The 57671-nt window shown below is 49.9% G+C and carries 61 protein-coding genes and 1 tRNA gene (1 of these 62 running past the window's edge); 3 read left to right on the top strand and 59 right to left on the bottom strand.

All coding sequences use genetic code 11. From position 1 onward, the window contains the following. Window positions 1-92: 92 nt before the first annotated feature. The 53 genes from JXQ28_11245 to rnr form a co-directional block, all read right to left on the bottom strand. A tRNA-Ser gene (locus JXQ28_11245) sits at window positions 93-182 on the bottom strand. 87 nt (window positions 183-269) lie between these two features. Then, the gene (locus JXQ28_11250) at window positions 270-683 is read right to left on the bottom strand and encodes a response regulator (protein ID MBN2278307.1); all 414 of its coding nucleotides are present in this window, start codon (window positions 681-683) and stop codon (window positions 270-272) included. A gap of 7 nt (window positions 684-690) precedes the next feature. Next, the gene (locus JXQ28_11255) at window positions 691-1107 is read right to left on the bottom strand and encodes a response regulator (protein MBN2278308.1); all 417 of its coding nucleotides are present in this window, start codon (window positions 1105-1107) and stop codon (window positions 691-693) included. A 41-nt stretch (window positions 1108-1148) separates the two neighbouring features. Then, a complete protein-coding gene (locus tag JXQ28_11260) occupies window positions 1149-1541 on the bottom strand; it encodes a hypothetical protein (protein ID MBN2278309.1) in 393 nt (130 codons plus the stop codon). Next, window positions 1538-1894: a response regulator gene (locus JXQ28_11265; GenBank protein MBN2278310.1), complete on the bottom strand. Its 357-nt coding sequence runs from the start codon at window positions 1892-1894 to the stop codon at window positions 1538-1540. Before JXQ28_11265 ends, JXQ28_11260 begins: the two co-directional genes overlap by 4 nt. Then, a complete protein-coding gene (locus JXQ28_11270) occupies window positions 1872-3662 on the bottom strand; it encodes a PAS domain-containing protein (GenBank protein ID MBN2278311.1) in 1791 nt (596 codons plus the stop codon). The genes JXQ28_11265 and JXQ28_11270 overlap by 23 nt, the downstream gene beginning before the upstream one ends. Further along, a complete protein-coding gene (locus JXQ28_11275) occupies window positions 3659-4537 on the bottom strand; it encodes a GAF domain-containing protein (protein MBN2278312.1) in 879 nt (292 codons plus the stop codon). The genes JXQ28_11270 and JXQ28_11275 overlap by 4 nt, the downstream gene beginning before the upstream one ends. Further along, window positions 4527-5123 (bottom strand): hypothetical protein, encoded by a 597-nt coding sequence (locus JXQ28_11280; GenBank protein MBN2278313.1) that lies wholly within the window; start codon window positions 5121-5123, stop codon window positions 4527-4529. Before JXQ28_11280 ends, JXQ28_11275 begins: the two co-directional genes overlap by 11 nt. A gap of 2 nt (window positions 5124-5125) precedes the next feature. Then, on the bottom strand, window positions 5126-5644 hold the full coding sequence (locus JXQ28_11285; protein ID MBN2278314.1) for a PilZ domain-containing protein: 519 nt from the start codon (window positions 5642-5644) through the stop codon (window positions 5126-5128). Window positions 5645-5651: 7 nt separating this feature from the next. Then, window positions 5652-6398, bottom strand: coding sequence for a PilZ domain-containing protein (locus JXQ28_11290; protein MBN2278315.1), 747 nt, complete (start codon window positions 6396-6398; stop codon window positions 5652-5654). After that, window positions 6398-7147: a PilZ domain-containing protein gene (locus JXQ28_11295; GenBank protein MBN2278316.1), complete on the bottom strand. Its 750-nt coding sequence runs from the start codon at window positions 7145-7147 to the stop codon at window positions 6398-6400. The genes JXQ28_11290 and JXQ28_11295 overlap by 1 nt, the downstream gene beginning before the upstream one ends. A 9-nt stretch (window positions 7148-7156) precedes the next feature. Next, window positions 7157-8341 carry a DUF2225 domain-containing protein gene (locus tag JXQ28_11300; protein ID MBN2278317.1) on the bottom strand — a complete coding sequence of 395 codons (1185 nt, stop codon included), beginning with the start codon at window positions 8339-8341 and terminating at the stop codon, window positions 7157-7159. Then, entirely contained in the window at window positions 8341-8784 is a 444-nt protein-coding gene (locus JXQ28_11305) for a hypothetical protein (GenBank protein MBN2278318.1), read from the bottom strand. The genes JXQ28_11300 and JXQ28_11305 overlap by 1 nt, the downstream gene beginning before the upstream one ends. A 10-nt stretch (window positions 8785-8794) precedes the next feature. Then, window positions 8795-9100, bottom strand: a complete 306-nt coding sequence (locus JXQ28_11310) for a hypothetical protein (protein ID MBN2278319.1) — start codon at window positions 9098-9100, stop codon at window positions 8795-8797. Between the two features lie 12 nt (window positions 9101-9112). Then, complete coding sequence (locus tag JXQ28_11315; protein ID MBN2278320.1) at window positions 9113-9988, bottom strand: FliA/WhiG family RNA polymerase sigma factor; 876 nt, start codon at window positions 9986-9988, stop codon at window positions 9113-9115. A gap of 6 nt (window positions 9989-9994) precedes the next feature. Continuing rightward, entirely contained in the window at window positions 9995-10867 is an 873-nt protein-coding gene (locus JXQ28_11320) for an AAA family ATPase (protein ID MBN2278321.1), read from the bottom strand. Continuing rightward, on the bottom strand, window positions 10860-11978 hold the full coding sequence (locus tag JXQ28_11325; protein ID MBN2278322.1) for a hypothetical protein: 1119 nt from the start codon (window positions 11976-11978) through the stop codon (window positions 10860-10862). The genes JXQ28_11320 and JXQ28_11325 overlap by 8 nt, the downstream gene beginning before the upstream one ends. Beyond that, window positions 11968-14043 carry a flagellar biosynthesis protein FlhA gene (gene flhA / locus JXQ28_11330; GenBank protein MBN2278323.1) on the bottom strand — a complete coding sequence of 692 codons (2076 nt, stop codon included), beginning with the start codon at window positions 14041-14043 and terminating at the stop codon, window positions 11968-11970. Before flhA ends, JXQ28_11325 begins: the two co-directional genes overlap by 11 nt. Beyond that, window positions 14044-15114: a flagellar biosynthesis protein FlhB gene (gene flhB / locus JXQ28_11335; GenBank protein MBN2278324.1), complete on the bottom strand. Its 1071-nt coding sequence runs from the start codon at window positions 15112-15114 to the stop codon at window positions 14044-14046. A gap of 9 nt (window positions 15115-15123) precedes the next feature. Then, on the bottom strand, window positions 15124-15918 hold the full coding sequence (gene fliR / locus JXQ28_11340; protein MBN2278325.1) for a flagellar type III secretion system protein FliR: 795 nt from the start codon (window positions 15916-15918) through the stop codon (window positions 15124-15126). 192 nt (window positions 15919-16110) lie between these two features. Then, a complete protein-coding gene (fliQ, locus tag JXQ28_11345) occupies window positions 16111-16374 on the bottom strand; it encodes a flagellar biosynthesis protein FliQ (protein MBN2278326.1) in 264 nt (87 codons plus the stop codon). 10 nt (window positions 16375-16384) lie between these two features. After that, window positions 16385-17134, bottom strand: a complete 750-nt coding sequence (fliP, locus tag JXQ28_11350) for a flagellar type III secretion system pore protein FliP (protein MBN2278327.1) — start codon at window positions 17132-17134, stop codon at window positions 16385-16387. 63 nt (window positions 17135-17197) lie between these two features. Then, a complete protein-coding gene (locus JXQ28_11355; protein MBN2278328.1) occupies window positions 17198-17803 on the bottom strand; it encodes a flagellar biosynthetic protein FliO in 606 nt (201 codons plus the stop codon). Then, window positions 17800-18420 carry a flagellar motor switch protein FliN gene (gene fliN, locus JXQ28_11360; protein MBN2278329.1) on the bottom strand — a complete coding sequence of 207 codons (621 nt, stop codon included), beginning with the start codon at window positions 18418-18420 and terminating at the stop codon, window positions 17800-17802. The genes JXQ28_11355 and fliN overlap by 4 nt, the downstream gene beginning before the upstream one ends. Before the next feature lie 6 nt (window positions 18421-18426). Then, window positions 18427-19425, bottom strand: coding sequence for a flagellar motor switch protein FliM (gene fliM / locus JXQ28_11365; protein MBN2278330.1), 999 nt, complete (start codon window positions 19423-19425; stop codon window positions 18427-18429). 19 nt (window positions 19426-19444) lie between these two features. Continuing rightward, entirely contained in the window at window positions 19445-19969 is a 525-nt protein-coding gene (locus JXQ28_11370; protein ID MBN2278331.1) for a flagellar basal body-associated FliL family protein, read from the bottom strand. 14 nt (window positions 19970-19983) lie between these two features. Continuing rightward, window positions 19984-20202, bottom strand: coding sequence for a flagellar FlbD family protein (locus JXQ28_11375; protein MBN2278332.1), 219 nt, complete (start codon window positions 20200-20202; stop codon window positions 19984-19986). Window positions 20203-20216: 14 nt separating this feature from the next. Beyond that, window positions 20217-22124 (bottom strand): flagellar hook-basal body complex protein, encoded by a 1908-nt coding sequence (locus tag JXQ28_11380; GenBank protein MBN2278333.1) that lies wholly within the window; start codon window positions 22122-22124, stop codon window positions 20217-20219. Between the two features lie 96 nt (window positions 22125-22220). Beyond that, window positions 22221-22610, bottom strand: a complete 390-nt coding sequence (locus tag JXQ28_11385) for a hypothetical protein (GenBank protein MBN2278334.1) — start codon at window positions 22608-22610, stop codon at window positions 22221-22223. Window positions 22611-22612: 2 nt separating this feature from the next. After that, window positions 22613-23302, bottom strand: a complete 690-nt coding sequence (locus tag JXQ28_11390; GenBank protein MBN2278335.1) for a hypothetical protein — start codon at window positions 23300-23302, stop codon at window positions 22613-22615. A gap of 9 nt (window positions 23303-23311) precedes the next feature. Next, on the bottom strand, window positions 23312-25003 hold the full coding sequence (locus tag JXQ28_11395; GenBank protein ID MBN2278336.1) for a flagellar hook-length control protein FliK: 1692 nt from the start codon (window positions 25001-25003) through the stop codon (window positions 23312-23314). Further along, on the bottom strand, window positions 25004-25831 hold the full coding sequence (locus tag JXQ28_11400; protein ID MBN2278337.1) for a hypothetical protein: 828 nt from the start codon (window positions 25829-25831) through the stop codon (window positions 25004-25006). A 228-nt stretch (window positions 25832-26059) separates the two neighbouring features. After that, complete coding sequence (mtaB, locus tag JXQ28_11405) at window positions 26060-27343, bottom strand: tRNA (N(6)-L-threonylcarbamoyladenosine(37)-C(2))-methylthiotransferase MtaB (protein ID MBN2278338.1); 1284 nt, start codon at window positions 27341-27343, stop codon at window positions 26060-26062. A 441-nt stretch (window positions 27344-27784) separates the two neighbouring features. Then, window positions 27785-28438, bottom strand: a complete 654-nt coding sequence (locus JXQ28_11410) for a hypothetical protein (GenBank protein MBN2278339.1) — start codon at window positions 28436-28438, stop codon at window positions 27785-27787. Between the two features lie 235 nt (window positions 28439-28673). After that, window positions 28674-30806, bottom strand: coding sequence for a 30S ribosomal protein S1 (gene rpsA / locus JXQ28_11415; protein MBN2278340.1), 2133 nt, complete (start codon window positions 30804-30806; stop codon window positions 28674-28676). A gap of 114 nt (window positions 30807-30920) precedes the next feature. Then, window positions 30921-31556: a 1-acyl-sn-glycerol-3-phosphate acyltransferase gene (locus JXQ28_11420; protein MBN2278341.1), complete on the bottom strand. Its 636-nt coding sequence runs from the start codon at window positions 31554-31556 to the stop codon at window positions 30921-30923. 5 nt (window positions 31557-31561) lie between these two features. Next, window positions 31562-32239: a (d)CMP kinase gene (locus tag JXQ28_11425; GenBank protein MBN2278342.1), complete on the bottom strand. Its 678-nt coding sequence runs from the start codon at window positions 32237-32239 to the stop codon at window positions 31562-31564. A gap of 111 nt (window positions 32240-32350) precedes the next feature. After that, the gene (locus JXQ28_11430; protein ID MBN2278343.1) at window positions 32351-33097 is read right to left on the bottom strand and encodes a basic amino acid ABC transporter substrate-binding protein; all 747 of its coding nucleotides are present in this window, start codon (window positions 33095-33097) and stop codon (window positions 32351-32353) included. Window positions 33098-33242: 145 nt separating this feature from the next. Further along, the gene (locus tag JXQ28_11435; GenBank protein MBN2278344.1) at window positions 33243-34331 is read right to left on the bottom strand and encodes a thrombospondin type 3 repeat-containing protein; all 1089 of its coding nucleotides are present in this window, start codon (window positions 34329-34331) and stop codon (window positions 33243-33245) included. A 208-nt stretch (window positions 34332-34539) separates the two neighbouring features. After that, on the bottom strand, window positions 34540-35436 hold the full coding sequence (locus JXQ28_11440; GenBank protein ID MBN2278345.1) for a hypothetical protein: 897 nt from the start codon (window positions 35434-35436) through the stop codon (window positions 34540-34542). A 1-nt stretch (window position 35437) separates the two neighbouring features. Further along, window positions 35438-35632, bottom strand: a complete 195-nt coding sequence (locus JXQ28_11445) for a hypothetical protein (GenBank protein ID MBN2278346.1) — start codon at window positions 35630-35632, stop codon at window positions 35438-35440. Continuing rightward, the gene (locus tag JXQ28_11450) at window positions 35632-36057 is read right to left on the bottom strand and encodes a PspC domain-containing protein (protein MBN2278347.1); all 426 of its coding nucleotides are present in this window, start codon (window positions 36055-36057) and stop codon (window positions 35632-35634) included. Before JXQ28_11450 ends, JXQ28_11445 begins: the two co-directional genes overlap by 1 nt. 74 nt (window positions 36058-36131) lie before the next feature. Then, window positions 36132-37502 carry a zf-HC2 domain-containing protein gene (locus tag JXQ28_11455; protein MBN2278348.1) on the bottom strand — a complete coding sequence of 457 codons (1371 nt, stop codon included), beginning with the start codon at window positions 37500-37502 and terminating at the stop codon, window positions 36132-36134. A 9-nt stretch (window positions 37503-37511) separates the two neighbouring features. Further along, window positions 37512-38114 (bottom strand): sigma-70 family RNA polymerase sigma factor, encoded by a 603-nt coding sequence (locus JXQ28_11460; GenBank protein ID MBN2278349.1) that lies wholly within the window; start codon window positions 38112-38114, stop codon window positions 37512-37514. Continuing rightward, window positions 38107-39132 (bottom strand): DNA polymerase III subunit delta, encoded by a 1026-nt coding sequence (holA, locus tag JXQ28_11465; GenBank protein ID MBN2278350.1) that lies wholly within the window; start codon window positions 39130-39132, stop codon window positions 38107-38109. Before holA ends, JXQ28_11460 begins: the two co-directional genes overlap by 8 nt. Continuing rightward, the gene (locus JXQ28_11470) at window positions 39129-39509 is read right to left on the bottom strand and encodes a hypothetical protein (protein MBN2278351.1); all 381 of its coding nucleotides are present in this window, start codon (window positions 39507-39509) and stop codon (window positions 39129-39131) included. The genes holA and JXQ28_11470 overlap by 4 nt, the downstream gene beginning before the upstream one ends. Window positions 39510-39813: 304 nt before the next feature. After that, window positions 39814-40515 carry a T9SS type A sorting domain-containing protein gene (locus tag JXQ28_11475; GenBank protein MBN2278352.1) on the bottom strand — a complete coding sequence of 234 codons (702 nt, stop codon included), beginning with the start codon at window positions 40513-40515 and terminating at the stop codon, window positions 39814-39816. 257 nt (window positions 40516-40772) lie between these two features. Beyond that, a complete protein-coding gene (locus tag JXQ28_11480; protein ID MBN2278353.1) occupies window positions 40773-41912 on the bottom strand; it encodes a deoxyguanosinetriphosphate triphosphohydrolase in 1140 nt (379 codons plus the stop codon). A 5-nt stretch (window positions 41913-41917) separates the two neighbouring features. Continuing rightward, on the bottom strand, window positions 41918-42739 hold the full coding sequence (locus JXQ28_11485; GenBank protein ID MBN2278354.1) for a hypothetical protein: 822 nt from the start codon (window positions 42737-42739) through the stop codon (window positions 41918-41920). Continuing rightward, complete coding sequence (locus tag JXQ28_11490; protein ID MBN2278355.1) at window positions 42736-44379, bottom strand: lamin tail domain-containing protein; 1644 nt, start codon at window positions 44377-44379, stop codon at window positions 42736-42738. Before JXQ28_11490 ends, JXQ28_11485 begins: the two co-directional genes overlap by 4 nt. Next, window positions 44373-46013: a hypothetical protein gene (locus tag JXQ28_11495; GenBank protein MBN2278356.1), complete on the bottom strand. Its 1641-nt coding sequence runs from the start codon at window positions 46011-46013 to the stop codon at window positions 44373-44375. The genes JXQ28_11490 and JXQ28_11495 overlap by 7 nt, the downstream gene beginning before the upstream one ends. Beyond that, window positions 46010-47455, bottom strand: a complete 1446-nt coding sequence (locus JXQ28_11500) for a sigma-54-dependent Fis family transcriptional regulator (protein ID MBN2278357.1) — start codon at window positions 47453-47455, stop codon at window positions 46010-46012. The genes JXQ28_11495 and JXQ28_11500 overlap by 4 nt, the downstream gene beginning before the upstream one ends. Further along, complete coding sequence (rnr, locus tag JXQ28_11505; GenBank protein MBN2278358.1) at window positions 47452-49626, bottom strand: ribonuclease R; 2175 nt, start codon at window positions 49624-49626, stop codon at window positions 47452-47454. Before rnr ends, JXQ28_11500 begins: the two co-directional genes overlap by 4 nt. A 1389-nt stretch (window positions 49627-51015) precedes the next feature. On the opposite strand from rnr, the gene JXQ28_11510 reads away from it, so the two are divergent. The 3 genes from JXQ28_11510 to JXQ28_11520 all read left to right on the top strand — a co-directional run bounded on the left by JXQ28_11510 (window position 51016) and on the right by JXQ28_11520 (window position 53185). Next, window positions 51016-52140 (top strand): toll/interleukin-1 receptor domain-containing protein, encoded by a 1125-nt coding sequence (locus JXQ28_11510; protein ID MBN2278359.1) that lies wholly within the window; start codon window positions 51016-51018, stop codon window positions 52138-52140. Between the two features lie 33 nt (window positions 52141-52173). After that, window positions 52174-52725 (top strand): hypothetical protein, encoded by a 552-nt coding sequence (locus JXQ28_11515; GenBank protein ID MBN2278360.1) that lies wholly within the window; start codon window positions 52174-52176, stop codon window positions 52723-52725. 94 nt (window positions 52726-52819) lie between these two features. Further along, window positions 52820-53185 carry a hypothetical protein gene (locus JXQ28_11520; GenBank protein MBN2278361.1) on the top strand — a complete coding sequence of 122 codons (366 nt, stop codon included), beginning with the start codon at window positions 52820-52822 and terminating at the stop codon, window positions 53183-53185. Between the two features lie 788 nt (window positions 53186-53973). Here JXQ28_11520 and JXQ28_11525 read toward each other — a convergent pair. The 6 genes from JXQ28_11525 to JXQ28_11550 form a co-directional block, all read right to left on the bottom strand. Next, the gene (locus JXQ28_11525) at window positions 53974-54615 is read right to left on the bottom strand and encodes a hypothetical protein (protein MBN2278362.1); all 642 of its coding nucleotides are present in this window, start codon (window positions 54613-54615) and stop codon (window positions 53974-53976) included. Between the two features lie 29 nt (window positions 54616-54644). Continuing rightward, entirely contained in the window at window positions 54645-55181 is a 537-nt protein-coding gene (locus tag JXQ28_11530; GenBank protein ID MBN2278363.1) for a hypothetical protein, read from the bottom strand. Further along, on the bottom strand, window positions 55178-55726 hold the full coding sequence (locus JXQ28_11535; protein ID MBN2278364.1) for a zf-HC2 domain-containing protein: 549 nt from the start codon (window positions 55724-55726) through the stop codon (window positions 55178-55180). Before JXQ28_11535 ends, JXQ28_11530 begins: the two co-directional genes overlap by 4 nt. Before the next feature lie 5 nt (window positions 55727-55731). After that, complete coding sequence (locus tag JXQ28_11540; protein ID MBN2278365.1) at window positions 55732-56271, bottom strand: RNA polymerase sigma factor; 540 nt, start codon at window positions 56269-56271, stop codon at window positions 55732-55734. Between the two features lie 107 nt (window positions 56272-56378). Continuing rightward, on the bottom strand, window positions 56379-57407 hold the full coding sequence (locus JXQ28_11545) for a rod shape-determining protein (protein MBN2278366.1): 1029 nt from the start codon (window positions 57405-57407) through the stop codon (window positions 56379-56381). A 195-nt stretch (window positions 57408-57602) separates the two neighbouring features. Continuing rightward, a protein-coding gene (locus tag JXQ28_11550) for a hypothetical protein (protein MBN2278367.1) crosses the window boundary here: on the bottom strand, window positions 57603-57671 show its 3' end. Its footprint extends 429 nt past the window's final position; the window shows 69 of its 498 coding nt (coding positions 430-498); the start codon falls outside the window, past its right edge; the stop codon is at window positions 57603-57605.

A 57671-nucleotide genomic window follows, 5' to 3' on the forward strand; every position in this document is an offset into this window, starting at 1 on the left:
ATACAATACCTCCTTCAAGGTGATTATACGCCAATCTGTAAACCATCTGCCCGGAATGAACTGTAAAGGATGTGCTCGGAATATACCATTTATGGCGGAGAGGCTGGGATTCGAACCCAGGGACCCCGTTAAGGGTCAACTGCTTAGCAGGCAGCTGCCTTCGGCCGCTCGGCCACCTCTCCTCCGAAAATGAAATCCTAATATAAAGGAAATTACCGCGAATTCAAGATATTTTTGTGCCCCGTCTCGACAGGCTTCGGGTATGGCTATCAGGCTATGGAAGACGCCTTGGAGGAATTGTCTTTCTCTTCAAAAAACCGCCAGCAAACCCGCTGGATAATCAAAACCAGATCCTGACTTGAAACCGGTTTGGTAATAAATTCATCAGCCCCCAGGCGGAATGATTTGCGAAGCGATTCCGGGTCGCTCTGACCGGTAATCATAAGCATTCGAATTTCAGGATATTCTTTCTTGGCGAATGTTAAAACATCGAATCCGTCTATTCCCGGCATAACTACATCGCAGACGACAATATTCGGCCGCCACTCTTTGATTATCTCGATGGCATCGCCGCCATTCCCGGCGCTTTTCACCTGAAAACCGGAACGTATCAGCACGCCGGAAAAAAGATCGGCTGTTGGCGGTTCGTCATCGACCACCAGCACTTTTAAATTTTTGTTCATGAATTTATTATCCACCCGCTTTTTCAAAAGTGGCTATAACTTCATCAACGAAATTTTCCATCAGCACCGGCTTGTACAAAAGCGAACTGGCGCCCTGAACACCGGCCTGCCGGACCAGGCGCTCGGTGGCATTGCCGGTGATAACGATAACCGGCAGATGCGGTCGCAATTGCTTTATTCTGGTAACGGCATCGACCCCCGACATCTCCGGCATTATCAGATCCATGGTTACCAGATCGAAATCGGTATGTTCGATTTTTTCAATCGCCTCGGCCCCGTTTTCGGCCATATCGACCTCGACCGAGTTAGTTATCTCGCAAAACTCCTTGAAGATATCCCGCACCCGTGGTTCATCATCCACAATCAGAACCCGAAACGGTTTCCCGCGCTGGCGGGCCAGTTCTTCGATCTTTTTAAGTTCCATAACTCACTCTTTATAAAATCGTTAAATTTTTCACTCGTTTGTCAGAGCTTTTTATATTTACTCAGGTTTTTCTTTCGTTTTTTCATTTCGCCGATATTATGAAGGACTTCCCGGCTTATTTTCAGAATATCGTTAAGCGAGGCCTCGATCCGATCCATCCCTGGATTCGTTTCGGGCGGATTATATGCCATCTTATCCTCATTCCGGAATGTTTTTAGTATATCGCCGATCTGTTTGATAACCTCCACCGAACCGTTAATCAGGCGCGTAAATTCCGGTTCCATAAAAGCCAGGTCCTTGAGCTCGTCTTTCGACCGGGCCAGATTAATGGCCAGGTTGAGGGCCAGTATCCGCACTTCTTCGGCCTGGCTGTTTATCAGCATCAGGCAATCGTCGGCCTTTGACTTTCCGGACGTCCGTGATCGACTACTCATGTTCCCACCAATTCTTGGACCTTATCCTTCAGTTGACTGATATCCGAGGATTTCATGATATAGGCATCGGCAATCCATATACTGAAATCGGATTGATAGATGGAATAGGCGGTGTTGAGGATAACTGCCAGATCGGGATAACCGGCTTTGATTCGTTTAAGAATATCAAGGCCGCTGGCTTCATCGCCCAGTTCAATATCCAGAATGACCAGGTCAAAGCGGCTTTTGGCCAAAACCTCCAACGCCTCATCGCCCCCGGCCGCGGTCTCAACCTGGTAGCCTTCCCGTTTCAGAAAATCATTATATAATTTCCTGATATGGGCTTCGTCGTCAACGACCAGTATCTTGGGCATCTTGGTCTCCCCTTTTCTGAGGCAATTCAATATAAATCCTGGGCATATTATCGGCTGTCCCCTCAAGGCCGAAACTGCCCCCATGATATTTTATCGTCTCCCCGGCCACAATAATTGACAGTTTTTGTGTCCCGGTCGAACTTCCGAAAACCTGATGAAGCGTCCTGGCGACTTTGGCTCGATGTTTCTCCTGACCAATAAAATTGATGACAAATCGGACCGTTTCGGGGCCGGCCTCCGTCCTGAACTCGATATTGCATTCATCCGTCAGCTCTTCCACCGTCGAATTCATAAACTGATAAACGGCATGCCGCAGTTGATCGGGATTACCCCGGACCGCGAGATTATCCCCGGTCAGCTTCAATGACGGCTGTTTATGGCTGTTCCTGATACGTGACACCAGCAACTCATAGGTTTGCCTGACTAGCTGGTTGAAATCGATTTGGCGGGTTTCGGTTCGGCTGGCTCGCGAAAAATCGAGGACCTGGTGCAGGACCGACTCGGCCCGTTTAGCTTCGGATAGTATTATATTAAGATACTCGCTATGAGCCTCGTTACCCGCGGCTGAAAGCATCAGATTGGCGAATCCGCCGATAACCGTCAGGGGATTTCGTAGTTCATGGGCAATTGATGAGGTCAGTTCACCGATAATTGACATCTTTTCGATCCTGACCAGTTGTTCCTGGGAGTCGGCCAGCTGACGATTCTTCTCCTCCAATGTGGCCGCATGTTCAACCAGGTTATCATACAGCCTCGACCTTTCGATTGCCACCGCGGTATGATTGGCAAAGGTCTGCAGTAATTGCACATCGGCATCGATAATCGGCTTATGGCTGATCTGGTTATCGGCCAGAATCAAACCCAGCCGCCGGCCTTTGCTGATAATCGGCGCCATAGCCAGGTTGGCGGTTTGCAGACGGGCCAGTATTTTGCGGGACTCCTCATCCAGATCCGCCCCGACCACAGCATTTTTCCCGACTCCTTCATCAATAACGCGGCTGAAGATTGTCGGTTCCACGAGCGGAATCTGCCATCCGGAGATAAGCGATGTCAAACTGAAATCGGAGGTACTCTCTCTCTTCAGATATTCATTTAAAAATTCAATCAAAGTTCGTTGATTGCGGGATAACTGGGCCCAAATCTGACCGGCCTCTTCAGGCGACCGGGGACCGACGGCGATTTCGCCATTTAGAGTTTTATCTGTTTCGTTGATCAAAAAGAGAAAGGCCCGGTTGAATCCCAAACCCTGGTTGGCAGTCACCCCGGTCAGGATTATTTTCAACACCTGATCCAGATCGGCGGTCGAGGAAAGCGCCTCGGAGACCTGCCACATGACCGACAGTTCCTCATTGGCCTGTTCCAGTTCCGCTTTCCGGCGGTAGGATTCGGTAATATCCTGGACAATGGCCATAAAACCGATAACTGATCCATCAGCATCCCGGCGCGGACTGCAGAAAACATTGATTACTTCATAATGTCCGAGACGGTTGGTGCAATGATGTTCGTTACGATGGAAGGATTTACCGCTCAGAGAACTGTTAAAGGCCTCCATCAGCCCGCATCCGATAACCGATTCAATATCGTGGAGGGGATAACCGACAGCTTCTTCGAAACGATCGAATCCGGTAATACGAGCCGCCTCATGATTTATGTACTCGATGAAACCGTCACGGCTCACCATAAAAAATCCGAGTGGCGAGTCATCGAGCAGGGCCTTCAGACGGTCGGTCTTATCCAGAGCCGAAATTGCATCCGTAAGACTGGTCATTTCTTGACTCCCGAGGTTGATTTCTCAAGGTTGAGCATGCGGACATTTGCATCCTCCGGAATATATGGCTCCGAAACCAGGTCCTGAATATCCAGAAGTCGGCGGTTTATTTCCGCAATCCGGTTCGCTTCACCCTGTATAATCTTCAGCCGGTTGATGATGTTATCGTTTAGCCCCTTGTTGATATAAAGCAGGTATTCAACATTTCCGGTAATCACCGAAAGCGGATTGTTGACTTCATGGTTGACCGAAGCCGCCAGTTCACGAACGGCATTTAATTTTTCGATCCCGATCAACTGCTCATGGGCTTCCTGCAAATGCTGATGGGCGATTATCAACTCGGCGTTTTTCTGTTCCAGTTCTTTCAAATATATCTGCCGTTCCGCCGAAAGAGCGATTTGATAACTGAGGACTGTCAATAACTTGATATCTTTATCGCGAAAGCTGTTGCGTGTCCCGTCAACCATTATCATGATCCCGATAGACCTGTCCTTGATAATCAGCGGCAAAACCAGAACGGCTTCGTTTTGCAGATGGCGGCTGGAATCACGATGAGCGGTATTCAGAACCACCGGGGTTTTCTGCCGGCCGGCCCAGTGCAAAAAATTCTTTTCCCCGATATACTCTTCGTAAAAAGACAGGTCCAGCTTGCGTCCAAACGAGGTTATTTCGAATCCCGCTTCGCTGTGATCGGCCAGAAGACACAGGACAGCCGCCTCGAACGGAATAATCTGCTGAATCAATTCCAGGACCCTGACATAAGCGGCCCGGTCAGCCGGGGCATTACGGAAAACCGCCGCGATTTCGGCCATTAAATTTATTTTTGACCAGAATCTGCTGATCGGTTCTCCCGGGACAATATTGTCAGCTTCCAAAGTGATTCCCTCGCGTCAAGGCTTTAATTTCCCGGGACAATTCTTCCGCAACTTTTTCTTCCAAACGCCTGAAGAGTTGTCGCTTTTCATCGGCCGGGATATTCAGGGCCGGATCGAATTTATTGTCTTCTCCCGGTTGCCACTGGTCTGAGGCTTTAATATCGTAGGCTATTTCTTTGAATACCAACTGACGCTTTTTATCAAGATCAATCACCCGCAGATGACCGGAAAGAACGGCATACGCCCGATAGCGATAAAGAAGAAAAGGAAAAACCGTTACCTTCCGCAGATCCAGATCGATTCTTTCAACCGCAATATCCACCAGAAAATGTCCATCCCGTTGCTGTCCCCAGTCCAGCAGATCTTCAAAAGCCAGGTTATCGGAATTCGCCGGAAGATCCTGCCGAACCACCGGGATCCGGTTGATCGAAGCCAGGTGCAAATCAAGCCGATCTTCAAGATGGATATCGGCCCACGGACAGGCGGTTGTCTTGAGACTGACTATCACATTATCACCGGCCAGCGCCGGGATCGCCAGAAACATCAACCACAGACAGGCGGCTATGACAATTCGGTTTATCGGCATAATTATCCCTCGGCGGCCACTCTTTTGTAATAGACATATTTGTTTAACACCCTTCTCAGCCGTTCATCGAAAGATGTCAGGTTTGAACTGATCGCTTCATATTCGATTGTGGAAAAGAAATCGGTCAGATTTTCCCTGGGTATAAACTCGATTCCGATTAAATTGGAATCTTCATCCGGCTCACAGCGTTTAACAATTCCGATAATATGGTCGATCAGTTCCACTCCCTGCAAAGTCAGACTCATTATCACCAGAGTACCGTCTTCCATGGGGCTGTCACAATCGATCAGGATACCTCCGGCCGAAAGATTCAAAAGTGAAGCATGGTACACCGGCCCCTCGCCCTCCGGCCAGAACCCGCCCGATCGGTCTTTAAGGACACTGCATCCGATCGGATCGGAAATTTCCAGGCGGATATAACGGCGATTACCGTTCTTTTTCAGTTCGAATGGTTCCCGAACCGAAACCACGTTTTCGCCCGTATCGACTTCAGAAATCAATTTCGTTCTTTCTTTACTCATCCCTGATTTACTCCTGTAACTTGTTATTTCTATACTTACCGACCAGAAAAATGCTCAGGTCGTCCCGCTTTTGGTGATTGAATTCGAACAGTTTGGGCGGCAGATTTCGAATCAAACTCTGGGGTAAAATATCGCGGCAGGTTTCCTTGACCACGAATTCCACTCCGGCGTAAAAGCCATTTTCACCCTGCTGCCGGCTATGGCGAATCCGTCCCACCAGGAGTTGTGGCAATTCAATACCCTGCAGACCCAGATGCAGAATCATGAAATAATCATCGGGCAGACCCATCGGCGTCTCCACCAGAATTCCCCCGCCTCCGATATCAATCGTCTTGGTTTCGATCCATTTGAGTTTGTTAAGGCGAGCCGAGGATATACTTGCCCCGTCGAAATAGGTCAGGCGGACATTTTGATCGATAGGAATCCTCGGATATTTGCGATTTATTTCGGGATATATACGGGCCGCTACCGGAATTTGCATCCGCCCCTTCTGGGGCATGGACAGGATCGATTCGAACGCCACCGGTTCGCCCTTATATTCAAAATGCACCACAACTTTCTGATTGCCTATCAGGCTGTCTATCAACCCCTCCGATTTCGACCGGTCAATGACCAGGTTATTGCCGGACACCGCCACTACTCTTGAGGTTAGAATTCTTTCGGCGAATTGCTCCGTCCGGATTTTTACTTCCCGTCCGACAATCTCGGAATAGTCGAAATTCTTCTCGGCAATTACCGCTTCTTCGGCCTTCATCAGATCAATCCCTTCTGTCTTGCTTTAACCTGCTGGTCAAAGATGTACCGCACCAATTTATTCTGGGTCGCGCTGTCGAACCTTTTAACCTGGTCGGGTAGGGAAACCAGTTCCGTCGCGGTGAAAAACCTGGACAGTTTCTCACTGGTGATAAACTCCACTCCGGCATAATTTTCCTTCTGAATTTGGACAATCCGGCAGCAGAGAGCGGTCATCAGGCGAGGGACACCCATCTCCTCATAGCCGCGAATGCGGATCATAATTATATCATCTTTCTCGACATCATCCTCGGTTTTCACCAATAACCCGCCGGCGGAAATATTCAGTGTTTTTGATTTAACCCATTGAGGCGATCCGCCCATGAATTTTTTATCGGAACCTTTGATCAGTGTATACCTGATATCAATTTCGAAATCGATTCGGACGAAATTACGCCGTTGCATCCGCTCGAATCGCCCCAGCGGAATCAGTACCACCCGGCTGTCGCGATCGCCGGATATAATTTCAATCCGGGCCGGGAGACGATAAACGGCATCCGGTTTTTTGACCTGGACAAAAATCCTGGCCTTCGATGCCAGGAGTTTATTGCCCTCCACGAATTCCGGTTTGGATGCGATTATTTTTTGCCCCGCCAAATCCTCGATCCGGGTAACATAAAGACCCTTATCACCATTATCATCTATGACTATTTCGATTTTATCCCACACCTTCAGGGGATTATTTTTCGCCGGGGCCGTTGTCTGTACCATTACCTTACCTTATCGCGGGCTGGCTTCCGCCAGATTGCTTCTCCCCTGCTCAATGGCCAATTCCAGCAGTTTCCTGGCCAGGGCCGTGCGACTCTGATCGCCGCGGTGTTTGTGGATAAATTCTTGTCCCGTCCTGATAGTGATATTAAAATACTCCTTGGCCTGCTCATATTCCCCGATCCTCCGGGATAACTCGGCAATCAGGTACATGGCCTGGATCTGCTGATTTCCCTTGGCGATATTCCGCCCGTCTTTGTACGCTTTCACATAGTACCGTACCGCCCAGGTCAGAGCTTCCTTTTCACTGACCGGGACCCCATCCCATTTTTCCTTCAGATGAGCCAGGTAATTATGGAAGGAGTTATAGTCGTGAAATCCGGGGGTCCCGTTTTCACTCGATCCGCCCAGCGCGATACTGCGGTGCTCCCGCATGATTTGGCTAAGACCATCCAGCTTGCCCTCGATCAAAGAAACCACCTCTTTGAGTGAGGCCACTTCGACCCCGTAGCGATCCTTGTATGGGTAGAGTGTCGATCTGATATCGGCCGGAATACTCTCATCCCGGAACTGATCATCGACCGCCGCCGTGATTTCGTTGATCCGGAGATTGAATTCGTTAAGGGAAATTTTCAGCTCGGCGTACTTTTCATCGAGGATGCTGATATGCCCATGCACGACCTGTATATTGTCAATGCCTCCCTGTCCCATCTCCCGGAAAATCCAGCCGATCCTCAGGTAAAACCGGCCCAGATCGAGATCGTCCGGCTTGTCGTTGAGTTGCTCATCGAATATGGCCAGAAGCAGTTTGAGAATGGCGGTTTCATTGGGATACCGGTTCGGGTCCATTTCGGCGCTGATGGCCTTGATTATCGAATCGGCCCGGGCCAGTTGCTCCAGATGGCGTTCCTTGATCGGTTTCAACCGGTACGTCTTGAAATAGGCATCGTCTTTCCATTCCTTGAAGCGATTGTTGAATTCCCGCGTATAAAAGCAGTTGGAGCAGGTCGTCGTAAAGAATAACAGCGGATTGTACTGCTGGTACCGGGGATTCCGCCAGGTTCGGTTCATGGGGCAGAAATCGGTATCACTTTCTGACTCCGTGTAGGCGCCCACCTTTATGGTCTCGAATTCGTTCAGTGTCTTGCAGATCGGGCATTCCACTTTGGTCAGAAAAAGCGGTGATTCGGATGTCATTATCTACTCCTCCCTGCACCTTGAAAATTAAGATTCTGTTTAATCATTGAAAATCCGCCGTCCGCAGCCGGCGGTGACCCGGCCTGATGGCGCTCCTTGCCCGCCAGAATGTCTTGGGCCATCCGGATAATCTCCTGCCGGTCGCGTCCCCCGGGTCGATTGCCCGAAGGTAAATTCCCGCCGGACATACGCGGCCGCGCGGCGGCTTCCCGAAGGTTGACAAATTCGAAATCGGGAACAGCCGGCCTTTCCGCCGGTCGGGAATCTTCAATTGTCTGGTTTTTTATATATCCTGATTTTTCGATTACCGTCGGGCAGTTAACCCGCACCGGCCGGCGGAATATGGAACGGATCACCAGCATCAGTGAACCCGCCGCCAGGAAGCCGGCGGCATTCAAACTTATGTCAATCAATTGACCTGTCGAAATTCCTATTTCCATCATATCCTCGCTCTCATGCTTTGAGATCCAGATGGCGCGGTTCGTCGGTCCCGTCGTCTTCCGAATCATCATCACCTTCCCTGTATTCACCTTTTTTAAATTTCTTTTTTTCTTTTTCTTTCTCCTGGTCCTTGCTGATAATCACCAGATCGCTTTTTTCGGCTTCCTGGGCCTTTTCGGTACCGGCGGCGGTCTTTTCCTTGAGACTTGATGCCGCCTGGCGCTGATCCATTTCGGACCCGGCCTTTTGAATCTGGTCATGTTTCCTGACCAGCTCGGTTTTGGCCAGAGCATCGGCAAGTTCGATCGCCTGTACCATATCGGTACCTCCTCAGCCGCTCAAGGCAAATCGCTCCTTGATCATCCCCCGTAACTTGACCACCGCCTTGGTATGTATCTGTGATACCCGCGATTCGGAAATCGACATCACTTCACCGATTTCTTTCAAGGTCAATTCTTCAAAATAATAAAGAGCAATTACCAGTTTTTCCTGCTCGGTCAGACGGTCGATGGCCGTCACGAGAAAAGCGCGAAGTTCGCTCTTTTCCAGATCGCCGAGGGCCGACTGCTGATTGGTTTCTCTTATCGTTTCAATCCGAGGAACCTGGTGGTTATCCTCTTCTTTATATATCGTCTCATCCAGCGAAAGCAGGCTGGCACAGGAAACATCGCCCATCGCCGTCATCAACTCCTTCATCGAATAACCGAGCTTCTCCGCTACTTCATCATTGGACGGCATCCGACCGAAATCATTTCCCAGAGCCACAATGGCCCGCTCGATCTCCCGGGATCGGGCCCGGGTTGAACGCGGCACCCAATCCAGAGCGCGCAATTCATCCAGTATGGCACCGCGGATACGCGGTACAGCGTATGTTTCGAACTTGACACCGCGATCCGGATCGAAATTCCGAAAGGCTTCCACTAACCCGATCACCCCGGTGTTGATCAGATCCGACAACTCCACCGAGCGCGGAAATCCGATCGCCATTCGGCCGGCTACATTGCGTACCAGAGGCAAATACCTCCTGAGTAATTCTGCACGGGCATCGGAGCATCCGTGCCGCTGATAGCGCAGCCATTCCAGAGTATTATCCTGCTTTTTCCGGACCGGCCGGGCGGCTTCCTTGGCTTCGTAAACCGGAATCCGGCTGGTCTTCAAGCCTTTCCCGGCTACCTGTTTTGCTCGAGTTTTTTGCGTGCTAGTCATTGAATGCTATTTCCTTATATCGGCTAATAACTTTTTGGAGTTTATATCCTGTTGACCCATTATTTTTCTGCGATTAAGTTCCGTTTTTCGGACTTCCACCAGAAGTCCGGACAACCTGTTCAATTTTTCAACAGCCGTTGCCCCGGGGTAAATTTCGACGATCGGTTTCTGTTTCGCCACCGAATCAACAACATGTTGATCGTCAAACAGATAACCGGCCCCAAGGGGAATCCTGTTCAGGAACCTCTCGGAGAGAACGGTGAACTTCTGGTAGATATATTCATAATCTTCCTGCCCCCTTACCTTGTTAAGAAAAATGTATGCCAGAAAATCTTTATTTCTCGAAATGAGGTATTTAAATAACCCATAACCATCCGCAATCGAGGACCATTCCGGGTTTATTACGATCAGATTGATATCGGCCATTGATGCCACCCGGGAGACCATTTCGACCCCTCCCGAAGGTGTATCGATAAGGATGAACTCATAGTCCCCGAACAGCTTGGGGAAATCGGTAAAAAGCTTGTCGAAATCTGCCGGACGGATATCTCCAACAGTTGCACCGCATGATGGTGAGGCCAGCAAATCAAGACCGGAATTAATACGAAAAACCGCTTCGGAAACATCGACCTTGCCCTTAATCAGGTCGGAAAGAGTGTATAAAGGCGAGACATTGGCCAGAATATGAACATCTCCGAAATACCAGTCGCCGTCGAGAAGCAAACAGCGATAACCCATCCCGGCCATAATAACGACCAGATTGTAAGCCAGAACCGTTTTACCGGTGCCGCCCTTGCCCGATATAAAAGATACCACGGTTGGTCGCGTATCAACGATTTCCCCGGGTTTTACAAATTCCCGCCGCCGTTCATTATTCATAACTTCTTACCTCCAGTTTCAGAAGACGGCGGGCTATCGCGGCCGTATCCGGTGCCATCAATTTTCCCATGCCGGCCGGAGAATCCGTAATAAAAGCCAGTGGAATATTCAGGTACTCGGCCATGGTCATAATCCCTCCCCATCGATCTGTTTCATCAAGATGACTGGCGATCAGGTAATCCGGTCGCAGAACTTCGAACAAGTTGATCGCATCGATCAAGTCGTGAGAACGGGTGCCGACTGAAAAGACGAAGAAGGTGAGATCCGGCTTGATTTGTTGAATCAGGTTCTGCATTTCCCGACGATGTTCCTCATCGCGGCTGATGGCCGGAGTATCAATCAGCAGAATAGATTCCCGGCCGGATTTCTCGGCCTCTGCTTCCAATCGCCCGACCGGCAGTCCCAACAAATCCGCATACGCACCGATTTCCTCATTAGCGGATATCTTCATATGATCCAGCGACAGCAATTTGAGTTTTTGTCCGAATTTGGTACAGAGCTGGGCCGCCACCTTGCCCAGAACCGAAGTTTTTCCTGCACCTGAGGAACCAATAAAAAGCAGTTTCATTCCGGGGTGAATAGTCAGACTGGATCGGGTAATGGCCTCCAGTTCACCGAGTAATACCCCCATAGCCACCTGGTCGATATTTTTCGATTCGGCCATGTTGTCCCTGATTCCAGAGGCAATTCGGTGCGCTATTTCAACCGGGATATCGCTGTCAAGCAAGTTCAGGAAAACCGGCCTGATGGTACTGTCAAGATCGGCAAATAGATCTGGCGCCCGATGAGCACTCAGGATTTGATTCAGGGCTTGTTCCACCCTGCCCGGATCATATTCTCGTTCGGCTGCCTTTTGAGAAACCTGAATCGGGCTCCCATGCTTCGCGTTGCAGTCAGCAGTCGTTCCGGCCGTTTTAATTTTCGCCACTTTCCTGCGGTCAACCGCTTTCTCATCGATACAGGCCGTCACCTCGACTCTCTGTCCCGTCAGGCTCACCTCTTCTTCGGGGCAAACCCTGGTTTTAAGGACAATCGCGTCGCCGCCCAGTTCTTCTTTGATTTTTTTCAACGCCGCGGCAATGGTCGGCGCACCGTACGATTTAATTATCATTTTCGAAACCTACCACTCCGGTCGAGACGACCTCGACATTGTTACTGATTTCGTTATAGGACAGGACTACCAGACCGGGGTACGATGTCTCGACCAGCCGTCGCAGGGCCAGGCGAATATTGGGCGAACACAGACAGACCGGCGTATGACCGGATTCTTCCGCCCGCTCGACCTGGCGGCCAATAGCCCGGACAATCATCTCGGAATCGGCCGGTTGCAATACCAGCATCAAACCCTGCTTGGTGTTCTGGACCGAGTCGGTCAGTTTCTGCTCCACCGCTGGATTGACCGTGAAAACATGGATTTTGCTCTCATGATCCTTGTACATTTCAGTGATCCTCCGCCGCAGGGCCATCCGCACATACTCGGCAATAACATCAGCCTCCTTCGTGGCCGGATAATAATCGGTGATGGTTTCCATTATCGTTACCAGATCGCGAATCGGAATCCGTTCGGTCAGAAGCGCCTGAAGGACTTTCTGCACCACCGCCAGCGGAACCACCTCGGGAACGACGCCATTGACCAGCGAGGGCTGATCCTCCTTGAGTGTTTGTATCAGATGGCTGACATCCTGACGGGAAAGAAGTTCCGCGGCGCGCGATTTGATGATTTCGGTCAGATGCGTCGATAGAACGGCCGACGGCTCCACCAACGTGTAACCACGGGCTTCGGCCGTCTCTTTCAAATTGGGGATAATCCAGACTGCTTTCAACCCGAAGGCCGGTTCGGTCACCTCAAAACCATCCAGATGCTCGGTGACATAACCGGGATTGATGGCCAGCAGGTGATCGCTCATGATTTCATAAGCGGCCACCGGCAAACCCTTCACCTTGATGCGGTACTGGTTGGGACTGAGTTGAATATTATCACGAATTCGGATCGGCGGGACAATCAGGCCCAGTTCACCGGCCAGTTGTTTTCGAATGGTCGAAACCCGTTCCAGTAAATCGCCACCCTGGGCGACATCAACCAGAGAAATCAAACCGTAACCGATTTCCACTTCAAGAGAATCGACTTTGAGTAAATCCTCGGTCCGCTCGGCCGGGGGAGATTGAACCGCTTCCGCCGCTTTGCGCTTTTCCTCGGCCTGTTTTTTCTTCATGCTTTCATTGGTCATATATCCCACCGTCCCGATCATCAGGCCCAGCAAGATAAACGGCAGGGTCGGCATTCCGGGAACGATCCCGAACATGATCAGCATTCCGGCCGCGATCATTATCGCCCGAGGTTGACGGATCAATTGCCCGGTCAGGTCTTTACCCATATTCGAAGTCGAAGCGGCGCGCGTAACAATTATACCGGCTGCCGTGGAAACTATCAGCGCCGGAATCTGTGTCACCAGTCCGTCACCCACCGAAAGCAGGGTGTACATTCGTAATGCTTCCGAGGCCGTCTTGCCCTGCATCAGGATACCGATGACGAAACCGCCGACGACATTGATCATGGTAATCAGGATACCGGCAATGGCGTCCCCGCGAACGAATTTCGAAGCACCATCCATGGCCCCGTAAAAATCCGCCTCGCTGGCGATTTCCCGCCGGCGGGTCTTGGCCTCTTCCTCGGTAATAAGTCCGGCATTCAAATCAGCATCGATAGCCATCTGTTTGCCCGGCATGGCATCGAGGGTGAATCGGGCCGCCACTTCCGAAATACGTCCCGCACCCTTGGTGATCACCACAAACTGGATGATGACCAGGATGACAAAGACTATGAAGCCGACCACGTAGTTGCCCTGGACGACAAAATTACCGAAGGAGTTAATTACTTCGCCGGCATAACCGGTGCCGAGAATCAGCCGGGTCGAGGCCACATTCAACGCCAGGCGCAGGAGGGTTACGATAAGAAGCATGCTCGGAAAAACCGACAGGTCTAACGGTCGTTTGATATACAATGTCGAAAGAAGAATTACCAGTGAAAAGGTGATATTGAAGGCCAGGGCGAAATCGAGCAGTCCCGGCGGAACCGGAATCACCAGAACGCCGATAATCCCGACTACCGCTACCGCCAGAATAATATCTGACTTCTGCAGGACATTGTTCAGAAAAGATCCGTTATTAATATTCATTTACGACACCTTTTCCTGTTTCTGGCGATACACAAAGGCCAGGACCTCGGCTACCGCGCGGTACAACTGCGATGGCACATAGGAACCGATTTCACACATATTGAACAGCGACCGCGCCAGCGGTTTGTTTTCCACAATCGGCACTCCGGCTTCGCGGGCAATATCCTTGATTCTCTGTGCCAGCAGGCGCTCACCCTTGGCCACCACCATCGGGGCATCCATTTCCGTCTGATCATATTTCAGCGCTACCGCCAAGTGCGTCGGGTTGGTAATCACCACGTCTGCCTTCGGAACCTCCTGCATCATGCGACGGCGGGACATCTCCCGCTGAATCCTCCGGATCCGTCCTTTGATCTGCGGCGACCCCTCACTTTCTTTCATCTCTTCCCGGATTTCCTGTTTTGACATGCGGATCGATTTTTCGAAATCATACTTCTGATAAGCGTAATCCAGAAGGGCCAGAAGGAGAATAACGCCGCCGACCTGGAGAACCGTCTTGAGGGCCATCTTCCCCATCGCCGCGGCAAAAATCGAGGCCGAGGTGTCGGAGAGCAGAAAGAATGTGTCCATCTGCGATTTGATCACCAGGTAACCAACTGCCGCAATCAGAAGAATTTTGATTACATCGCGGGCAAGCTGGAACAACGACCGGGCGGAGAACAAACGCTTGATGCCGCTGACCGGATTCAACCGGTCGGTTTTCGGCTCCAGGGGTTTACTGGTGAACATAACCCCCACCTGGAGGATATTGACCCCATAGGCAATCAGCGTCAGCATAATCAGAATCGGGCCGAGAAGAAGGAAGAAATTGATGATGTTATGGTTGAATAAACTCACTATCGAGTCGAAATCGGCCGCCAGTGCAGGAGCCTCGTTAAAAATATAAATCGACATCTGTTCGAGTTGATTGGCCAGAAGCGGACCAAGAAAATATATGGTCATGATTCCCAAACAGAGGATCACCGCCGAATTGAGCTCCATGGAGCGGGCCACCCGACCCTCTTCCTTGGCTTTCTGACGTCGGCGCGGTGTCGCGCGCTCGGTTCGTTCCTGAAATTGATCTTCCGCCATGACTGCCTTTTACACCGTTCCAATTGCGAACAAAACCCGGGCTATTTCCGTATCGAGGAAAAAGACCGTTTTTTCGACCATAAATCTGAAAACCGGTAACGCCGCCGCCAGAACCAGAAGGCCGATTGCAATTTTTATGGGAATACCAACAATAAATATATTCATCTGCGGTACTGTTCGGGCTACCACCCCCAAAGTTACCGATGTCAAAAAGAGGGTGATGATTACCGGGGCGGCGATCTTGATGGCAATGACAAAGGTATAGCCCGAATAACGGATCAGCATCTCCCCCGCCGAGCCAGCGAAATTAAACACCCCGATCGGAACCGCCCGATAGCTGTCGGCGAAAGCTGAGATAATAGCATGATGTCCGTTGATGGCCAGGAAAATAAGAATCGCCACCAGGTGCCAGAATTCCCCGATAATCGAAATTTGTGAATTCGATTCGGGGTCCAAAACCGTCGCCATCATCAAACCGATCTGATAACCGACAATATGCCCGGCCATTTTAATGGCAATGAAAACAAACGAGAAAAACCACCCGATTATGAAACCCACCAGGAGTTCCTTGGCCGCCATCAATCCCAGCAACCAGACCGAGTTTATCTCCGGCAGGTTGACCTCACCCACCACCGGAACCAGAACTACCGCCAATACCACCGCAAAGGCGGCTTTGACCAATCTGGGGATCGAGTCGTGACCGATTATGGGGGCGGCGATGAACAATCCGCCGGCCCGGAAGGCTATCAGCAGGAAGGTTTCCAGTTTGGCGGCTGTGAAGGTTACAAAATCAAACAATTCCATTACCTACAATTCGGGTTACTCGTCAAGTCTTTAATCAAGCTTTATGCCAACCCGATCGGGCCGCTTTATAATTATGTAATTTATTGGGATCTAACGAATTATGACGGCGGCTTGAATTCCTGGCGGGAGCCTGTAGACCGCCGATGGGAAAGGATTGCCATACTCGAAAGAAAAGTTTTCGCCGGCCACCTCCTAAAGTGTCGGAATGATGTTATAAATGCGATTGGTGAAATCAATTATAATATTCATTATCCAGGGGAGGAAAATAATCAGAGCCACCGCTACGGCCACTATTTTAGGGATAAAGGTCAACGTCATTTCATGAACCTGGGTTATAGCTTGAAGGATGGATATTATCAAACCCACCAAAAGTCCGGCCAGAAGCATCGGTGCCGATACCAGAAGCATCGTCAGTACCGCCTCGCGGGCGATCGTAATTACCAATTCTGGAGTCATCTCGACCTCTTCAATAAAATGATCCGACCAGCGACTTGACCAACAGATACCAGCCATCCACCAGGACAAACAACAATATCTTAAAAGGCAGCGAGATCATAATCGGCGGCAACATCATCATTCCCATCGACATCAAAACCGATGAGACAATCATGTCTATAATCAGAAAGGGAATGAATATCAAAAAGGATATCTGGAAACCCGTCCGCAACTCCGATATGACAAATCCCGGTATCAATATATGCAGCGGTAAATCTTCCGGCGTCTGGGGTTGCTCCATACCTGCGAGGTTGACAAAAAGAGCAATATCCTTCTCATTGGTCTGGGACAGCATGAATTCCCGGAACGGAGTCATACCTTTATCAAAGGCTTCTTCTTTGGTAATCTTTTCATCCAGGTACGGTTTTAATCCGTCGGTGTATGCTTTATTGGCCACCGGACTGATAATAAAGAAAGTCAGAATCAGGGCCAGCGAGACCAGGAGTTGATTCGGCGGCAACTGCTGTGTTCCCATCGCCTGCCGCAAAAACCCGAGGACCACGATCAACCGGATGAAGGAGGTCAACATCAGGAGAATCGATGGCGCCAGAGTCAGGACCGTCAGAAGCAGTATAATTTGCAGGGTGGTGGAAAGGTCACCCGGCGAGGACGATTCCCCCAGTTGGACCGACAATTTGGGGATTGATTGCGCCTGGCTGACCGATGTCAGGCATATCAGGCAGAACGAGAGCAAGACAATTTTAGTTATTCTATGTCTCATATTCATCCAATGAGCTTTTTTTAAATCCAATTTAAGCCGGCCATTTGGACGGCAGCTAAAATATCAGACCGTCTGTGGTCTATCGGACGTGACCGATGTCAGGTCCGCCCCGGCTTTTCCCATGCCAAGGCTCATCATACGATTCCCGGCCGCCTTCAGAAGACTCCGGAAACTTGGCCCCATTTTCTCCGCCGATCCCAGGGCCAGAATTTTTGCGGTCTCCTCCGGATTCAATTCGGCCAGAATATTGATTCCGGATTCCGCCGAACCAACCAGGACCGCCCGATCATAAAAACGGACCAGTGAAATCGATTTCTTTTGCTCCAGGTAGGTCGTTTCGATGACCTCAATCAGCTTCCGGTTTCCATTGCCCGAGAATTTCCGACCCATCATCCGTCGCAGGATAAAAACGAATCCGTAGATTCCGGCGACCACCACCACCAGCGCCCCCAGCAATTTGATCAATGACCAGGCCACCGAATCCTGGAAAACCGGAGTGGTAGGCGAAGTTGTCCCATCACCGGATACCGATGCCGTCTCCTCCAAACCGGTCGCCGTCGTCCCGGTGGTATTCGCCCTGGCACCATCGAAATGCGTCGAGATATAGGCCCCGGCGCTGATAATCAGCACTATTATTATCAGAACCAGTTTTTTATTCTTGGTACTCATGCCAGGTTCTTCAACCTTTCCTCGGGTGATACCAGCTGGGTAATCCGGAGACCGAAGCTCTCCTCGACCACCACCACTTCACCCCGGGCCACACATTTTTTGTTCACCAGCAGATCGACCGGCTCACCGACCAGTTTGTCCAGTTCGACAATAGAGCCCGGACCAAGAGCCAGAATATCTGAAATCCTCATCCGGGTTCGTCCCAGTTCAATCGAAACCGGCAAATCGACATCCATCAATAAGTCAATATTGCGGGGAGTCTGGTTTTCGGATTGCATCGACAACTGCTGGAAATCGGCCTGATGGACCTCGGGCTGAAGCTGCTCCGGCATATCATCGGTCATTCCATCAGCCGCGGACCCGAGAGCATTATCGATAGCTTCCTGACTTAAAAGCTCCGATCCTTCCCCTGAATTATCATCACCTTCATCCGCGGAGGATTCATCGGGCGAGGATTCGGACTCGTCTCCGGCATCGCCGGCGCCCATCGCCAGCATTTCCTTTTCTTCGGGAGTCGGCTCATTGCCCGACTCCTGCCCTGAAACGGCGTCGTCTTTGATTTCCTCATCCGAGGGATTTCCATCCATAGGCAAATTTATCCCGTTTTTTTCATCCATGCGCGATCACTCCTTCTCTATGACCGGATATATTTCCAATATCTGGCCGGCCCTTCTTTTTCCAAGCAAACCCGGCCGGCATAAATATTTCTTTTTCCCCGCCACCATCACCTCGGCTGACTCATTAATCTTGGAATCGGTCGCTACGATATCGCCGATCTTCAATTCCAGGAACTCCCGCATTTTCAGCTTTGTTTTGGCCAGCGAAATAGCCACCTCGATATCTACATCCTGTATATTATCACGATTTTTCTCGGTACTTTCGCCGATATTCCTTTTCTTGGTGGCGTCGATCCAGTTCTGGGCCGACAGTTTCTCCATCACCGGTTCCAGCGATACATAAGGATAACAAATCGTTATCAAGCCGGTCGATTTGAACAGCTTCAATTGCAGTGAAACCACAATCACCGTTTCGCCGGCCGGTATAATTTGCATAAATTGCGGATTGGTTTCGAATGATTTCTGCTCGACCTCGATCGGCGCGATATTCCGCCATGATTTTTCCAGGTCGCCGTATATTTTACGCGTGATTTTGGACATTACCGTCTTTTCGATCCCGCTCAACTCCCGCTCGATTTCAAGACTTTTCTCCCCTCCGCCGAAAATGCGATCGATAAAAGCAAAGGACAGGGTCGGGTTATAATCCAGAATACACAATCCTTCCAGAGGTTTAGCGGAAAAGGTATAGGAACAGGACGGTGTCACCAGCGACATCACATACTCCGAATAATTGATCTGATCGACCGATACCAGATCGACATCAACCATACTCCGCAGAGCGGTCGAAAGAGTCGAACTGATATGACCGGCAAAGTTATCATGAATGTTTTCCAGCGTCCTCACCTGGTCTTTGGATACCCGGTTGGGATGCTTGAAATCATAGGTGACGACGGTTCGGGCCAGTTCCTCCGAAGCTATCGGTGTAAGTTCCGGCTGTTCCGACGGACTCGCCGTTACGGTCGTCAACAAGGCATCGATTTCGTCTTGTGATAATATCTTCGCCACGGTCTATCTCCCCTTCACCTTACTGAAGGATAAAATCGGTAAAATATACTGCCTGCAGGTCATTGATCTGAAGAAGCTGCTCCGTCCGCTTCTTGATCTGATACCGCGTGATCTCTTTCTGTTTGGCATCGGAAAGCTGCTCGATGGTTTTGGAGCCCAGGATAGTTATCAGGGCATCCTTGATAACCGGTTCCCGCTTTTCAAGCAGTGCCAGAGTTTCTTTGGAGCCCACATCGAAACCGATCGAAACCGAAAGGAACCTGGTTCCGCCCGTTCCCGAGGGGTTGACGATAATATCCTGCATCATATAGACTTCGGATACTCCGGCGGGCTTTTTGGCTTCCTCACCTTTATGCTCCTCGCTCTTCGCCGCCTCCGGTTCCTTGGTCGAGGAGCCCGTCAGCCTGGTCCCGGCAAAATAACCACCGACCGCCATTATGACGGCGATGATGAGATAGATAATTATCGGCGAGCTTTTCTTGCTTTTGCCGGCCGCTCCTTCTTCGGCCAGAGCGGTTTCGTCGCCCAGTTTGTCATCAGCCATATTATTCCATCCTTCTACTGCTTATTATCTCTTAAACCGACTTTTGCCTCAAGGCTTGATGCCATTCTTCGAAAAGCCGCCACCCTCTTTATAATTTCATCAGGATCTTCCCTGACCATAATTTTCTTCCCATCGGTCAGACTGATTATGGTATCGGGCGTCTCCTCGATGAATTCGATGAGGTCATCGTTTATAACAATGACCTCACCGTTCAATTTCGTCACACGAATCATCTAATTCCAACCTGTTATCTCTTCAGGTTTACCAGTTCATCAAGCATGTTGTCGGAGGTGGTAATAATCCTGGCATTAGCCTGAAAACCTCTCTGAGCCGTAATCATGCTTGTAAATTCCGAGGCAATATCGACCGAGGACGCTTCCAGGGCCCCCGATGAAATCACGCCCGAAATCGTTTCCCCGGCCACGCCCTCGATAGCGTCACCGGAGTTGGCCGAAGCCTGGTACAACGACTGTCCCGCTTTAAGCAAACCGGCCTGATTATTGAAATCGGCCAATATCACCTGAGCCAGCACCCGGCTGACACCATTGGTGAAAATGCCGATAATATTGCCGGCTTTATCAATTGAGATTTTGTCAAGAATCCCCAGGCTGTATCCATTTTGCGTCAGGATCGAGGCCGTATGAGCCGAGGCGAATCCGGTCAATCCGTCATATTCGCCGATCGTCCCGGAATTGATATTAACCGACATCGGACCGGCCCCGGTTCCCGGATCAAACGTGAGGGCCGTGGCCCCGCCATTAAAATTGAAAGACAGAAGTGAACCATCGGGGTTAAACTGCACCGTCCCGCTGCCGCCACCGGTGATTACCTCGTTATCGTTAAAGGACGCCGTCCAGGTCCAGGTGTTCTGATTGGCCGACTTGAGAAATTCCAGTGTCAAGGCATGTTTGCCGCCCTGGGCATCATAAACCGTAATCGACGCGGCATGGGTTGTGTCGGCCGTGTTAATAACCGCCGTCCCGGCGCTCAAACCACTCAGGGTGTCGATTTCCACGCCTCCGTCACCCAGACCGTCAATACCGATTGCCAGACCGGAAGTATCATCGACCACAATATCCAGCGTCACCGGGGTCAGAGCCGCGGCTCCAGTTGGAGTAAATACATCCTGGCAGACAAAAGTATGGTCGGATCCGTTATTGGCTGTAAAGACGCCTCCGAATATCTCATTGACAATATTCCCCGCGACCGCCGCCGAAGATTGAATATTGTAGTCAACGCCTGAACCGGCCCGTTCCCGAGTGATCTGTATTTCGCCGCCCACCAGCTCGGCATTGACGCCGCTGATCTGGTTGATGGCATTGATCAGGTCATTGATTGTAGAATTGACCGTTAATCCCATTACTTCATCAATATGAGTCCCATTATCCCGGGACAGGGTAAAATTACTGGTATCGGTTATCCCGAGACTGGCCAGAGTCATACTGCCCGACAGCGCACTCCCGCTGGTATTGGTCCCGGTGAAGGTCGAGGTCGTTGCCTGCGCTCCGGTAATTGTCAGGGTGTGGACGCCGCCGGCGCCGTCCACGGCATCGCCGGTGACATTGTTGATTCCCGTTGTCCCGGCCGACTGCAACGTGGCTTCCGAATCGGTCGCCACCGAATTAAGATTGTTGCCCAGCGTAACAGCCGTTGTGGCACTGGCCGGATCCTGTTGACCGAATGGCAGCGTGATATTGCCGACCACCGCGCTCGACGGAATATTGCCGTTGGCGTCAGCCATCTTTCCCTGGACAAACATTCCGGTCGAGGGATCAACCAGGGTCGAATTGGCATCGAATCCAAAAGCTCCGGCCCGGGTGTAATACTTGCCGCTACCGTCAGACAGCACAAAGAATCCCGACCCCTGGATTGCCAGGTCAGTAATCTGCCCGGTAGTCTCAAGACCGCCCTGCTGGAAAAGATTATCGATCGTGGAAACCCCCATCCCCAATCCCAGCTGGAGCGGGTTGGTTCCGCCCGATATAGTCGAGGGACGGCCGGCACCTTTGTATGTCTGGACCAGGGCCTCACGGAAAGTTACCCGGCCGGTTTTAAAACCGACGGTATTGACATTGGCGATATTATTGCCAATCACATTCATCTTGACCTGGTGGTTTCTAAGTCCCGAAACCCCGGCGAACATTGATGCCATCATAACAGTAAATCCTCCTTACCCAATGGCAAGGCCTCTCCGTCTATGAACGGAGTCCAGCCTCGATTATCATTTAGACTATTATTAAACACTATTTTTCTAAAGTATCACGGCCGAATCGATCGACGTGAAAACCCCCTCCTGCAAACTGGCGCGACTGAAGGCCGTTATTATGGTCCGGCTTGGAACCGAGGCCACGTAGGCGGCATCATCATCCAGGATCAGAGTATCCTTCGATCCCTTCAGAGCCGCTTTGTCAATCGCCTGTGAAAGCTGACTGAGCTTCTCATCCGACAACTCAATCCCCCGAGAGTACAGCCGCTGCTGGGCATGTTTGGAAATACTCAGTCCCTGACTGCGCGATAATTCCTCCGAGAAAGTCGTCTTGAATGATGCCGCTTTCTCTTCGGACTGATTTGCCTGCTCCGTTATGCCGCGATTGGCAATCTCCAGCAGGCGGACTTCTCTGTTAAAATCACTGATTTTCATTCTCAGCCCTCATTCTCATCCGATTCGCTGATAGAATTGACGCCGGACAACGGTATTTCCAGTCCGCCGACCTTCAGATATGCCGAACCATCCCGATACACCACACCATCGACGCGACCCTGGATAAAGGTCGAGGGATCGAAACTGCCGCCGCTGGCGTCAATGGCCGATATCTCGACCTGGTAGTACCCGTCATCAAGTCTCTCGCCGTCATCATCTTTACCATCCCAGACGATGGTATTGGAACCGGCCGCAACATCTTCCTCGGTAATGGTCCGAACCACCGAGCCGTTAATGTCGGATATGGTTATCGTAACCTTGTCGGCATACTGGGTGGTGGTATAGCCGATCATAGGTGTATTATCACTGTCCAGATAAACACCACTGAAAGTGGCCTCGACATCTTTGCCGATCAGCGAGGTTGCCATGGTGTTGTTGATAGTCTGCATCTGAAGGTAATCCCAATTCAACGACTCACTGAGCGATTCATTGATATTACTCATCTGTTCCAGACTTGAGAACTGGGCCAAATCGGCGATAAAAGCCTCATCATCCATGGGATCCAGCGGATCCTGGTGGGTCATCTTGGTAATCAAAAGCTGAAGAAAATCGTCTTTTCCCAGCTCTTTCAAGGACCCGGTGGCGATTTCATTGCCATTGGCATCGGTTGCAACCGGTGAAATTATACCCATAATTATCTCCTAAGCCAGCCAGTTGACTCCCCCGGAACCGATATAAAGACCCACTCCGGAAGATCGGTCGACTGATGTCATTTCCGTTGATATCCGATTTGCCTGACGGTTTACATCATAGCGGTAACGCCCGTGCGATGACATTCTGTCCGGCGAATATTTCTGCCCGATCTGACCGCCGCCGATTGAAACCTGGAAGGAATCCAGCTTGATCCCCTTGGACGACAATCCCTCGAATAACTGCTGAAGATTGCTTTCAACAGCCGCCCGGGCGGTGGAATTATCGACCACCATGCGGCCGCAGATAGCATCATGATGCGAGCTCAAAGTCAGGCGGACCGTTCCCAGATGCTCCGGTTCGAGCTTGATGAATACCGTGCGATTATTATTGGTCCCTTCCGATTTAACATTGTCCGGAAGGACAAACCGAACCGGCGTTATTTCTTTAGTGTCCGCAGTTGTGCCTGATTTGCCTGAATCGGCAGCCGCCGTATGAGTGATCTCCGGCGATGTTGTCTTAAGATCAACAGCATTCTTGCTCGATAACTCTCCTGCGGTATTATTCGCTTTTATTATTCCATTTGAATCCGGCTCTTTCTTTTCCTCGACATGAGTAGAATTCGGTCCGGCAGAACCTGTCCTTCCATCACCGCTTTCAACCGGCTTAACGGCTTCCATTGTCTGCGACTGACCTGCTTCAACCTGCCTGGATTGGTTCCTGCCGGCATCCTCTGATTTGATAGCCTTGGTGTCTTTGGTAATATGAACCGCCATACCTGGACGCGATAAAACTGATTTCATATTCTTCTGATGATCATTTTCACCGGCGGAAATTTCCGAATCGGCTTTCAGTCCGTCATTCTCGGGTTTCATCTTCGAATCGCTGATCTCAACCTCATTAATGTTGAGCGCATTCTGTAACCGGGTCATACTCTCGGCCATCTTCGAATTGGCCATATCCGGTGTTTGCTTGGTTATGTATGATACCGAAACCTTAAGGTTTGTCTCCGTTTTTTGATCCGAATTCCCGAGTACCATCGGATCTTCCTCGATTGCGCTATTATCCGTTAACCCGGAAAATATATCAAGGTGTCTGGTCGATGATCCCGTCGTGGGTACAACGGTATTTGCGGAGAATAACCGGCTATTTAATGATGATGCTTTATCTGATAACGATTCGGTCGGCAGCCCTTCCAATCCCGGAATGGAGACCTCCGTTTCGGGTTCCTGTCCGGTATTTATCATATTCTCAACCGGCATGGTTTTTTCCGCCGATATATTAACCAGCCCTTTGACATCAGAATTTATTCTATCGAAAAGAATATCGTTTAATACTTGTTCAGAGTCATCCTGTCCCGAGAGCGATAATATGGCCTGTTCCTTGTCTTGACTATCAGCCGGCCATGTTCCAGTCAGCAAGACTTCCGTCGTTCCGGCCTTAAGGAATAAATCGTTTAACAGAATCGTCTCCTGATTATCCCCCGATAATGCCGATTTTTTATTTTCCGGCAGAATATCAAGTAATCCCTTACCGCCTATTGCATCCTCTTCTCCATCCGATATTTGTATCCCTTCCAGAAGAAGATCCATGAAATCTCCACCCGACACATCAGCCGGATTTCCGGCCGGCTGTTTCCCGGTCACATCAACCTGTCCGGTGCCGGTATTCAGGAGATTCATTGTCAGCAGAAACGGATTCATCTAATCCACCTTCACCGTGATTAATTGGGTCGAAAGTTTGGCCGCCCGCTTGGGAGGCATCATAGCCAGAATTTTCGAGGCATTGGCCGGTTTCATCCTTGGTAGTATTGCCGTCACAATCGAATCCGGAAGATTCGCAAACAGCTTGGCAACTTCATCCGGTTTCATTCCGTCGTACAACCGGGCCAGTTTGATAATCCGGGCCGACTCGGCTTGATCCAGTTTAACCAGGCTTTGCCCGACCGTATATTCAAGCGCCTTCAGTTGCCTTTCCCGGCTGTCGATTTCCACCCGGCGACGGTTCAGACTGTCCATCTGCTTCTCAATCCAGTTGAGCGTATCCGATGAATCTTTCGGAGTCATTCCCAGCTCTTCAGCCGAATTTTCCATCTCCGGCGTCCAGAACAGGAAATCCAGTTCCTTCATTATTGCGGCCGTATCGATTTCAAGTATGTCCACATCCTTCTTGGTAAAGCCTGATGAAACCGAATCAGTCTTGCCGCCCGTGGTCTCTTTATGTGCTATATTATCAGGAGGTATGGCTTTCTTCTGGTGCTCGTCCGAAACCGTTTCACCGGCGGCCGTCTCATGACTGACTTCCACCGTTTCCGTTGATGAGGTCTCTTCACCCGCGGGTTTATCATTGTCTCCATTGAAGACAAAGAGAAACAGAACGGCGGCCAGGACAAACGCCCCGAAGGCGCTCCCGGCCGGAATCAAGTACGGTTTGAATCGATCTATCAGCGAGGCCTTCTTTGGCGGCTCATCGTCCAATCCGTAAACTTCCTCTTCGACTTTCTCAGCTTTCTTATCTTTATCATCAGCCATATCAATAGTCCTGACTATAGTTTTCCGACAATTCATTAAGCAACGGTTGTGCCAACATTGTTTCAACTGCCACAACGCACTACATCACAATAGGTTGCGGACATGAGAGCAAAGCCGGCGGGCGGAAAAAAGGAATCGTAAAAGAAAAGTTTTCCTGATTGTCAGGTAAAATTGTTCGGATTGTCGGATATGGATTAAAGAAAAAAGACCGCTACATTATATATGTATTCAACCGGGGATAATTTCGCCGGTGAGATTACGGTCCGTGGCCCCGGTTATTTTTATCCGGAGAAGTTCTTTGCCGCCCCCTGATTCCAGCGGCAAGACCACCTTAAGATAATTATCGGTGATTCCCCAGTAATGCCGGCCGCTTTTTGATCTATGCTCCGAGATCGCGATAGCAACCTGCCCGATCTCTCTTTTTAAAGCCAGAGTATAATGCTTTCTGGAAATTTCTCTTAAAACCCGGTTCCGATTCTTGATAATATCGGGATTGATTTTCTCCGTCATTTCGGCCGCGACTGTCCCGGGCCGGTCGGAGTATGAAAACACATGAAGATAATCCAGCCACCCGGAATCCGACACCGCCGCGGATCCGGCAAAATCATCCTCGGTTTCACCGGGAAAACCGACAATTATATCCGCCCCGATTACAACTTCCGGAATGTTTTCTTTAACATACCGGATGATTTCCAGATACCGCCCGGTATCGTACGGACGGCGCATCAGTTTGAGGACCCGATCCGATCCGGACTGAAGCGGGATATGCAGATGTCGGCAGACCCGTTCGCCCCCCTCGTTGATCACCCGCACCAGATCGGTATCAACCTCCTGGGGTTCGATCGATGACAGCCTGATTCGAGAGATATTGGTATTATTCAATATATATCGCACCAGATCGGCCGGTGATTCGAGATCACCATAGCGGTACATCCCGATATGAATCCCGGTTAACACCACTTCGTTGTATCCGTGGGCGGCCAGGTTGTTGATTTCATCAACAATTTCCTCGGGCGGACGGTTATTCAGGGGCCCCCGCACCATCGGGATAATGCAGTATGAACACCGCTGATTGCATCCATCGCCGATTTTAATCCAGGCCCGGTTGTGATCGTGGAATTCGTTTATGGCTTTCGGTTGTTCGGCGGTCTGGCCGTTTTCGAACAGGTGGGGGAAACGGTTTTTGAGCATTTCCAGTATGGCGGTCTTTTCATTGTTATTGACCACCAGATCGACCCCGTTCAGACGGGCCACTTTTTCCCGGTCGGCATCGACATAACAGCCGATCACCACCACCGGCGGATTGTTTTCTCGTCGCGCGGCCCGGGAAATAATATTGCGGCATGAGGCGTCGGCGCGGCCGGTCACGGTGCAGGTGTTGATAATATAGAGGTCGGCCGGATCATTGAATTCCACCCGGTCGAACCCGCACAGAGTCAGCTGGGCCGCGATTTTTTCGGTCTCATATTGGTTGAGCCGGCACCCGACAGTTTCAAACGCCACCCGTTTCATACGGTTAATATACGCATTCGGCAGGCAAAAATAAAGAGGGGGAATGAAGTTGTTAAGGGCTATTGGCTGAAGTCATTTTGATGATTTTAAATTGCTGAGGTTGGTGTTCCGAATGGATTAGATAAAGGGTATTCGTTAGGAACCTCTACCTGAAAATCAACAATGTATTTTATTACAAAGCCCTCACGGCCTTTTCAAATAAATCGTTCTTTATTCTCTCTTTGTTTTGATTTAGGAACGATTTTAGTCTATTATTTATAGCCGAACACCCAGAAATCTGATTGTTATTGATTATACCTTCGCATATCATATTTAAATCAGTTTCTGAATAATTGCTAATACCAAGGACAATTCTAGAGATTAAATACTCCGTTTATTATGGTTATAACTGGTCCCAATGATATATCCATATTTTGTTTTCCTTTATAATATCACTTGTAATTAAACCTCTTCCGATACATTATCCTTCAACATCCTCTCATTCATCACTTCCCTGCACACGACTATATTCTCCTCGATTAAAACACGCATCAATGACGGCCTGAACATGTAAGCATAAATAAAAAATATTATTGCCGCCAGGGCTGTACATGCCCCCATACAAATGAATAAAACCGAACGATCGTTATATGCCAGACAAAAAGAAATTACTAAGGCAGATAATACAATAATAATATGAAACATGAAAATCGGGGGATAAAACATCATGGAATCCGGAATAGCGCTTTTATCCAGTTTCTCCTCAACAATTCTTCTTACCTCCTTCTTACTTCTGCTTTTCTTCCATCTTCGATATTCTCTCAAAAATGTTTCCCAGCCTCTCCAGTTCTTTTTATCATCACTTTCAAGCACCACCTGGATATACGCGACAATTCTGGCGGCACTCCGCAACCGATTGGCGGTAAACCATAAATTAAATAATAACAGCGCGGTTATAGAAGGGGGAATGAAAACCAAGTATGATTTCTCCAGAAATTTGAAGGCCGCCGCACAAATGGTAACAATCAAAAGCGGTCTTTCAAATATCCATCTTATTCCTTCTCGAAGTTCACTTCTTAAGGTCTGATATTCCTGATTAATCTCGAATAGTGGCATGTTGGCTCCCTCCCGCTCTATGAAGCATATTCAAAGAAATCAAAATCGAGAGCCGGGCATTTTGTCTGGTGTAGCGAGATATTCGTTAATTATAATACACGACCGGTTAATCGGCAATGAATTTTAATTAGTCCTGATTCTGTCTTGATACAAATTCCCCCAATAAAAAAGCGGCGAGGGCTCGCCGCTTTCTATCATAATCAACTATGATCTATCTCAACCGATCAGGCAATCCTTACACCTGTTCCGGGTTTTCCCCGCTCTCCTCACCACCTGCCGGCTCCGCCGTATCGGGCGTCGTCTCGGCCGGCGATGATTCGCTTTCCAGGGTTTCGACCGGAATTTCATCGGATGGTTCCGGGGCCGATTCGATCGGCTCGGTGGATATCATCCCCGGCGTTTTGGCCGCCAGAGCATCACCCATCGAAACCGTTCGGGTCGGATGTTTGGCCAGGAACTGATCCAGTTCGGACTGCTCCCGCTTCTTGTAATACGAGGATACCGACAGGACAATCTTGTGCGCCTGGCGGTCGAACTCGATCACCTGAAGCGGAATCTGGTCGCCCTCGTTGAAGGCATCGGCGGGATTCTCGAGATCTTCCTTGCCCAGTTGATGGGTCGGGACAAATCCCTCGACTTCGCCATCCAGCTCCACCGTCACCCCGCGATCCAGCACCCGGGTGATCGTCCCCAGGCAGTCGGTCGCGACGGCGTACTTCTTGGCAATATCCGGCCAGGGATCGTTCTTGAGTTGTTTGAACCCCAGGGAAATCCGGCGGTTTTCATGATCGATCCGCAGAATCCGGACATCGATCTTATCGCCCTTTTTCATCAGCTCCGAGGGATGCTGAATCCGTTTGGTCCATGACATATCCGAGATATGAATCAGACCGTCGATTCCCTCCTCGAGCTCGATAAAGGCGCCGAAAGCCGTCAGGTTGCGAACCTTGCCGGAAACGATCTTACCGACCGGGTACTTCTGCTCGATGGTCTCCCATGGATCGGGTTCCATCTGCTTGATACCCAGCGATATTTTCTCGTTCTCGCGGTCCACCGAAAGCACCACAGCATCGATCTTGTCGCCGACATTCATGATCTTCGACGGGTGCTTGATATGCTGGGTCCAGGACATCTCGGAAATATGAATCAATCCCTCGACTCCCTTTTCCAGTTCCACAAATGCACCGTAGTCGGTGATTGAAACCACCTTGCCGGTAACTTTCTTGCCGATCGGATATTTCTCTTCGATATTTTCCCACGGGTACGGCGTCAACTGCTTCAACCCGAGAGAAATGCGCGACGTCTTCTCGTCAAAATCGAGAATCTTGACCTTGATGATGTCGCCCAACGAAACCAGCTCACTGGGATGTTTGATCCGCCCCCACGACATATCGGTGATATGCAGGAGGCCATCGACTCCGTCAAGATCGATAAAAACACCGAAGTCGGTGATGTTCTTGACGATCCCGTCGCGAACCTGGTTAACCTCGATTTCCTTCAGCAGCGCACCCCGCTTCGACTCGCGCTCCTCTTCGAGAACCACGCGCCGGGAAACCACGATATTTCTCCGGTTCTTGTTGAGCTTGATAATCTTCAGTTCCATCTCGGTGCCGATCAGGGCATCGAAATCGGGAACCTGTCTCAAAGCAATCTGTGAACCGGGTAGAAAGGCGTCTACACCCATGATATCGACCACCACGCCGCCCTTGATCCGGCGGACAATTTTCCCGATCACCAGATCACCGGCATCATGACACTCATGGATTTTATCCCAGACAATCATGAAATCGGCTTTCTGCTTGGAAAGAATCAACTGGCCGTTGGCATCCTCGATCTGCTGTAAATAGACTTCGATCTGGTCGCCCACGGCAATATTGATGGGTTCCGGGAATTCGGTCAGGGGGATAATCCCCTCGGATTTGAACCCGACATCGACAATCACATCGGTCTTGGATACACCGAGGACTGTCCCCGAAACAATTTCGCCTTCCTTGATATCCTTGATGGTGCTTTCGTACAGCTCCAGCATCCGGTTGTACTCCTCCTCGGAATACTCGCGGCTGTTGATATCGGTCAGCTTCATGGCATCGACTGTAACGATATCGGCCTTCTTTTCTTCGGCCTGTTCCTCACGGGCAGCGGCTTTTTCGGAAAGACGCCTGGTCCGGGCGGTTTCGATTTTCTCGACGGTCTGTTGTTCGACCACCTCCGTCCCGACAACGTTTTCAGTCTTTTCGGACTTGACCAGTTTTACTTTCTGGATCTTGGTCTTTTTTGACTTGGCCGCTTTACGCTTGGTGCGCTTGGGAAGTGCATCACCTCCTGTCGTTGTGGATTTTGTTGCAGTTTTCTTTTTGGCTTCAGCCATTTTGGAAAGGTCCTCCTTCGTCTATATTTATCCCTGGGCGGCATCCGCCCGGGCGGGATATTCGTGTCTTATACGTCGACAAAATTAATATCGACCCGAAAAAATATTATTCCATCAGTGAACCGGTTCCGGCGTCAGGCCATTCCGATCCAAAAATTCCTTTTTCAGCTCCCCGATACGTTCCATAATATACACCGCCAGATTCCGGTACCCCTCCCGGTCATCGGAAAACTCGGCGATCTTATCCGTCCCGATCGGCCGCCCGAAAATCGTCCCCAGCCGGTTTCGCCCCAGAAAGCACTCCTTCAGCCGATTGGCCCCGTTAATATAAACCGGTACCACCGGCACCATATTCCGGCGGGCCAGCAAACCGACTCCCGGATGGGGCGACAGAAATGAATCACTTTGGGAACGCGTTCCCTCGGGGAATATAGTCAACCCCTGTCCGGATTTGAGAATACCGGTGGTGATTTCAATGGCCTTCCGGTCGAAACCCCGTCGGTTGATGGGGTGAGCCTTCGTAGCGCTTATCAGCCAGCCAAACAGGCGATTACGAAACAATTCCTTCTTGGCCATAAAATGCACCAGTCGCGGCGATGATGCCCCGACCAGGGGCGGATCGTAATACGAAATATGATTGCAGGCCAGGATAAACGGCCCCTCCGCTGGAATATTCCTGTTATCCATAATCCTGATTCTGAAAACCACGACCGCGACAGACCTGATGACTATCCATCCCAACCAGAACATCAGATTCATATCTGCTTAAACCTGGCTTTGGCCAGTATCATTATCCTTTCGACCTGTTCTTCGACATTCATATTGGTGGTATCGATCAGAACCGCGTCGCGGGTCCTGACCAGTGGCGAGGCCTTTCTCTGGCTGTCATACTCGTCACGTTTGGCCACCAGTTGCACCTGTTCCTCCAGAGTGCTGGAAATCCCCTGGTGAGCAAAATCAATCATCCGCCGTCTGGCCCGTTCCTCAAGCGAAGCGGTCAGGTAAATCTTAAGATCCGCCTCGGGGAAAACTACCGACGTGGTATCTCGGCCCTCGGCCACCACCCCGCCTTCTTTGGCCATTTCTTTTTGCCGGGCTACCAGCGCCTGGCGAACTTCGGCCAGAGCCGATACCGGTGAAACCGCTTTGGTTACCTCCGGCGATCTGATGGCCTCGGTAACATCCTTTCCATTAAGGAAGACGTGATTGATACCATTTTCAATCTTGAAATCAATTGCAATTCTGGCGGCAATAATTTCCAGCCGGGGAACATCATCGACGGCGACCTCGTTTTCCAATGCGAACAGCGTCACCGCCCGATACATGGCACCGGTATCCAGATAACGGTACCCGAGCTTCTCGGCTAACATCCGGGCTGTCGTGGATTTTCCAGAACCGGCCGGGCCATCAATCGCAATTACCTTTCCATCCATTACGGAAAGTCTATATGGTTTCGACATAAGCCCTATATCATAAAGAAAAGCCGGGAAAAATCAACTCCTTTTTGTAGTTTTGGAGAAATAATTACGCCTTCGAACGGAATGTCAGTTTTCCGATGAAGAATCCGGCCGAATAAAATCGCCCCCGGGAAACCAGCAGGCGGCGATTTTATCATACTCGCCATCGGTTTTTATCTGCCGCAGGGCGGTATTGATCTTTTCCAGTAATTCAATATTTTTCCGGGCCACAGCAATACCGTAATATTCCTCGGACAACAAATCACCGACAATTTTGGCCCGGCCCTTAAGCCGGATATACTCAGTAGTTGTGGGAAAATCATTCAATACCGCGTCGATTCGCCCGTTTTCCATATCGATAAAAGCCGCCCCGATATTATCAAAAGAAAAAACCGATACCCCGGGTAACGATTTGGCCATTCTCTCCCCGGTTGTCCCAAGTTGGACCCCGACTTTGCGGCCCCGAAGATCATCCGTTGAATGTATTATCGTGTCTCCCTGCGGAACCGCAATTACCTGCCCGGCCAGATAATATGGCTCGGAAAAAAGAACAATGGCTTTTCGCTGGGGTGTAATCGTCATGGCCGATATAATACAGTCATATTTATCGCTCTTTAATCCGGAAATTATACCGTCAAAAGGCGTGATTATAAACTCCGGTTCCCATCCGTTTATCCGGCAGACGGCGCTGATAATATCAATATCGAAACCCTCGGGGTTGCCCGTCTCGGTGTTGACCATTTCGAAAGGAGGATAGGTGGCGTCGGTCCCGATCCTTAAAACCCCGGAGCTTTTCCAGCCCGGAGTTTCACTCCCGGGGCCGCACCCCGACATTATCAACAATATTGCAAATATAAAAAAAATAAACCGATACATTCAATCCACGTCTTCTGGATCAACATTATAGATATAATCAGCCGGGAATGCAAACACAAATGATGCGACTCAATGAAAATCGATCCTCATTATATATCGATCTTCATTCTGAGCATTTTGGTTTCGATCCGCCGCGATAAAGATAATTAACGAAATAGGTAACATCCAGAATATTCACCCGGCCATCGCCATTGGTATCAGCACAGAGGATACTGTCGCAGGCATCCCCCTTGCCATCTCCATCGCTGTCGAGTTGATCGGGATTGGCCGCAGTTGGACAATTATCGCAGATATCACCTTTGCCGTCAAAGTCCTGATCGGCTTGATCCGGATTAGCCGCCTCCGGGCAATTATCGCAATCGTCACCGATATTATCATTATCAGTATCAACCTGGTCAATATTGGAAATAGCCGGGCAATTGTCGCATACATCTCCTAATCCATCTTCATCCGTATCGGCCTGGTCGGGATTATACCCCGTGATGCAGTTATCATTGATATCGCAAACATCATCATTATCATCATCCTGGCAGGCTACCACCGGCCAGCATCGTCCCCCTTCGAGCCAGCCTACCTCGGGAATTATTCCGTTGGATTCAATATCGGCAAAAAGGAAATCTCCAGCCGGAGGGATAAAAGTGCTGTCAAAACAAAATGTGGCTGGTCCGGTCGGTTCATGGGCGATAATATGAAAAGTCATCATCTCCTCCAGATCACCCGGTAAAAGGCCATTCACCGCCCCGAATCCTCCAATCATGATCGAATCCGGCGTTACTCCATCAAAATACGTCTCGTTGGTAATCAATCCGCTGGTAGCGTCCCAGACCGTCCGATGGGTGGCGTTTTCATCCCACATACGACATCCGGGAATCACATTGACTGTCATCAGGTCGCCGAAACCACCCGGTTTAGACAAAATATCGACTACCGCACCATCATCTGACCATAAAACGAACCCGAGATTCATACTGGCCAGATGAACATCGTTTTCAATCCAGATCCTGATAACATATTCCAAATTCGAATAAAGCGTATCGACCGGCGTATCCTCCCCGATCGGTACGATATCGACATCAACCAGATTGGCCGACCATAAATTGCCCGGCATTAGAAATACCACAATCAATATTATGACATTATATAAACAGAACTTTTTCATACCTGATATCCATTCCATAAAGTATTCGTTCATTCCCGGCGATCCCGGAGGCAAGACTTTTTTTACCTTTCCTCCCCGTATCAAAAACCCAAATTATAATAAATATAATCAAAAAACTGATTCCGTCAAGCCGATAATTGCATATGATACAATAACTTGCCTATTAATTAAGGCAGCCTTAAGCAGTCATTAAAAAAGAGGGCCGCCTCTGCGACCCTCTCCTTTAGTCTCCCCAAAACCATCAGTAAAAATCTATGGAGAAGTGACGCAACTCTTCGGGAAGTATCAAAGAAACCTTAATACCGGATGTATCAAAGCCATTGGTAACATAATCATCGGCCAGGATCCCAAAACCGATTCTTTCCAGATAATTGCCATACTTATCGCCCAAAACCTTAACTCCACAGCCACTAGGGAGCTTGATTTTGAGGCTGTTGTCGATACCTCCAATCCTGACCGAAACCAAGGGCGTTTTGTCACCTATTTTCAGATAAATATCCCCATCTTCGTTTTCGACCGTCAATTCTTCGACCGGAACCGATTCCAGATATAGATTGACATTGGAATTTTCACCCAGACATTCCAGCTTAAGCGGTTTTTCATCGGAAAAAGCCAGTTGCCAGTCATCCCGGCGGGAACCATTCCTGAAATAGATACCGCTGTGAAGGTGGGCCGATTCGCATATATTGATTTCAGCCACCCGGTTCCTGGTATTGAAGTCGATATCGGGCTTACGCATAAAACGGTCAAAACGGGCTGAAGCCAGGTTATAACTGGTACGGTTGACGAAAATGTCTGTTTCACCGTGTTCCACCCGGGCTTCTATTAACTCTATATCAGGTTCATCATCGGCATCCCAGCTATATGATGTAAAAAAACTGCCCCGATAATTATCGGCCCCGACATCCGCCGCCACATAAACCATTGCCGCCACCAGAATCAAAGGCGCCAGGTAGGATATAAATTGCAATCTGGTTCGCAGGAATATCTTTTCGATTCCGATGGCAATCAGAATCAGCGGCCACCAGATTAATAATTCGTACCAATAATCCCAATCGAGATACCCGGCATTATTCAGAAGCAGTATAATCCCGATCGTAATAAACAGAATTCCCCAGCGAAATCTGCTTGGCGTCATACTACAGCCCTCCCTCACCGGCTTTTTCGGTAGATTCCACCCGGTACCGTTTCCTCAGGATTAATTCCAGACCTACAACCACCAGGATCAAAGGCCAGAGATCAACAATGTCGATATCAATAAACCCTGCGTGGTCGGCGAGGAAAAGAAATCCCGCCAGAACCAGGGCTATTCCCCAGATGATATTGCCATTCATCAGTTCACCTCCCCCGCATTATGAATCGGGCCGGTCGTGTCAATGGAACCCGATTTGCGATGAAGAATCAGGGCCAGTCCAACGGCTATCAATATGGCCGGCCAGAAGAAATCCCAAAAATCGAACCACCAGTATATATTTTTTAACAGAAAGATTATCCCAAGACCGATTAAAAGAACGCCCGGCCAGAATTTCTTCCATTGGTTGTTATCATAAACCGGTTTTGTCTCCTCCATTCCGAATGGCCGATGAGGCATTATAATCCAGGCCACAATATAGGCTATCAGGCCGATACCATCGGCAAAAACCAAGAGAATGGCGAGGATACGTACCAAGGTTGGATCGACCCCAAAATATTCGCCGACCCCGCCGCAGACTCCGGCTATTTTTCTGTCAACTCTCGATCGATATAGCTTTTTGCTCATAAGTCACTCCTTGAAGGACTTTTCTTACCTTCTGGTACAGAATACGGCCTTCCCTCAAAAAGGTTGCTGATTTATTATTTCCGGAGTTCCGAAAGGTAATACTTGATCAGATTGATAGTACTGTCGGCCGACACTCGACCCTTGATAATCTCAAGATTGCCGATCATCCGGGTCCGCTCTTCGCCGATGGGTGTGATTCGACCTAATTCATAAAAGGTCTGAGCAATCTTCAGTAAATTTTCATCGCTTATCGATACCTGGCCCGAAAGTCCCGAGGACTGCGAAGTCAAACTACCGGAAACCCTATCCGACAAAAACATCATGCCATATTTCTGCTGGACCTCTTCGGCTTTGCGGCGCCAATCAAGATATGTTTCTTTTTGCTCAGGTGTAAAGTCACCAAATAATGTCGAATCAAGTTCCTCATGCGAAACAACCACTGCTCCCGCCTGAGACTTAAGACCCTGTTTCAAACCTTCCTGCTCTCCGGTATTAATGGCCGTGCGAGCGCGATTCGCCAAATCATAATCATAACCACTCAAGACGCTCTTCCCTGCCGCAGGTATCGAACTATCACCACCTCCGCCCCGGACCATTTCAGCCTGCCATTTCAGCTTAGTCACTGCCTCCATTGATGGCAAAGATAAAGCTGTATCCCCCAAAGGCTCCGGCGGGTTTCCCTTTGGCGTCGGCTGGATTTTCTCGGTAATCGGCATTTCCCCCCCCCGCCCGGCCAAATCCATTTTCGGAATTTCCTCTGCCGGTTCAATCGTTTTCACATCTGGAATTTCAGCCTTGACTTCATTGGCCAATTCATCTACCGGGATTATTTCTGTCGCAGGCGGTAATTCTTGTTGTCTCTCGCTTTTTTTATCCGGCGGCGGTATTTCCTCAAACGGGATCTCATCCGCCAGCCGATTCGGAGTAGTAATATCTTCCCTCGACAATGTTCCTTTCTCCTCGGAGTCCTTCTTCTTCTCGTAGAGACTCATCTGCGAAGCATCATCTCTCCAGCCTGCAGAATCGACGGTCACTGGTGCCGGAGTGACCTTGACTTTTGGGGTTTTGTCTCCGAATATTGTCCGGGTGTGATCGAGAAGTTGTGACTCGAAAATCGAAATAAAAGTCACCAGAGCAATTGAGGCGGCCACGGCCACAATTTTATAATTCACTCTTGCATACCATCTGCTTTTGACCGGGACAATTTTCTCTTCCGCTACAGCTGTAATCTTTTCAAGAATGACTTCCTTTTGTTCATTCCAGAAAGCCTCGTCCATATCAAGGGTCATTTCCCCTGCCTTCTTGTCCAGAGCCAGCAATTGACGGTAATACTCGCGGGCCTCGGGATCGCTTTCGAGAGCCTTCTCGACTTGATCCCGTTCCGTCTCATCGAGCTGATTGTCGATAAACCTCGACAGCAGATGTTTCCATTCTTCTGAAAGCATATAATTATTCTACAAATAATCTTTCAACATTTCGACCAGTTTCTGCCTGGCCCGGTGCAACCGCGAATCAACCGTCCCGGGCGAAATATTGAGTTGCCGGGCAATTTCCTCATAACTCAATTTCTCAAACATCCTCAGAACGAATACCGTCCGATATGGAGTCGGCAAAGCCGCCACCGCCGCGCCGAAACGATCCTCTGTTTCTTTCTCGATTATCAGATCCAGCGGATTGTCGGAGCTGTCGGGAGTGGTTTCCATCAGGTTTTCATACTCAGAAATCGGCCTTTCCCGCTCCTCTTTTTTGAGCAGATTTATCGCCAGATTACGCGCAATCGTGGCGATCCAAGGATAAAACGGCTTTTCGACCTCGAAAGCATCCAGGGCGGCATAACCTCTGACAAAAGCATCCTGGACTATATCGCCAGCCATCTCTTTCTCTTTCAACATCATAAATAAAAACCGGAAAAGCCGCCGCTGGTATTTGGTCACCAGCTTGCCGTAAGCGTTCTTATCGCCGCTTTGGGCGGCCAATACCCATTGCCGATCTTCAGCGGTGTCATCCTGACTGTTTACAGGCAATGGTTGCTTTTCTTCCCCGGTTTTTTCAGGCATGAGGATTTTTCTGATACTCCCGGCAAATATTATATATCAGCCTTTCGATTATCAACCGTTCCGGCTTGACATTGTTCTTTAAATCGAAATCAGCCCGGGCGATTTGTTCGATTATATATTCCAACTGCTCGTTCTTATACAATTCCATCTGCCCCCGATACTTCCAACTCATATCCTTGCCGCCGCCCGGCGATTTACGATTCTGGGCCAGGTATAATCCCACAAAATGATCCCCCATCCAGAATAGAAGCGACGACAGATTTTCGCCTCTTCTTATCAGGAAGTCAATAATGGTCATGGCTTTAACGTATTCCCCGACTGCCGCGACCTGGGCCAATTCGAAAATTTTAAAGACCTGATAATCCGAGGATACTTCGGCCACAATTTCCGAGGTGATTGTTCCCCCCTCACCGATATAATCGATCAGTTTGTTGATCTCGGCCGTCAGGCCGCCCAGATCGCCTCCGGATAATTCAATAATTATGTCCAGGGCTTTTGGGTCAATCTTGATATTATTATCGGCCAGGGCTTTTAAAATACGGCGCTTAGATGAATCCCCGCGGAGTTTCGGAAATTCCACGGCCGCCGCCTTTGTATCCATAAATTTATATAGCTTGGTGGTTTTCTTGGGGGTTTTAGCCGAGGGTGTTGAAAATATCACTATTCGAGACGAATCGGGCGGATCAAGAAGAGAAAAAAACCTCTTGAGATCCGTCTCCGAAAACGACTGGACATCTGAAATGGTAAAAACCTGGCGTTCCCCGAGCATCGGAATCATCGACAACTCGGTCAAAATATCATCGATTTTGTTTTTGGAGCCCGATAGGGAGGTATGATTGGTTACCTGTAATGCCTTGGGCAGGAATCGCCCGATTACCGCTTTTTCGGCCTCCTTGATCCGGTAATCCTCGGAGCCGAAAAAATAGTAAAGAGGCCTAAATTTGCCCTGTTCCAGTTCTTTTCCGAGTTCCGATGGTGACACAACACCATAATAAACGGCCCTGCGTCTGACTGTCAATCAAAAAGGTTATTGACCGAGGGATTATTGCTGGTGGGCACCCAGCCAATCTGGAATTTGAATTTCTTCTTGTAATCAATCGCCTTTTTCAGAAGCTCGGAAAATTCATAACGGCAGGCCCGTTTCTCGTTCACCTGCTCGACCAGATCGAAATTGTCACCGAAAATCTTTAGCTCCTTGCCCCTGAAAAGCTTCTGGTTGAGTTCGATAAATTCCAGCAAGGTCAACAGCGAGGCATATTCGGTGTGCATTCTCTGTTCGGCATCGAACGGCGCCTTAAAAATAATCCCGGCATCGGGAATAGAAAAACAGACCACCATCTTCTTGGTATCTTCGCCCCGACCGTTACGCCGGTATGATCCAAAATAGCATTCCATAACATTAGCCTATTCCAACAAAACCCGTACCTCCCCCCTGTTCGGCTTTTGCACAGCGCCATGTCATTGAAATACAAAGGATTAATATTTTCGACAAACACCCCCGCAACAGCTCTTATGAATCGGAATTCACAAAGAGGTATTCCCAGCGGCCTGTTTCACAATTTGCCAATCACTCTGATGTTTATCATAATTCAGATAAGAAAATACGGCCGTCGGATTCGACGGCCGCTCTCGCTGTTGCTATGCCCCTTGCTACAGCCCCCAGAGTAAAAATGCGGGAGGAGACAATCTATATATAAAGCTACTGGATTATTGCCATCTTACGGGTATGGTTGTACGGCCCGGCCTCGATTCGATAAAGATAGATTCCCGACGCCACATGATGACCGGCATTATTGGTGCCATCCCAGGTGACAGTATAAACCCCGGCCGACTTCACTCCGTCCACCAGTACCCGGGTTAACTGCCCCAGGGTGTTATAAACCGATATCTTCACATGCGAATTGGAGGGTACCGAATACTCGATCTGCGTCACCGGGTTGAATGGGTTGGGATAATTCTGGGCCAGGTTGAATTCCGTTGGAATCAAATCTCCGTCTTCATCGACATCAAGACTCATCGTCAGGGTCGTGGCTTCATAAATATTCGAAAGCGGCGACCAGTTGGGGACTTCATCGGCAGCCTTAATGGCAAAATAGTATGTTGTCCCGGGATTCAAACCCTCGACATAAAAGCTGTCGATACAGCCGCACACCGAAGGAATCGGTTCCCCGGCCGCCTGCACCGCCTGGTCCCAGTTGGATTCATTGATCGGGGACAGCGAATAACGGATATCATATTCAGTGGCTTGTCCGCTATTGCCATCATCGCCCGGCGCCGTAAAATGAAGCGTGACCGAAGTCATCGTTATTGTGGCTTCCGCGTTCGCGAAACCCAGAATAATAATCGCCGCCAGCGCCATCATAGCCGTAAAACTCACGATTTTCTTCATGAACGTTTTCAAAGCAATAACCCCCGGATAACTATTTTTCTGGTTTTAGTTTCCGAAGGCTCATGTATGTCAAAAAGCGGGCCAATTCCATGGCTACTTTACAAGTTTCTGATCGGCATGATCTTATGGTGTCGGCAGGAGGAATATCAGACCGCCTGACAGGTCATCCGGCTGTACTAATTGGGGGCACTGTTTAAAAGATTAACAGTGCCCGGAAAAATTTTACACAATGGCATGGATTAAAATGATACCAATTTCGGCATTGCGGTCTAGTTTAGCCGCTCATAAACACGATAGGCGAAACGATCGGTCATCCCGGCGATAAAATCGCTGACGATTATTTCCACCGGTTCGGTTCCAAGCCGGTCTTTGAAATTGACATGAAGGGCCTGGGGGTCGCCCCGGTAGAATTCAAAAAGCCGGACAATCACCAGCCGGGCCTGTTCGGCCATGGTCAGCATCCGGGGATGACGGTACATTTTCCTCATCAAAAAATCCTTTAGGGTTTTCATCTTGCTCTCCATCCACTCCGAGAAAACAACCAGTTTGATCTCCGAGCGACGGACATCGTCGAGAGTCTCGATACAATTTTTCCTCAAATTATCATGAGTCCGGTTGATCAGATCGGTCACCATCCAATCGACCAGAATTCGGATTATCGAATGATGCCGGTAATCGTCATCGAGATCCGGATACACCCGTTCCGACTCCTCGCGGGCCGCGACACAGATCGGCACCTCCTCCAGGTCATCACGACTGAAAATCCCCGACCTCAAGCCGTCATCGACATCATGGCTGTTGTATGCAATAGCATCGGCCAGATCGACCAGCGAGGCTTCCAGGGTCGGTTTTTCATCCGGGGGGAAAATCTCCGGCATCAACGGACCGGCCCCGGTTTCATGCTTGACGATTCCCTCCCGTACTTCATAGGTCAGATTCAGCCCCGGATGATTCGGATAGCGCCGCTCCAGGAGATCGACCACCCGAAGCGATTGCCGGTTGTGGTTAAATCCGCCGAACCCGGTCATCAATTTATCGAGAACATCCTCCCCCGAATGACCGAACGGAGTATGTCCCAGATCATGCACCAGCGCGATGGCCTCGGCCAGGTCCTCGTTGAGTCCCAGAGCCCGTGCGATAGTCCGGCTGATCTGGGCCACCTCGATGGTATGGGTCAATCTGGTCCGGTAATGATCCCCCTCGTGGTTGACAAAGACCTGAGTCTTGTATTCCATCCGCCGGAAAGCCGTCGAGTGTATCACCCGGTCGCGATCGCGCTGAAAAGCGGTTCGGATCGGATGCTCCGCCTGGGGATACTGCCGCCCCCGGCTCAATGAGGAATAGCAGGCGTACCCGGCCAGGATTTTCCGTTCGTACTCTTCGATTCTCTGACGCGGCGTTAGGACCATCGTTTTCACTTCAGAATTTCCCCTGAAAGGAAATTCAGCGAAATATTGTGGGTGAATCCGAGAACCGGGTGATATGAGACGGCATACATTAAACCGAACATGGAATACTTGATTTCCACTCCGCCCCCATAGGTCAACGGATTGTTACTGACTCCCCAGAAAAGAGCATTATCATTCATGATTCGGATATACTGCCCGATCGACAGGCGCGGCTTTTCGTATTTTTCGAAAGCAACCTTGCCCACCACCGAGAAATCCGCCGATCCTTCGATCTCGCCATAGATGCTGTAAACCGGTTGATCGGCCGGGGCGTTCTCATCCAACCGGGGACGGTTAATATTTTCTGCGATTGCGGCGGCATGAAATACCTTATATTTGAATCCGGCCGCCAGATCAATTCCCACCGCACTAAGCGAATATTTTCTCTCCACTTCGCCGATCTCCACCAGTTTGACTCCTCCTCCGACTCCCAGACTGAACCAGCGGTAATTGAAAACCAGCGATGATTTGATCAACTGCTCGGTATAATAACCACTCCGTCCGAATTGCGAAAAACCGAGTGAGGTCGATAATCCGCGATATCGATAACCGGCCGCGGCGTAAACCCGGTCGAGATCGGACAACTCGAATTTCCGCTGGTATCCGGTCTCGAAAACAATCCGGCCCGCCTCGGGCAGGATCACCGGACAGGAAATAAGATCGGTGGCCGAGGGGTTCGAAAGCATAATGCTTCCCGCCATCCCGGAAATGCGCCCGGCCTCGAAATCATAGCCATATACCGGAACCGCCGCCAGTATTATCAATAATATAATTGCCGGATATCTCATGGCGCTATTACCACCGTCTGTTTGTACTGCCCGGCCTCGCTGACCTCAAAATACAGTATATAGATACCTATCGGCAGCCGCCGCCCGCCGTCGGAGTAACCATTCCATTCGATCCGCCCGTCGTAAGCCGGAACACCATCCACCAGGGTTTTTACGACCCGCCCCTCGGTGTCATAAATTTTCGCCGTCAGATTATCACCGGCCGGGACCGAAAAATCAATCAGCATCATTTCATCCTCGGTCGGCGAAAATGGATTCGGCGAAACGGTCACCTCGATGGACGACGAGGAGGCCTGCAGGTAAATTTCATTGGCATAGCCGGGTGTTCCGCCGGAATCAACCGAGCGCCCCCAGGAATTCCGCATTCCCGGATCCTCGCTCCTTCCCCAGCTGTAATTGCCCCCGAAAGTGTGAACATACCAGAAACTGTCGATCACGAATTCATAATTATCGCGTAACCGGATAAAATCGGTGTCATTGTTCAGGGCCGCCCATGATGACATCTGCAGATACCGCGGGATATCGTCATAGTACGACATCAAAAGCGAGGTGTCTTTGGTAAGGACGACATAATCGCCGGCCGGAAGGATATATTCGGAGCCGACTATCGGTTGCAGTTTGATCTCATCGCCCAGATACCAGTAATGCAGGTCCAGATCGAAATCGGAACGGTTTTTCAGTTCCACCCATTCGACCTCGAGACTGCCCTGCGGATCAGCGATAAATTCCGACAGGATTATCGGGGGGTACAAGCGTCCGAAACCGGTTATAATCTTTTTGTTGTTGAGCATTTTATCATCTTCCGGAAGTTCGATTAAAAGTTCCGGGGAATAGCCGTCAAGATCGAGATATGTGTCCGCTATCAGGGTATCGCCGGGCTCGGTGGCCGGAAAATCGAAAATAGCGATCAAGTCGGTGCTGTCGGCGACACTGTCCCGTTCGGGATCGTAGGACACCCGAAGATTGCCGGCCGGTTGCGACAGCAGACCGACATTGACCAGCATGGCCTCGAATCCGCACTGCCCTTCTTCGGCCGGATAAACATTAACCTCCACAAGTGCCAGATCGTTGTCTTTCGGCGTGACCGAGTTTTCTTCACCGGGCGTACTGCCTTTCGGATCGAGACAGCTATATACCACGGTATCGGTTGGAAGGTACCGCTCCCAGGAGACTCCGTCGGACCCGCTTTCCTGCCAGACAAAGCGCGACACCTGCGTCAGCAACCGGTTAAGTTTGATTTCTCCCCCGGTGTTGGTCAGGCGGATAGAATCCACCTCGACGACATCATAAAATTCCAGTTCGGTATTATCACCCCAGATACCGGTGCTATCGCCCCAGACCGATTCAAACCCGGGCGACCCGGCATCGGCATACAGTTTGCGGCACAGGATCAAATATTCCTGCGCCCTGACTCCATTATCGGGAAGCGACATCGGTACCCCGTCGATTATCAGGGTATGAAATCCCAGGGAAATGGAAACAGTTGAATTATTATAAAGTTCAATCCATTCCAGCGTGGTTGAACTACCCGGCTCATTGGACATGACTTCGTTTATAACCAATTCCGCCCGGACGGAAATCATCATTAACAGCACCAGCCCCAGGATAATCGGAGAACTTTTCCATCCCCGTTTTACCATCGGTAGGTTGCCTCCAGTTGGAAGATGGATTGTTCCCGCTCGCTGTAGGCGCGGTTGTACCGGTACGAATACTTGGCGGCCATTTCCATTGACGCGGTCAGGGCCAGAGTTTCTTTTACATAACCGTAGAAATAATCGATCTGGCCCCGGCTTTGGGAAACCTTATCCAGGTTGAGCCATAACTCCAGCAAACCAAGACCATTTCGCCGATACTTTATTCTCGAAAAATAAGACATAAACTGCTCATCCTGCTTATCCTGATTATACGAAATATATGCGCGAAGGTCAAATATACCCGGCCGGTAACGGTATTCCGTTCTGATTTCGGTTTCTTCCGTCGATGCGGTAATATCTTTTTCCCGGTTATTCCGAAAATCGATCCTGATTCGCGATACTCCCCCCAGCGGTATTTCCACGGCGGCGATCAATTGTTCATAATTTTCAAACCGGCTTTTCCCGTAAATCGAAAAATGAAAATCATAGACGATATCACCATCGAAACTGACCCGGCTTTTTAACAGAATACCGCGCTGGTCATAACGCCGGTCCCGGAAATCGAACTCCGCCGTATCCACCGTAACCGTCTGGTACAGTCCCCCGGAACGTCCACCCCCGGTGAAATTGATATAATCATCAGTGTAATTCCAGGCCGAAAAATTTATCAGGTAGTCCTCCCCTTTAAGGCGGGTCTCGAAAACCGCGGCCGGAATGGCGCTCCCCGATTCTCCAGGGAAGGCCGCCTCAATTGCGGCATTGAAATTATCAAGGGTGTATTGCACAAAAGAGCCGAAACGGTACTGGGTAAACTTGATCCCGGTCTCGCGGTTTTTCAGAGCCGATGCGATAACCATCCCCTCCACCCGGAAATCCCCCAGTTGCCTCGAAAAATCCAACCCGCCGCAGCGAAAACTGAATTCATCGTTTTCATCGTAGTGCAACATAACCCGAACGGCGTCTTTACTCCGCCCGCCCTCGATATAAACTCCGTTGAAGCCCCCGTAATCGGGGAAAGCCAGTGATTTCAATCCTGTCACTTCATCCTTATCCAGAAGCCGCCCCCGAAAACCGACCGCCAGACCCAGACCGAACCGGGCCGTATAATTGCCGAAAATCATTTTCCTGACCGGACCGCGCCGGGCCTGATATATCGCCGAGCGGCGACTCCATTGCTTGTCGCCGTCATAGTTGTCTGTAAATCCGGCCTCGACCGACCACTCGGAATTAAGCCGGGATTTGAAATTCAAATAGCCTTTATTTTCACCGTCTTCTTCGAGTTTCTGATAGGCCCGGCTTCGAAAATACCCGGTTTTTTTCTTTTCTTCCGGCGCACTTTCGATATATGCTTCCTGCTGTTCCTGCTCCAGCCCGGAAAAGTCCCCGGTTAATGACTGCAGGAAATAACTGATATTGGGAATTTCTTCGAGCAGATAGAGATCGGTACTGTCTATCCCGCCTTCGAATATATCGACCAGATTAAGATATGTCTGATAGTCGATATCCCCGCGCAGGTAGGCCTCATAAAGTTCCTCATCCGAGGGATATACCGCCAGGCTGACATTCTCACCAAGAACGGAAACAGCCGAAAGAGTAATCAGACAGGCAATGGCCAGTGATATATAAAACAGCGATTTCAATTAAGACCGTACTCTTTGATTTTCCTGTAAAGGGTCCGCTCCCCGATACCCAGCTTGCGGGCCGCCAGTTTTCGGTTTCCATCGGCTTCATGCAGGGCTTTTTCGATCATCTCCTGCTCCATCTCCTTCAGTGTCCGGCCCGAATATACCTTTCCCGGCTTTATATATTCCGGTTCTGTTTCCACCTCACTTTTCGCGGGAATATTATCGAGAATCAAATCACGAAGACGTTTGACCTCGCTCCCCAGTGACAGCAGGGCATGATAAATCAATTCATGACCGGCCTCCTCCGGAGTATGTCCCGTTACCACCGGAAGATTACGTTGTTCAACCGATTGTTCGGCCAGAAACTGTTCCACCCGTGTAAGGGAAATCTGTTCACCCGGATACAGCGCTCCCATCCGGGCCACGAAATTTTTCAACTGGCGGACATTCCCCGGCCAGTCATAACGCTCCAGAACTTCCAGGGCCGAATCGGAAAAACCGCCGATCTTTTCACCTGATGCGAAATGGCATAAAAGCGGCAGAATATCCCCCCGTCGTTCGAAAAGAGGCGCCAGATTAATCTTGACCACCCCGAGTCGGAAGTATAAATCTTCACGAAACCGGCCTTCCCGAATAGCCTCAAAAAGATCGCGGTTGGTAGCCGCAATCACCCGGGCATCGGAACGAATCGGACGATCACCGCCGACCGGATGAAAATATCCATCCTCGAGAACCCGCAATAATTTAACCTGCATATCCGGTTTGGTTTCCCCGATTTCATCGAGGAAGATCGTTCCCCCGTTGGCCTGCACGAAAAGCCCCTCGCGTTTCGACACCGATCCGGTGAAAGCTCCTTTTTCATGCCCGAACAACTCCGATTCCAGAACCCCTTCGGCCAGGGCGCCGCAGTTGATCGCCACATACCGCCCCCCGGCCCGCGGCGAATTATCATGAATAGCCCGCGCCACCAGTTCCTTGCCGCTCCCGGAGGGCCCGTTAATCAATACCGTAATATCGGTCGGGGCAATCCGGTCGATCGTTTCGGCCACCACTTTCATTTTCTCCGAACGGCCGATTATCCCGTACTTATCCAGCAGGGATTTCTGGTTAAGGATTTTCCCCACCTTCGGCGCAATCCGCTCCCTGCCGTCGGTGCAATTGATAATCCCTTCGAACAGCTCAGGATCTTCATGATCCGGGTGAATCCCCGCCGGATGAGATACTACTTTCCAGATATCCGCCATCGGACTGCGCCGCCGGATTTTGCGGATAATCCCGGCATTGATTCCGGGGAATTGTTCGGCAATCAAAATCAGATCGGCGGTCCGTTCCTTGAGGAGGGTATAAAGATGCGACAGTTCACCCACGAATTCTCCCAGCGATTCAAAAATCACCCTGAAATCCGGATGCTTTTCAAAGACCTCCTTATCGGCGAGAATAAAAACGTTACGAATCATTTCCGTTCCCGCCTTTTATGTTTACGGTGTTTTTTCGGCTTCTCGCCCTCAGGTTGAAGTTTATCCGCATCGTAATCGAGGAGGTACAGGTCGATTTCGTTTTTAACCTTGTCAACCGCCAGCACGCCCACCTCGACCGGGTCGCCCAGCCGTAATACCCGTTTGGTCCGCCGCCCCACCAGGCGGTAGTGTTTTTCATCGTACTGGTAGTAATCGTCATCGAGTGTCGACAGCCGGATCATTCCCTCCACCCCGATATTTTCGAGCCGGACAAAGAAACCGAAATTCAAAACCCCGGAAATAACGCCGCGGTAATGCTCCCCGATCTTCCGGGACATGAACATCACCTGCTTGTACTTAATCGCCTCGCGCTCGGCCGCCTCGGCGGTCCGTTCGGTATCGGAGCAATGCCGCCCGATATTGGTCAAGATCGTATCGAGGCCTTTCTCGAATTTAACCGGGTAATGACGGTTCTTCACTTTCTTGAGCAACCGATGTACGATCAGATCGGGAAAGCGCCTGATGGGCGAGGTGAAATGGGCGTAGTGCTTGAAGGCCAGTCCGAAATGACCGACATTGACCGGTTGATACACCGCCTTTTTCATCGAGCGGAGCATCAGCTCGTTGATGAACTCCTCCTCCGGCCGGCCTTTGATGGTTTCCAGGAAACGGGAGAATTGAAGCGGTTTGATTTTATCCGATACCGGGAATTTGTACCCCAGGGTGGTCATCATGTATGAAAAGGCTTCCAGTTTTTCCAGATCGGGGCGATCATGCACCCGGTAGAGAAATTTGAGGCCCAGGCGGGACATATGGAGCGCCACGGCTTTATTGGCGGCCAGCATGAATTCCTCGATCAAGCGATGCGACTCCAGCCGGACCCGGTTGCCAATTTCGATAATTTCGCCCTTTTTATTCATGATAATCAGCGGTTCCGGCAGATCGAAATCGAGCGACCCTTCGGCCATTCGTTGACTCTGAAGCAACCGCGCCAGTTCTCTTGCGACCGTCAGGTTATCGGCCACCCGGTCGATTTTGCTGTTTGCCGGTCGGCCGTCAAAAAACTCCTGCACTTCCTCGTACGACAGTTTGGCCCGCGAACGAATCACTCCTTCGACGATTTCCCAGTTCAGCATCCGTCCGCGATCCGAAAAATCCATCAAAACCGCATATACCAGCCGCCGCCGGTTCGGTTTGAGCGAACAAAGATCATTGGACAATTCTTCCGGAAGCATCGGGATCACCATCCCGGGCAGATAAACCGAGTTGCCCCGATTGAAGGCTTCCTTCTCAAGGGCTGTTCCGGGCCGGACAAAATACGAAACATCGGCGATATATACTCCCAGACGGTAACCATTGGAGGTTTTGCTCACCGAAACGGCATCGTCATGATCTTTGGCATCGGCCGGATCGATAGTATAGATCACTTCCGAGCTGAAATCACGCCGCCGTTGAATTTCCTCATCATTGAAAAGACGCGCCGCCTCTTTCGCATCGGATAGTACCCTGGTTGAAAACTCGCCGGGAAGGTTGAAACTCCTGATAACGGTCTGGAGATCGACTCCCTGCTCTCCCGGTTTGCCCAGCACTTCCTCGATCTGCCCCTCGGGATTGCGGTAGGGGTCCTCCCACAAGGTAATTGTTACCACCACCCGTTCGCCGTCACCGGCGTCTTTCGACAGGGCGTTGGGAATATATACATTGCGGCGGAATTTCCTGGCATCCGGAATCACCGTGCTGAAATGTTTTCCCCGCTGGAAAATCCCCACGAATGACTTATTGGCCCGCTCCAGAACTTTGAGAACCGTCCCCTCCAGCTCCCCGGCGCGATTCTTGTTTACCCGCACCATGACCTTGTCACCATCAAGGGCGGTGTGAAGTTTGGCCTGGTCAATCGGCACCACTTCGCCGGCATCGGTCACGATTGTCCCATGATCCCGCTTTTGAATGGCGATATGGCTGACCACCAGGTTGAGTTCCGAGGGAACCCCGATCCGGCCCCGCCTGAGCTTTACCAGCCGCCCGCTGTCAAGCAGGCTTTTGACCATCCCTCGAAATGATGAATAATCGCGGGCCGATATTTCCATTTCGCGGGCCAGATCCTTGATTTTCAACGGCCGTCCAGCCTTGAAGGCCAGAAAATCCATTATGAATTGTTCGTTGAGTTTCATAATCTTCCGTTAAATTTTACAGTGCTAAATCCATCGTGTCAAGTCAATTATGACCTATTCCTGCCAATTTGGCAGAATGTATTTATTATACGTTTCAATATCGGCCGGGATTTGAAAAAGGCCACTTATGGTCATAATAAACCTGTTTGAACCCTACATGATTCGCCCGGGGCTGATCCCTTCCGGTCTGCTAAATATTCGGACAGGCATATCCGATATTTATTAATAGAGTCAATATGCCGCCAGGGATGAGAACTGGGGGGGCCCTGATGGCATAAAGGCAGGTCACGCGACCTGCCTTCACTATTTTTATCCTGCCTGTTACGCATATACAATATAAGCAATTATATGTATGGGTAAAGCAAAAACCGGACGGCATTTTTCAATATCCCGCATGTTTATAATATTACACTGTTCCTTGATGCGGTTATGCCGTACCGATATTGATCCATGCGGAGACAGATTCTGTCACCGTGCAAAGATAATATGATTTTATAAAAATGGGTTCGTTTCATCCTCCGGGAATTTTTCCCACCGCAAGCGGCGGGGCACCCCGATTTGGGATAGGCCCCAAAATGGGTTCGTTTTGTCAGTAAAAAGTTTTTAGTGCCGGGAGTTTTGGGTAAACGGGTTTTCATATAAATCGGGGCGGGGTATGGATTTGGGGTGAAATGGTGGGGAAAATGAGGGATTTTGCGAGAATCAAAAAGAAACCTACCGGGAAGGCGGACCACCCGCCCGCAAAAACGTTAAAAGTCCCCTCTTGAGAGGGGATTTTAGGGGTGTGTAAAGCGGAATGGATAACACACCCCGTCTCCGCCTGCGGCGGATCCACCCCTCTTGAGAGGGGATAAAGATGGATTCCCGATCAGGTCGGGAATGACATGAAAAAGAACGGGAATGACATAGAAAAGCCGGGAATGACTTAGAAGAGCCTGGAATAATATTAAAAGGATGGAGGAATGACATGGAGGGGGCGGGAATGACATTGTTTTGTACCTCACGGCTTGCTGTTGAATTGTATATTTGAAACACCTATACATTCCCGTTAAGGAAATTTCCCATAGCAAGCTGTGAAATACAGGCTGAGGGAATCCATTCCCCTTGTCATTCCCATGAAAATGGGAATCCAGAATTGTCTTCATTGGGATTCCTTTTGAATTATCTATTGCCGATTTCCCGCTCGCATATTATACTTACTCTGGCAGGTCAGGAGCCCCGCGCTCCTGGCTCTTGATTCGAACAACAAACCGGGTGGCCACAGCCGCCGCTTAACACACCATTGTCTTTGCACCATCGGAAACGGCCTCCGGGAGGGTGGTTGATATCATCATCGGAATAAATCACACTTGAAATGGACCGATTGCCATAGGGGATTATACCCATCCAATGGGTGAGTTACGAAACTTACAACCTATTCAAGAAACAAATGGAGGAAAACCAATGGTGGGAAAAGAAGAATCTGAAAGCGTCTCTGAGACTGGTGGGCGAAAGCTGTCTGATGGAGGCGCACCGCTCGTCTTTATCAGTCACGACGCGAGAGACGCAGAATTGGCCGATGCATTCAGTAAATTGCTGAAAAGCGTGAGCGCAGGTACGCTCAAATCATTTCGTTCATCCGATAGAGCAGGAACTGAAGGTATACAATATGGAGATGAGTGGTATAATCGCCTCATGGAAAAACTGGATGCGGCAAGTGACGTAGTATGTCTTTTCACTAAGAGAAGTCTGAATAGACCATGGATTCTCTTTGAAGCAGGCGTTGCTAAAGGTAAAATGGATACTCCGGTTCAGGGGATCGCTCTTGGCGTGCCTCTTTCCCAAGTGAGCACTGGACCATTTTATCAATTTCATAATTGTCAAGATGATGTAGAGGGCCTAACTGGTTTGATTATCCAGCTTTTGAAGCGTATACCTAATACAGACCCTGACCATGAAGCGGTAGCACTTCAAGTTCAAGCGTTCAAGACAAGTGTCGATGAAGTCCTTGAAAGGCTTGGGGATAAAAACGAAGGTCCTCAAGATTACCCTGAATCCTCGGAGACTTCAGCAGCAAAGCTCTTTGAAGAAATCAAAGTCATGCTTCGAGATATGCCATCCAGCCTGGAGGAACGTTTTTCCGACGGCGTCAGCTTGCTTCGGAGCAGACGTATGCGACGATTCCACCCAAGGATGTTCGAAGAAATGATGCATATGATGTCCCCAAAGGGATACGACCCGTACTTGGGCGTATTGATTATGGCAAGCCTTCTAAGAGATGATGTTCCTTGGTTGTATGAGCTTGGCATGGAAGTCTATCGCGCTTCTCGTAGCAACCGCAAGGCAGCAGTCAAAGAGGCATTGTCGCGATTTCGTCGCGCAGTTGAATTCACTATGCATGGTCCATTTATGGAAGAATTTATGATGCGGTCAAAAGAAGGACACATGATGATGAGAGAACTGGAACACATTATGGAGCGCCTCATTGACCACTCTATGAGAAGTGATCAAAATAAAATGGAACAAGATAAGTAACGTACTTAAATGCGTTGCCTCCGGGAGCATCAGATGAATAATTATGATCTGGTCAAGCAGGTGGAGAATATGGTCGAGGAAGTCAAACGGGGGTCTTTTAAACCATTACTGGAAGCCGATGTGGTTGGATTTCTTTATCATCTACTCATTTCGAAAGCAAAAGTGAGTGTAGCGGAATTGCATCTAGATACGCGTGTGCGTGGAGCTCGTAAGAATGACAAGCTCGATATAGTCATTGGAGATATTTCGACTGAGAATATTCGTAGGCCCGTAATAGTTCCTAGAATGGTCATTGAGGTAAAGGTGTTTCCTATTGGATTCGACGCGCAACAACATCGAGTCCATTATGAACATGTCCTAAATGATGACCTACCGAAGCTCCAACGGATTTCTCAGCGGAAACCCGATACCGCGGTAGTTGAATTACTCTATGATGAATGCCCATATTTGGATGGCAAGTATAAGACACAAAATCGTATAGACTACCTATTGTCAATGCGTGATAAAATTGCCCAATCTGCAAAAGTGATTGTGGCTAAGAAAAAGGACAAAAAAGCAGACGACTGGCGTGTATTGCTTCATTAAAATGTGCGGCCGGACTACTTAAGCTGATGTCCTATCAGAACAGACTATCATTTTTGACACCCATATAGTTGGAACAAGTAACATAGGAGAGGATATGGAAGAGGAGCAGACAGATTCAAATACAAGCAATGCGACAGGGAAGAATACGACAAAGCTCGATGATTCCGAGAAGATTACTATTGTTGATATCATTGACGTAATAGCCGACAGAGTTGACCCATTGCTTCAACTCCTGAAGGCGTTCTTTGAACAATCCATCCGGCGTGAACGAGCAGTTGCAAGGCTGCAACTGAGAATGGCTTGGATTGCCTTGGTCGTCGTATTCCTTATCGTTGGAGTGTCAGGAGCACTTACTTATTTGGATAAAATAGATGGTGCCACATTCACCTTCTTACTCGGATTAGTAGTTGGATACGTACTGACTTTCATTCGTGACACAATCAGCCCACGAGAAGAGTAGTATTTACAAGGGTAAAGAGTATAGGATTATTCTAACCCGAATTCGGGGTCTCCACTTTGTTTACAATCTTGTCAAGTGTCAATGTACGATGTCGCCTAGATTGTCATCATTTTGTATAAAAATTGGCCTTTTGGCCCTATAGCCCACCCAGCGAGTAGGTAAAGTCACATAAATGCCCATAAATTGGATTTCTGACCATCCAATTTCAATAAGGGGCAGACGAAGGCGTTTGCCGCCCGCGAAAACGTTCAAAGTCCCCTCTTGAGAGGGGATTTCAGGGGTGTGTAAAGCGGAATGGATAACACACCCCGTCTCCGCCTTCGGCGGATCCACCCCTCTCGAGAGGGGATCAAGATGGATTCCCGATCAGGTCGGGAATGACATGAAAAAGAACGGGAATGACATAGAAGAGCCGGGAATGACATGAAAAAGAACGGGAATGACATAGAAAAGCCGGGAATGACATGGACCGGAGGAATGACATGGAGGGGGCGGGAATGACAGACTTTTTTCGGGAGTGACAAAAATAGGAATGGAAATGACATGAAGGCGGTGGGAATGATTCAATTCGGGGCAGACGAGCGTCTGCGGCCCACGAATATCAGTATCGGCGAACAGGCCCGCACCCCAAGGGGTGCGCCACCGGAATCCAATAGGGGGGCGGACGAGGGCGTCTGCCGCCTACAAAATGAACCCATTATTACATACAACATCAATCGAGCCGCCATTAAAAAACCGCCGGGGAAATAACCCGGCGGTCCTCCAGCAATCACAGCATCAAGTGTTGTCTATCGCAAAGGACAATCCGCTCTGGGGCCGGTGCCGTCGTGCAACCCATAACCGAATCCGGAATCGAAATCCTCATCATCCATACCCATTCCCCGACCCTGACCGCGTCCAGTTCTGCGACCGCGGTCATCATCATCCCGGTTCCAGCCGTCGCGACGAAATTCCTTCCTCATCTCTTTGAGTTTCTCAAGCTGAGCCTCGGTCAAAACCATTTTGACCGCCTGGTGATGCTGGTATCTCATCTTCTGGAGATCAGTTTTCAACTGGCCGATTTTATCCATAAGGGCCAGGATTTCCGTATCGGACCCGTTATTCACCCTCAGATGACGCATTTTCAATTCGGCTTTTTCCAGTTCGGCCTGCTTCTCGATCCGCGCCAGCCCGTTCTCCTGAGCCAGTTTGTCGATCTGCGTCTTCTGCTGGTCATCGAGACCGATCTCATCGGCCACCCGAAGCAACATCCCCGGTCCGCCGAAACCATCATTCATCATACCCATGCCGCCCCGCATGCCGTCTTTCATCCCGTATCCCTGGCCCTGTCCCTGGCCGGGGGCCATCGGTCCGCGCCCGCCCGGCTGGGCGAAGGCCGCCGAGGTTAACATGAGCACTGCCGCCGCGAGAAAAATAAGTGTGCGTTTCATTATCTACTCCTTTTTTGCATATGCTGTACTTACGGGTTGGAGGAAGGCATCATTTTTTCGCGGAAACCCCGTACGGATTCAATCAATTCCCGTTCAAAACGTGACTCGAAAACCACCATTTTACCCGTCTGTACTGCGGTTAAAATTGACGATATGTCTTTATGGAATTTTATGATCGGATCATTCATTTCGCCCCGCAACCGGTCGATCTCGTCCACCATGGCCGTAATGTCCTTTTCCGACGGATTTTCCGTCTTCAGAAGATCCGAGAGAGCATCCACAGCGGCCTCGACCCGATCCATATGGGCTTTCATCTCGGATCGCAACTGAGCGTACCTTGCGATAAACCGGGTGTTCTGCTCATCGTTCAATTCCAGCAGTTCCAGCAATTTCAAGATGCGGAGATTTTCCAGGTTTTTTTCGAACATCTCCGACCTTTTGCCGAAATCTTTGCCCCGGCCTTCACCCATCCCGGGCCCGAACATCTGCGCCCCGCTGTCAGCCGCCAGGCCAAACAGGAAAACAAGCAACAGGGCCGCTGAGGCTGTAAGTGAATTCCGTCTCATAGTATGCCTCCGATATCCATATTTGTTACAAGATATTCATACTCTTCGGCGGTAATATCATTGAACAGTTGATCACTGGCCCCGATCCCGTATGTCTCCGCATAATCACCCACCATCGCCTGAACATACTGCTCATCGAAAGCCTGATCCACCGCCAGGACATCCTCGCTGTTCAGCAAAGTGTAATTGACTTCCACAACATTGTTTTCCACCGTCGCCGGTCCCAGATGCGAAACCAGCGAGACAAAGACAATCATGAACACCGCCGCCACCGATGAACCGTAGCGGACCATAAAATTATACAACCCGGTGGCCCGGCCGAGATACGAGGTAATTTTCCGATCCAGCTTCTCCTGGACAATAGCGAATTCAACGGCGCTCAGGGGTGCTATTGCCAATCCCTCAAGGGATTTTTCCATCTGCACCAGATCATCATAATAAGCCCGGCAGGAGGCGCATCCCTCAAGATGAATTCTTTCCTCATCACTGAGATCGAGTTCCCCCATTTTCAGGCTCAGTATTTCTTTAAACCTCGCGCAATTCATGACCATCACCTGAAAGCCTTAAGCCGTTTTTGAAGTTTTTCGACCGCCTTCTGGTAGTTGGTTTTGACGGTCGATTCGCTTTTATTCAAAACCGCGGCGATTTCGGGAAAAGACATCTTCTCGAAAAACCTGAGATTAAATACCAGTTTCTGTTTGCCTGGAAGATTCTCTATTCCGGCCGCCATCTCTTTCGATAACTCATTATAGGTAACCTGATCTTCCATCTCGTACGCCGGTTCGCTCGAGGGGCTTTCCCCGAGCGGTAAAAAGCTGACCAGTTTTCGACGGCGCAGGAAATTGAGTGACTTGTTGGAGGCAATCCGATACAGCCAGCTGGAAAGATTGGCATCCTCGCGGAATCCGCGCAATTCCCGGTAGGCTGAAAAAAAAGTATCCTGAACCAGATCCAGCGCCGCTTCGCGGTCACCGGTCATTCTGTAGGTCAAAGCGAACATTTTATCTTTGTATCTCTTGACAAGTTTATCAAACGCTTTCCGGTCGCCGGCTTTCGCCTGCGCCACCAATTCCTTATCATCCAAGTCCATCTATCAGTCTTTACTTTTTAGACAATACCCCGGAAGAAAAGACTAAAAAAAAGGCAAACCCGCTGTCGTTTGCCTTAAACTCGTTATCTGCCAATGAGTAACTCAACTCAATCCCGCCGGCTTTTAATCAGCACCTTGGCATACATTTGCATATTTTCCAGAACCTTCCCGGTTCCCCGGACAACACATGTCAGCGGATCCTCGGCAATATTTACCGGAAGATTGGTTTCCTGGCGCAAGCGTTTATCCAACCCCCGCAGAAGCGCTCCGCCGCCGGTCAGAATAATACCGCGATCGAGGATATCCGAGGCCAGTTCCGGCGGGGTCTTTTCCAGTGATTGCCGGACCGCCTCGACAATACGGTCGATCGGTTCCACCAGCGCCTCGCGGACCTGAACCGAGGACAGCTTCAAATTTTTCGGAACCCCGGCGACCAGGTCGCGTCCCTTGATTTCCATCGACATTTCTTTTTCCAAAGGAAAGGCCGAGCCGATCTTGATTTTAATTTCCTCGGCGGTCAGTTCTCCGATCAACAGGTTGTAATTCTTCTTGAGATACATGACGATGGCATCGTTGAGTTCATCCCCGGCAATCCGAATCGAAAAATTATTGACAATACCATTGAGAGCGATCACGGCGATTTCCGAGGTGCCGCCGCCGATATCGATCACCATCACGCCCGATGGTTGGTCGACCGGAAGCCCGACCCCGATAGCCGCCGCCATCGGTTCCTGAAGCAGAAAGACCTCGCGCGCCCCGGCGTTTTCGGCCGAATCGCGAACCGCCCGTTTTTCCACCTCGGTTATTCCCGATGGTACAGAGATCAAAATCCGCGGCTTCATCAGGTAACGATGGCGAATAACCCGCTTGATAAAATCGGAAAGAAGTTTTTCAGAGATTTCAAAATCGGCGATAACACCGTCTTTGAGCGGCCTGATCGCGGCAATCTCACCCGGCGTACGGCCGATCATTTCTTTGGCCGCCGAGCCGACCGCGAGAACCTTGCCGGTGGCTTTCTCTACGGCCACCACCGAAGGTTCGTTAAGGACAATTCCCTGTCCCCTGACAAAAACAAGCGTATTGGCCGTGCCGAGATCAATACCGATATCGCTTGAGATAAAATCAAATAGGCCCACTATATATCCTTAATCCTGCAAAAAGTTGCTTTTAACAAAATTATCGTCAAATGCGCCAACAGTTTAATCTAACCTGAGCAGGAAATCAACAAAAATTATAAAACCGGCCTCCCATTTGGCCCTGCGACCGGTCTAAGGATATTGCCGAACCCATAAAAACGGCCCAAAACACGTCTAAAACGAGTCCGGAATCTCTCAGTCTCCGCCATCGTTTTCCCTGTTTTTCCGGCCGAATTTCAAAAAGCCGAATAATCCGGTTAGTTT

The organism is Candidatus Zixiibacteriota bacterium, from assembly GCA_016933955.1.
GTDB lineage: Bacteria > Zixibacteria > MSB-5A5 > GN15 > PGXB01 > JAFGTT01.

Bases quoted from the DNA above. Each gene is read 5' to 3' on its own strand.
- JXQ28_11250 (MBN2278307.1), bottom strand. From the start codon at position 683: ATGAACAAAAATTTAAAAGTGCTGGTGGTCGATGACGAACCGCCAACA.
- JXQ28_11255 (MBN2278308.1), bottom strand. From the start codon at position 1,107: ATGGAACTTAAAAAGATCGAAGAACTGGCCCGCCAGCGCGGGAAACCG.
- JXQ28_11260 (MBN2278309.1), bottom strand. From the start codon at position 1,541: ATGAGTAGTCGATCACGGACGTCCGGAAAGTCAAAGGCCGACGATTGC.
- JXQ28_11265 (MBN2278310.1), bottom strand. From the start codon at position 1,894: ATGCCCAAGATACTGGTCGTTGACGACGAAGCCCATATCAGGAAATTA.
- JXQ28_11270 (MBN2278311.1), bottom strand. From the start codon at position 3,662: ATGACCAGTCTTACGGATGCAATTTCGGCTCTGGATAAGACCGACCGT.
- JXQ28_11280 (MBN2278313.1), bottom strand. From the start codon at position 5,123: ATGCCGATAAACCGAATTGTCATAGCCGCCTGTCTGTGGTTGATGTTT.
- JXQ28_11285 (MBN2278314.1), bottom strand. From the start codon at position 5,644: ATGAGTAAAGAAAGAACGAAATTGATTTCTGAAGTCGATACGGGCGAA.
- JXQ28_11290 (MBN2278315.1), bottom strand. From the start codon at position 6,398: ATGAAGGCCGAAGAAGCGGTAATTGCCGAGAAGAATTTCGACTATTCC.
- JXQ28_11295 (MBN2278316.1), bottom strand. From the start codon at position 7,147: ATGGTACAGACAACGGCCCCGGCGAAAAATAATCCCCTGAAGGTGTGG.
- JXQ28_11300 (MBN2278317.1), bottom strand. From the start codon at position 8,341: ATGACATCCGAATCACCGCTTTTTCTGACCAAAGTGGAATGCCCGATC.
- JXQ28_11305 (MBN2278318.1), bottom strand. From the start codon at position 8,784: ATGATGGAAATAGGAATTTCGACAGGTCAATTGATTGACATAAGTTTG.
- JXQ28_11310 (MBN2278319.1), bottom strand. From the start codon at position 9,100: ATGGTACAGGCGATCGAACTTGCCGATGCTCTGGCCAAAACCGAGCTG.
- JXQ28_11315 (MBN2278320.1), bottom strand. From the start codon at position 9,988: ATGACTAGCACGCAAAAAACTCGAGCAAAACAGGTAGCCGGGAAAGGC.
- JXQ28_11320 (MBN2278321.1), bottom strand. From the start codon at position 10,867: ATGAATAATGAACGGCGGCGGGAATTTGTAAAACCCGGGGAAATCGTT.
- JXQ28_11325 (MBN2278322.1), bottom strand. From the start codon at position 11,978: ATGATAATTAAATCGTACGGTGCGCCGACCATTGCCGCGGCGTTGAAA.
- flhA (MBN2278323.1), bottom strand. From the start codon at position 14,043: ATGAATATTAATAACGGATCTTTTCTGAACAATGTCCTGCAGAAGTCA.
- flhB (MBN2278324.1), bottom strand. From the start codon at position 15,114: ATGGCGGAAGATCAATTTCAGGAACGAACCGAGCGCGCGACACCGCGC.
- fliR (MBN2278325.1), bottom strand. From the start codon at position 15,918: ATGGAATTGTTTGATTTTGTAACCTTCACAGCCGCCAAACTGGAAACC.
- fliQ (MBN2278326.1), bottom strand. From the start codon at position 16,374: ATGACTCCAGAATTGGTAATTACGATCGCCCGCGAGGCGGTACTGACG.
- fliP (MBN2278327.1), bottom strand. From the start codon at position 17,134: ATGAGACATAGAATAACTAAAATTGTCTTGCTCTCGTTCTGCCTGATA.
- JXQ28_11355 (MBN2278328.1), bottom strand. From the start codon at position 17,803: ATGAGTACCAAGAATAAAAAACTGGTTCTGATAATAATAGTGCTGATT.
- fliN (MBN2278329.1), bottom strand. From the start codon at position 18,420: ATGGATGAAAAAAACGGGATAAATTTGCCTATGGATGGAAATCCCTCG.
- JXQ28_11370 (MBN2278331.1), bottom strand. From the start codon at position 19,969: ATGGCTGATGACAAACTGGGCGACGAAACCGCTCTGGCCGAAGAAGGA.
- JXQ28_11375 (MBN2278332.1), bottom strand. From the start codon at position 20,202: ATGATTCGTGTGACGAAATTGAACGGTGAGGTCATTGTTATAAACGAT.
- JXQ28_11380 (MBN2278333.1), bottom strand. From the start codon at position 22,124: ATGATGGCATCAATGTTCGCCGGGGTTTCGGGACTTAGAAACCACCAG.
- JXQ28_11385 (MBN2278334.1), bottom strand. From the start codon at position 22,610: ATGAAAATCAGTGATTTTAACAGAGAAGTCCGCCTGCTGGAGATTGCC.
- JXQ28_11390 (MBN2278335.1), bottom strand. From the start codon at position 23,302: ATGGGTATAATTTCACCGGTTGCAACCGATGCCAATGGCAATGAAATC.
- JXQ28_11395 (MBN2278336.1), bottom strand. From the start codon at position 25,003: ATGAATCCGTTTCTGCTGACAATGAATCTCCTGAATACCGGCACCGGA.
- JXQ28_11400 (MBN2278337.1), bottom strand. From the start codon at position 25,831: ATGGCTGATGATAAAGATAAGAAAGCTGAGAAAGTCGAAGAGGAAGTT.
- mtaB (MBN2278338.1), bottom strand. From the start codon at position 27,343: ATGAAACGGGTGGCGTTTGAAACTGTCGGGTGCCGGCTCAACCAATAT.
- JXQ28_11410 (MBN2278339.1), bottom strand. From the start codon at position 28,438: ATGCCACTATTCGAGATTAATCAGGAATATCAGACCTTAAGAAGTGAA.
- rpsA (MBN2278340.1), bottom strand. From the start codon at position 30,806: ATGGCTGAAGCCAAAAAGAAAACTGCAACAAAATCCACAACGACAGGA.
- JXQ28_11420 (MBN2278341.1), bottom strand. From the start codon at position 31,556: ATGTTCTGGTTGGGATGGATAGTCATCAGGTCTGTCGCGGTCGTGGTT.
- JXQ28_11425 (MBN2278342.1), bottom strand. From the start codon at position 32,239: ATGGATGGAAAGGTAATTGCGATTGATGGCCCGGCCGGTTCTGGAAAA.
- JXQ28_11430 (MBN2278343.1), bottom strand. From the start codon at position 33,097: ATGTCGGGGTGCGGCCCCGGGAGTGAAACTCCGGGCTGGAAAAGCTCC.
- JXQ28_11435 (MBN2278344.1), bottom strand. From the start codon at position 34,331: ATGAACGAATACTTTATGGAATGGATATCAGGTATGAAAAAGTTCTGT.
- JXQ28_11440 (MBN2278345.1), bottom strand. From the start codon at position 35,436: ATGACGCCAAGCAGATTTCGCTGGGGAATTCTGTTTATTACGATCGGG.
- JXQ28_11445 (MBN2278346.1), bottom strand. From the start codon at position 35,632: ATGAATGGCAATATCATCTGGGGAATAGCCCTGGTTCTGGCGGGATTT.
- JXQ28_11450 (MBN2278347.1), bottom strand. From the start codon at position 36,057: ATGAGCAAAAAGCTATATCGATCGAGAGTTGACAGAAAAATAGCCGGA.
- JXQ28_11455 (MBN2278348.1), bottom strand. From the start codon at position 37,502: ATGCTTTCAGAAGAATGGAAACATCTGCTGTCGAGGTTTATCGACAAT.
- JXQ28_11460 (MBN2278349.1), bottom strand. From the start codon at position 38,114: ATGCCTGAAAAAACCGGGGAAGAAAAGCAACCATTGCCTGTAAACAGT.
- JXQ28_11470 (MBN2278351.1), bottom strand. From the start codon at position 39,509: ATGGAATGCTATTTTGGATCATACCGGCGTAACGGTCGGGGCGAAGAT.
- JXQ28_11480 (MBN2278353.1), bottom strand. From the start codon at position 41,912: ATGGTCCTAACGCCGCGTCAGAGAATCGAAGAGTACGAACGGAAAATC.
- JXQ28_11485 (MBN2278354.1), bottom strand. From the start codon at position 42,739: ATGAGATATCCGGCAATTATATTATTGATAATACTGGCGGCGGTTCCG.
- JXQ28_11490 (MBN2278355.1), bottom strand. From the start codon at position 44,379: ATGGTAAAACGGGGATGGAAAAGTTCTCCGATTATCCTGGGGCTGGTG.
- JXQ28_11500 (MBN2278357.1), bottom strand. From the start codon at position 47,455: ATGATTCGTAACGTTTTTATTCTCGCCGATAAGGAGGTCTTTGAAAAG.
- rnr (MBN2278358.1), bottom strand. From the start codon at position 49,626: ATGAAACTCAACGAACAATTCATAATGGATTTTCTGGCCTTCAAGGCT.
- JXQ28_11510 (MBN2278359.1), top strand. From the start codon at position 51,016: ATGGGTGAGTTACGAAACTTACAACCTATTCAAGAAACAAATGGAGGA.
- JXQ28_11515 (MBN2278360.1), top strand. From the start codon at position 52,174: ATGAATAATTATGATCTGGTCAAGCAGGTGGAGAATATGGTCGAGGAA.
- JXQ28_11520 (MBN2278361.1), top strand. From the start codon at position 52,820: ATGGAAGAGGAGCAGACAGATTCAAATACAAGCAATGCGACAGGGAAG.
- JXQ28_11525 (MBN2278362.1), bottom strand. From the start codon at position 54,615: ATGAAACGCACACTTATTTTTCTCGCGGCGGCAGTGCTCATGTTAACC.
- JXQ28_11530 (MBN2278363.1), bottom strand. From the start codon at position 55,181: ATGAGACGGAATTCACTTACAGCCTCAGCGGCCCTGTTGCTTGTTTTC.
- JXQ28_11535 (MBN2278364.1), bottom strand. From the start codon at position 55,726: ATGAATTGCGCGAGGTTTAAAGAAATACTGAGCCTGAAAATGGGGGAA.
- JXQ28_11540 (MBN2278365.1), bottom strand. From the start codon at position 56,271: ATGGACTTGGATGATAAGGAATTGGTGGCGCAGGCGAAAGCCGGCGAC.